Consider the following 54,690-nt stretch of genomic DNA (forward strand, 5'->3'; position numbering starts at 1 on the left):
TACATCGGCAACGGCCGACCCCCTGGACCGCGACCCAGGAACCCCGAACCGTCACCGAAGTCCTGATACATCAAGTGTCACCGATCCCCTGATGCAGAACTGTCACCCATGTCTTGAGACATCACAAAGCTGGTGAACGGCCATGCGCCATTCTCTCGAACAGTTGTTCGAACGCGCAAGGCCCTCGACCGGATCTGTGGGTAAAGAAAATCAGCCGACGCGCACGGCCAGCGGCGCCGCGTGGTCCGCGACCAGCACGGCGCGACCGCGCTCGACACCCGCCGGCAGCTCGAAGCTCCACACCACGCTGCCGTCCTCGTCCGCGTCGACGACGCCCAGGTCCCAGCGCCGCTCCCCCTGCTCCAGCACCAGCCGCACGCCGGCGTACGGCACCGGCTCGGGCTCGTCGTGCTCGCAGCTCGAGCAGCCCAGGAGGACCCGGCAGCTCATGGTGTCCCGGCAGCCGTCCACGAACGCCCGCCCGGCGACCGTCACCGTGGTCCCGCGCTCCAACCCGGCCCGCCGCTCGCGGTCGAGGTTCGGCGCGACGCACGAGGCGAGCGCCGGCGGCTGCGCGGCCGGCACGACCGCCAGGGCCAGCAGCCCGGCGACGAGCATCAGGAAGGGGCGGCGCACACCGGATGGACGGCTGCCGCCCGCCCGCGGTTCCACCGCCCGGCAGGAGGACTCAGAAGCAGGCGCGGATCTCGCCGACCGGCTCGCCGCCGCCGAGCAGCGGCACGTAGCCGGTGCGCCGCACCGCGTCGGTGTCGACGCCCGGCTCGGTGTCGACCCCGGACCGGCGCAGCGCCTCGGCCATCAGCACCGGCCGCACCCGCGGTGCGCCATCGTCGGTCTTGAGCGCGAAGGCCCGCCCGTCGGGCAGCGCCACGGCGTAGCAGGACTCGGCGCCGGCCTTGCCGATCGCGCCGGGGATGGCCTTGAGCAGGGCCGCCTCGTCGCGCGTCGACCCGGAGACGTACGCCGGGAAGGCGCGGATCGCGTCCGCGACCCGCTTGACGTCTGGATCCGCGACCTCACGCTGGTCGAGCCCGTCGAGACCACCAACCCCCAGCGCCAGCCGCCGGAACGCCCGGGCCAGGCCGACCAACGAGGCGGAGTACAGGGGCGCACCGCAGCCGTCGACCGCGGTGACCTCGACCGGCTCCCCGGTCATCTCGGCGAAGGCCGACTTGATGGCGGTCTGGAGCGGGTGGTCGGGCTCGCGGTAGGTCTTGATGTCCCAGCCGTTGATGACGCAGGTGGCGAGCATCGAGGCGTGCTTGCCGGAGCAGTTCATCAGCACCGGCGCCTTCTCGCCCCCGGCCCGCATCAGCGCGTCGCGAGCGGTGTCGTCCAGCGGGAAGTCCGGCGGGGTCTGCAGCGCCGACTCGTCGAGGCCGACGGTCGCGAGGATCTGCCGGGCGCCCTCGACGTGGAACGGCTCGCCGGAGTGGGACGCGCAGGTCAGCGCCAGCAGCGGGTCGGGCAGGTCGAGGCCGAGCCGGACCATCGCGAGCGCCTGGATGGGCTTGTTGCACGACCGGGGCAGCACCGGCACGTCGACCGCGCCGACGGACCACTCGACCGATCCGTCGGCGGCCGTCGCGACGATCGAGCCGTAGTGGTGTCCCTCGACGAAGCCGGAGCGGACGATCTCGGCGACCACGGGTGAAGACATGGCCGCAGGCTAACCGCGGGCGCCGCTCGTCCTGATCAGCAGGGCGGCCGCGAGACCGCCCATGACCGCGCCGAGGGTGTTGGCCACGACGTCGACGAACGCCGCGGACCGGCCGGGGAGCGCCAGCCCCTGGAAGAGCTCGACGGAGGCGGAGGCCACGAAGAGGTACGCCGTCCAGTCCCTCCACGTCGTACGCCGCCACACGAGGGCGCCGAGCAGCGGCACGGGCGCGACCATCAGCGCGTTGAGCACGAACTCCATCCGCGCCCCCGCGAGCAGGAAGTCGGGCGCGCCGAGCCGCTCGGCCACGAGCGCGGTCCACGACACCGCAGACGAGGGCACCTCCCCGGTCGGGAGCAGCAGGATGACGAGCAGGAACGCCACGTAGCCCGCGAGCGCCGCACGCGCCAGGGAGGGTCGCACCGCCGCCGTCATCCGGCGAACGCTACCGGCGGACCGCTCAGGAGCCGGGCTCGGGCGACTTCCGTCCGTAGTCGTCCTCGAGCCGGTGGATGTCGTCCTCACCGGTGTAGGCGCCGCGCTGGATCTCGATGATGACGAGGTCCTCGGCGTGCTCGTTGGAGATGCGGTGCGGCATCCGGTGGTCGACGTTCACGCACTCCCCGGGACCGAACACCTTGGTGGAGCCGTCGATGGTGCAGGTGGCAACGCCGAAGATCACGAGCCAGTGCTCGGAGCGGTACTCGTGGGTCTGGTAGGAGAGCCGCTGGCCGGGCTTCACCTCGATGCGCTTGACCTTGTAGCCCTTGCCCTCGTCGAGGACGTGCCACGACCCCCACGGCCGGTCCTGCGAGTACTCCAGCATGTGCATCCCTTCACGAATTGACGTGCCAATCGAATCACACCGGGCAGCGATCAAACGCCGAGACGGGTGAAGTGTGACCGGTGGCATGATGTGCCGGTGTCGAACACCGCCGTGCCCCAGCACTGCCCCTCCCCGCGCGAGCTGGACGACCTCGAGCTCCTGGTCTCGGGCGCCCTCGCGCCGACCACCCGGTTCAACGAGCCGGGCAGCCCGGTCACCCTCGACCTGCCCGCCGACGTCGCCGGCGCGGAGACCGTCGAGCTGGTCGACCCCGAGGGGCTGCCGCTGGCCCGGGTCACCACCGCAGACGGCACCGTCGAGCCGCTGACCCACGCGCAGTACGGCCCCTTCCGCCGGCTCTACCTCACCCCCGCGCAGGTGCGTGAGCAGTACGCCGGCCGCACGTTCGTCCCGGTCGCCGACCCGCTGACCGACGCCCAGCTCGACCAGGTCAAGCAGGCCGGCCCCGCCGTGCTGCTGACCCTCGTCGGCCACGGCACCCCCGTCCTCTCCCCCGTCGGCCTGATCCGCGCGACCCTGGCCGCCGCGGAGGGCCTCGACGCCGACGTGGTCGCCGTCCCCCTGGCCGCCCACGGCGACCCCGAGGCCGACCACGCCCTCGGTGTCCGCGTGGTCGAGAACTACGCGAACGGCGACCCGGTGATGGCTCTCAGTGACTCAACGCTGGTCGAGCCCGTCGAGACCAATTCCGTCGAGACCAACGGTGACCACACGCCGGTCGAGCCCGTCGAGACCAATCACGTCGACCACACGCTGGTCGAGCCCGTCGAGACCAATCACGTCGACACCTACTCCCCCACCATCCAGGCGATCATCGACCACGACCGCCCCCCGGTCGACGAGCAGGGCCTCGTCCTCTTCTTCACCGGCCTCTCCGGGAGCGGCAAGTCGACCCTCGCCCGGGCCCTCATGGACCGGATCCTCGAGCACGGCGACCGCACCGTCACCAGCCTCGACGGCGACGTCGTCCGGCGGAACCTCTCCAAGGGCCTGACCTTCTCCAAGGAGGACCGGGAGACCAACATCCGCCGGATCGGCTGGGTGGCCGCCGAGATCTCCCGCCACGGCGGGATCGCGGTGTGCAGCCCGATCGCCCCGTTCGCGGAGACGCGCGCCCAGGTCCGGACCATGGTCGAGGACGCCGGCGGCGCCTTCTTCCTGATCCACGTCGCCACCCCGCTCGAGGAGTGCGAGCGGCGCGACCGCAAGGGCCTCTACGCCAAGGCCCGGCGCGGAGAGATCCCCGAGTTCACCGGCATCTCCTCGCCCTACGAGGAGCCGGACGACGCCGCGGTCCGGGTCGACACCACCGGCCGCACCATCGAGGAGGCGCTCGACGACGTGATCGACGCCCTCGAGGCCGCCGGCTACCTGGAGCTGCGATGACCTCGGCCGCGACCGAGCCGCTCCGCCTGCTCTTCGTCTGTACGGCGAACATCTGCCGCTCGCCGTTCCTCGAGCTCTACGCCCGCAGCGTGGTCGCCGACCACGTCGAGGTGGCCAGCGCCGGCACCCACGGCTGGGACGCCCACCCGGTCAGCGACGACATCGCCGCCGAGCTGGTCGACCGCGGGGTCGACCCGGCGCCGTTCCGCAGCCGCCGGCTGACCACGGAGATGATCGAGCAGGCCGACCTGGTGCTGACCGCGGAGCGGGTGCACCGGCAGTTCATCCTCGACGACCACCCGGCGGCGTTCCGCAAGGTGCTCACCGTGGGCCAGGCGGTCCGCGCGGCCGAGCAGGTGCCGGGCGGGCTGGTGGGGCGCGACGCGCTGCCGGAGATCGCCCGGCTGCGCGGCATGGCGCAGGCCGACGGCGACATCGACGACCCCTACGGCCGGGGACGCGCCGCGGCGGCCACCGCAGCGGAGCGGATGACTGGCATGCTTGACCGGTTCCTCCCCGTCCTCGGCGTGAGCGCCCAGCCCAGAGAGCTCCCCCATGGCTGAACTCCTCACCACCACGTTCTTCGCGATCCTCGCGGCCGGCTTCTTCGTCGGGATCGTGGTCGGCCTCACCGGCATGGGCGGTGGGGCCCTGATGACCCCCGCCCTGATCTTCCTCGGCGTCGGCGACGCGGCCACCGTGGTCACCGCCGACCTGACCGCCGCCGCCGTCTACAAGACCGGCGGCGCGATCGTCCACCACCGGGAGGGCTCCGCCCACATCCCGCTGGCCAAGTGGCTGATCATCGGCTCGGTGCCCACGGCGCTGGCCGGGCCCTACCTCGTCAAGGCGTTCACCGACGCCGAGAACCTCGACGACGTCCTCAAGCTCTGCATCGGCTTCGCGCTGCTCTTCGCCGCGCTGACCTACGCGCTGCGGCTCTACCTCAACCTGGTCCGGATCCGCTCGGGCAACCACGAGGAGGACCCGAACCCCAAGGTCCGCCCGGTCCCGACGCTGATCGTGGGCGCCATCGGCGGCCTGCTGGTCGGCATCACCAGCGTCGGCTCCGGCTCGGTGATCATGATCTCGCTGCTGATGCTCTACCCCGCGCTGTCGGCGGTCCGGCTGGTCGGCACCGACCTGGTGCAGGCGGTCCCGCTCGTCTTCGCCGCCGCGATCTCCAACATCGCCATCCACGGCCTCGACTGGGGCATCCTCATCCCGCTGCTGATCGGCTCGGTGCCCGGCACGCTGATCGGCTCCAAGGTCGCCCCGCGGGTGTCGCAGTCGATCATCCGCCGCGGCATCGTCGTCGTGCTGACGATGTCGGGCGTCGCGCTGCTCGACAAGGCCGGCTGGGCGCCGCTGGGCGCCGGCGAGGACGAGACCTACCCGATGCTGATCGCGGGCGTCGGCATCGCGATGCTGGTGCTGGTGCCGCTGATCTGGGGCCTGCTGCGGCGCACCCAGGGACTCCCGATGTTCGGCGCACCGACGGTCGCGCAGCTGGAGGACCCGAGCTGGCGACCGGGCGGCGTACGCGTGAAGAAGGAAGATCACACCACCTGAGGCGGCCCTCACGGTTGCGGACCGCCTCGCCGGGGGACGCTTCACACGTCAAGACCGATTTGAGCCGTGGCGGCGCGCCACGGTTAGCATGGCCGTTGCTGTCCCGAGGAGAGGCTTAACACCTGATGAGCGCACCCCCGACCCACGTCGACTACCAGCTGAGTCAGCTCGACCAGCTGGAGGCGGAGTCGATCCACATCTTCCGCGAGGTCGCGGCCGAGTTCGAGAAGCCCGTCCTGATGTTCTCGGGCGGCAAGGACTCCATCGTCATGCTCCGCCTGGCGGAGAAGGCGTTCTACCCGGCGAAGATCCCCTTCCCGGTCCTCCAGGTCGACACCGGCCTCGACTTCCCCGAGGTGCTGGAGACCCGTGACAACTGGGTCAACCGCCTCGGCGTGAAGCTGGTCGTCGCCAGCATCGACGACGCCATCAAGAACGGCGTGGTCGTCGACGACGGCAAGACCTCCCGCAACCGGCTCCAGATCGGCACCCTGCTCAACGCCATCGAGGAGAACGGCTTCACCGCCGCGTTCGGCGGCGGCCGCCGCGACGAGGAGAAGGCCCGCGCCAAGGAGCGCGTCTACTCCCACCGCGACGAGTTCGGCCAGTGGGACCCGAAGAACCAGCGCCCCGAGCTGTGGAGCCTCTACAACGGCCGGCTCCACGAGGGCGAGCACATGCGGGTCTTCCCGATCTCCAACTGGACCGAGCTCGACGTGTGGTCCTACATCGCCCGCGAGGGCATCGAGATCCCCAACATCTACTTCGCCCACCAGCGCCGCGTGTTCGAGCGCGACGGGATGCTGATGACGGAGACCCCGCTGAACCCGTGCCGCCCCGGCGAGACCGCCGAGGAGCGCACGGTGCGCTTCCGCACCTGCGGCGACATCACCCTCACCGGCTGCGTGGAGTCCACGGCGTCCACCGTCGAGGAGATCATCGAGGAGATCGCGATCGCCCGCGTCACCGAGCGCGGCGCCACCCGCGGCGACGACAAGTTCTCCGAGGCTGCCATGGAGGACCGCAAGAAGGAGGGCTACTTCTGATGGCCGACCAGACCCTTTCCGCCGGCGAGCAGGCCGTCGAGAACGTCACCTCCAACATGGACCTGCTGCGGTTCGCCACCGCGGGCTCCGTGGACGACGGCAAGTCGACCCTCATCGGCCGGCTGCTGCTCGACTCGAAGTCGATCTTCGAGGACCAGCTCGAGGCCGTGGAGCACACCTCGCAGTCCAAGGGCTACGACTACACCGACCTGGCGCTGCTGACCGACGGCCTTCGCTCGGAGCGCGAGCAGGGCATCACCATCGACGTGGCCTACCGCTACTTCGCGACGCCCAACCGCAAGTTCATCATCGCGGACACCCCGGGCCACGTGCAGTACACCCGCAACATGGTCACCGGCGCCTCGACCGCCGACCTCGGCCTGGTGCTCGTCGACGCCCGCCAGGGCCTCACCGAACAGTCGCGCCGCCACGCGGTGATCCTGTCGCTGCTGCGCGTCCCGCACCTCGTGCTCGCGGTGAACAAGATGGACCTCGTCGACTACTCCGAGGAGGTCTACAACAAGATCCACGCGGAGTTCACCCAGTTCGCGACGAAGCTCAACATCCCCGACCTCGAGGTCATCCCGATCTCGGCGCTCAAGGGCGACAACGTCGTCGAGCGGTCGAAGGAGATGGACTGGTACAGCGGCCCGACGCTGATGCACCACCTCGAGCACGTCCATGTCGCCTCCGACCGCGACCTGGTCGACGTCCGCTTCCCGGTGCAGTACGTCATCCGCCCGAAGTCCGACGACTTCCACGACTACCGCGGGTACGGCGGCCAGGTCGCGGGTGGCGTCCTCAAGGCCGGCGACGAGGTCGTCGTCCTGCCGTCGGGCATGACCAGCAAGATCTCCCGGATCGACCTGTTCGACCAGGAGATCGACGAGGCCTTCCCGCCGATGTCGGTGACGGTGCACCTCGAGGACGACGTGGACGTCTCCCGCGGCGACATGATCGCCCGGATCAAGAACGCCCCGAAGCCCTCGCAGGACATCGACGCGATGGTCTGCTGGATGACCAACGAGCCGCTGCGCCCGCGCCAGAAGCTCGCCATCAAGCACACCACCCGCACCGGCCGCGCCCTCGTCAAGGACATCCAGTACCGCCTGGACGTCAACACGCTGCACCGCGACCAGGACACCAAGGAGCTCGGCCTCAACGAGATCGGCCGCGTCCAGCTGCGCACCACCGTGCCGCTGCTGTGCGACCCCTACTCGAAGAACCGCGCGACCGGCTCCTTCATCCTCATCGACGAGGCCACCGGCGTCACCGTCGGCGCCGGCATGATCAACACCGGCAGCTGAGAACAACTCAGCTACAGCAAGGGGCTGGCCCGGTCACCGGGCCAGCCCTTTCGTCTTGCGGGTCAGAGAGCGCTGACGTGCTCTCCTGTGAGGATGCCACGCGTGTCCAGGACCGGCGTGGCGATGCTCGCCATCACGTCATCGCCGTAGCTCGAGTGCGGCTGCAGGTGAATGACGAGGTCCGCCTCATGCAGCGCAGCCTCGACATCAGGCTCACTCTTCAGCGAAACCTGACCCAGCTCCCAGACATCGACGAAAGCGTCGAAGTAGCGGAGGTCAGCCCCCAGCTTAAGAAGCTCCACACCCAAAGGCTGCGCCGGCGACTCACGCTGGTCCGCGATCCCGGGCTTGTAGGTGACCCCGAGGAGTAGGACCTTCGAACCACGGACCGGCATCGACTGCTCGTTGAGCATGTGCACGGCCCGCTGCACCACGTAACCAGGCATCGACCGGTTGATCTCCTGCGCCAGCTCTACGAAGCGGAACGGGTAGCCGAGCCGAGCCTGAACATGGTGCGACAGGTACGAGGGGTCGATCGGGATGCAGTGCCCACCCACTCCCGGCCCTGGGTAGAAGGGCTGGAAGCCGAAAGGCTTGGACGAGGCACAGCGGATGACGTCCCAGATGTCGATGTCGAGGGCATGCGAGAACCTCGCCATCTCGTTGACGAGGGCAATGTTCACTTGCCGGTAGGTGTTCTCGAGCAACTTGGCCATTTCGGCCTCTCGAGTCCCCTTGGCAGGCACGACGGTGTCGATGAAGGTGGCGTAGAAGGCCAGCGCGCGATCACGGCACTCGTCCGTCAGCCCGCCGACGATTTTAGGTGTGTTCTCGATGCCGTACGTCGGATTGCCGGGGTCGATTCGCTCAGGCGAGTAGGCAAGATGGAAGTCGACTCCCGCCTTCAGCCCCGTCGTCTCGAGAATCGGTCGTAGAACGTCGTCAGTCGTGCCCGGCCACGTCGTCGACTCGAGGATGACCAGCGCGCCCGGCTGAAGCTGGCGGGCGACACTCTCGGCGGCCGACCGGACCGCCCCGAGGTCCGGACCACCCTCCTGGCCCAGGGGGGTCGGCACACAGATGACGATGACGTCGGCGTCATGCAGAACCGACTCGTCGGTCGTGCAAAGAAAACCCGCGGCAAGCATGCGCGACACGTCTTGATCGGACAGATCATCAACGTGTGATCGGCCTTCCGCAAGGAGGTCGACGACCCGCGGCGATGCGTCGATCCCAACCCCACTGAGGCCCGCGGCGACGGCAGCCCGCGCGAGGGGCAACCCCACATATCCCAGACCGACAACAGCGAAATCAACCATTCTCTGGCACCTTCTCAAGTAGCCGCACGTGGCGGAGGCTTTTGTTCAGTTCGCCGAGCTGGTCGATCAGATCCCCCTTGGGTCGGTCGGCGAACCAGCTCTTGTAGGCCAAGGCTGCAGCCACGCGCCGCTCCGACCAGCCCGCGGCGCCGAGTTCGGAGTACTCGTTGAGGGCTCGTGTCCAGGCAGCGGTACTTGCCTGCGGAACCACGACGCCTCCGCCGGCGCGCATGGTCTCGGTCCATGGAGTCACGTCCATCATCATCACGGGGACTGATACGGACAGCGATTCCGCGATGACCTGGCCAAAATTCTCACCTCGAGTCGGCATCACGAAGAGGTCGGCCTCTGCTACGACTGGCCGGACCTGGGTGGGCTGCAGCGCTCCGTGAAACCTGACTTCGACCCAATTGGGTGTTTCCGCCGCCAGGTCGCGGCAACGGTTGGCGAATGCCAGGTCCTCATCGGGGCCGTAGACGTCCAGTCGCAACGGGTGCTCCACCGACTGAAGGGCCTGGAGCAGGAGGTCAAGGCCTTTGATTGGCACGATGCGGCCCACGAACACAGCCCGCAGACTTAATCCGCTTTGCCGAGCCGGAATCGGTCGATCGTCCGGGGCGGGAAGCAGCGAATCGTTCCGTCGGACGAGGACCTTGGCCGCGCTTCCCATTGCTGCACGAATATCATCGGCCTCGCGCTCCGACGATGCCTGCCAGATCACTCGGCGGTGCAAGCGCAGTGCTCGATAGAGACTAATGAAGATCGCCTTCTTGCGAGCCCCTATGGACAGGGCTGCAGAGCCGAACTGTCCTCTGGGGGCAACGAGTGTCGTGGCGCCTCGCCACCACGCAACCCCTGAAAGAATCTGCGGCAAGATTGAGAGCCTGAAGTCGAAGAAGCTGTTGAAGTAGAGCACGTCTGGGCGCCACCGTCGACCCGCAGCAAGAACAGCCAGCAGGCTTCTAAGCCTGTGTGTCCTCGTATAGGCAACAGTGACCCCGTGCGTGCTAACCCACCCGTCGCGTGGCACCGGCAGTGGCTTTGAGTCCCCCAAGTCTCGGTCACGCGTGATTACGCGCACCGATCGGCGCTCGGCCAACGTCAGCGCTGTGGCATGCACTGACTTGATGGGTCCACCACCCTTCCAGGCAGGTGGGAAGAGCGAAGCGAAGACAAGAACCCGATCGCTCATGACACAGCTGATTCAATCGACGCCTCGATCAGGCTGCGCCAGCGTGCCTCCGTCGCCTCGTTGCTGAATATTTCGACCGCCCTCTTTCGAGCCAACTTGCCCCCCTCGGATCGCAAGCCATCATCCGTTGCCCACCGCCAGATGGCGTGACCGAGGCCCTCAGCGTCGCCGATCGCGACTACCTCCCCGGCCTGCGATGAGCCGACGACGGTCTTCGTCCCCTCGGTTGCCGTCCCCACTACCGGCAGCCCGCAAGCCATGCCTTCGATCGCCGCGATCCCGAGTCCTTCCTCCGTGGACGAGGATATGAAGAACGCGGCGTCCTGTAGCAGCCTGACGAGGTCGTCATGGGACACGTCAGACCGGATCCGAACGTGGTCCTTGAGACAGAGCCGCTCTATCTCACTCGCCACGGCCGCGGGGACGTTGCCGCGGCCAGCTAGCACCAATGGCAGTTGACAGCCGAGTTCGCGCGCCCGCGCATATCCTCGGACGAGGGTCGTCAGATCCTTTCTAGGATCGCCGAGCCGAGCCACCTTAATGAGGTGAGCACCAGAACCAGCTGCAGGCGTGAATTTCGACGTATCCACACCTGGAGGGCAGAAGACGACCCGCTTGGCCCCGACCTTATGCGCATAACTGGTCATGTAATCGTTCTCGGTGACGACCACGTCGGGGAGCCGCACGCCTGACACGTCCATTCGAGCCACGAAACGAGTCATGGCGGCTCGCAAACGGTCTGCAACGTTCCGATCCGCAGAACTCCGGTGGGCCCGCTCGAGTTCTATGGTGGTGGCGACTTGGAGAATTACCGGACCTCGGACGCGGCGGGTCACGTGCGCGAACGCCGGGGTACCCGCCACCAGGATCACAACGTCCGCTTGCTCCAACCGTTCATCCAGCGCCTTGCGGGGAAGATATCTCGCAAACTCCAGCTCGGCGACATGAGCACCAACCGAATAGCCCTCCACTTCGTCGCGCCTCTCGGCAACGGCGAGCCGACGGAACCACGAAGCGGGAGTCGACAGGCGCCGACTCTCAACTGCCCGACTGTTCATCCGCACGGAGTACAGGTCAACACGCCATCCTGATCGAATGACGAGATTGTGTAGATAATCCGCCACCGTGGCGACGCCGCCCTGACCGCCAGTTCCGTGGCGGTACTCAGGCACAACAAGCGCGACACGCACGGACTCACCCCCGTCTCCTCTAGAAGCAAGCCATTGCTCGCTGCGAGACCAAGGATAATGGCTGTCTGCTCCAGGGCGTCAGGGCGCCGCCCGGGCGAACGCGGAGAGCCACCGAGGCGCCATCGGTCTGCGCCGCCGCAGGATCCGGTGGGCCGTGCATGAGCCTCACCCACTGGCAGTCGACGCCATTCGGCCTCTCTAGCCGACTAACCGACTCGTGCGACACCGGCTTGGCCCGGCAGCCCCGCTCATGAGCACTGACCGACAGCTCTTGCAGCCAGCGGCCTCCCGGACCCGCTGACCACTTGCGCCTGCCGGCCGAACTTAGGACCCGGCGGAGTTCGGGCACTGCGCCACTTCTGATCTAGGCTGCGCGTCGTGACTGGGAACACCTACCTGCGGGCATGGCGGTCCAGATCCGCCACCGACTCGTTCCCAGTCAGCATCATCTTGAGTGCTCAGTTGCTCGCGATGGTTGTCGCTCCAGCGATCCTCAAGGAAACTCGCGGCGCGACCACCATTGTCGCTATCTGCTCCATTGCGGTCGCGGCCGCCCTTTTTGTTGAAGCGCTCAGCGTCCCACTGGTCACCCGACCGCCCAAGCGGCCGCCTCGTCCTGTGAAGGTTCGGGCCGCTTGGGCGATCCTGTTGGCTGGTGGTGCCGCATCCGTCGGCGCAACCCTCGGAGGTGTAGGAACCTATGCCACCCAGGTCGGGCGTGCCCAACAGGCCGGCTGGACGGGTTTACTGACGCCATTTCTGCTCTGGCCGCTCATCGCTGTAGGGCTTTTCGTTTGGCTGTACCGACAGAAGTTGATCACTCGATCACATGCTCTCTGGGCGGCCGCGTTCGCGGCTGCGACGCAAGCGTATGTGGGTTTCGAGCGGGCGATCCTTGGTCAGCCCGTCGCCGTAGCTTTCGCAATTCTCGTCATGATCGTGCTGGGCCGACTTATTCGACTGCGAGTCCTTCTCGCCGCATGCGCATTGATACCTCTCCTATGGCCCACTGTCTACGCCGTCCGGGACGACATGCGCCGAGAAATTACGGGACAGGGCAGCATTGTTTCTGCCGGCGACCCCGCCGAACGCCTCCAACTTGACGAGCAAATGTCACTCGTCTCACGTCTTGAGGGAGCCGACCTACGACCGCCAAATGCCGCTTTGGTTCTCCGGACGGGATTGATCCCAGGGTTCCTAGATCCATCGCGACCACCGCTCAACACCAGTCAGATGCTGAGCGTTGCGAGTGGTGGCTCCGCCAGCAACTCGCGCAGTGCGACTTTTCTGGGGAACGTCTATCTGTTCACAGGTTGGGGCGGAGTGGCCGCGGCCGGAGCATGCTTGGCATTGATCATCGGCGCCGCCATGCGCCGACGTCTTCATAGTCCATGGGCATTATCCTTCGTTGGTCTGACATACCTTGCCGGAATCTCCTTCAATGCCACTTACCCCAACGGAATCGTCGTGCTCCTGCAGAGTCTTCAGACTCTGGCCGTGGCCTACTGCGTTGTCTGGGCATTGAGTCGCGAACGTCGCGCATTCGACGATCAGTCAGTCGCGACACCCGCAGCCACCGCGCCGCTGGCCCCGAACGCAAGCCGTGAGGGCCACACCCGGCAAGGGGCAACTTGATATAGGCAACACCCACCGCGTCACCTCCGATGACACGCCGTGGCCGATAACGCTCCCTCGCGCAGCGCTGGGCGACGCTTCTGCTTCAAACTCTCAAACTAGGACTCGAATGAGACTGCTTGCCCCACGAGTGTCGCCGCGCAGGTGGCACTGGAACCGGGCCCGGGCGGCCGTGGGCGCGAACTCACTTTCAAGCATCGGGAACTTCGCCGTGACAGTTGCCGTCGCTCGCAACGCGACTGTTAGTGAGTTCGGGGCATTCGCGGTGTCGTGGGTGTGCTACACCCTAACCACCGGGTGCACCCGATCAGGCATAGCCGAATCACTCATTGCCAGCCAGAGGAAAGATGGCTGGCGAAGGGCCGGCTACGCTGCGGCTGCCTTCGCTTCGGGGGTGGGTTTGTTGGCACTCCTCGCGGGCCTTTGGACCTCGTCTTGGTATCTCGTCGTCATTGGTATCGCCCTTCCAGGTCTATGCCTGTTGGATCTGGTCAAAGTATTGAGCTTGACATTGGGGCGCCCAGCCATTGCACTTGTGGTCGAAGTCATCTGGACAGCGCTGACGCTTGCGGCCCTTCTTGCAACTGCCGTTTGGCCCCTTCCGCCGATTGCAATCGCGGCAACGTGGGCAGCGGCTGGCTTCCTGTTAGGCCTGATAGTTGCCGTCTTAGTCCTTGGCCCCTCAGAAGTTGACACGAGGCGAGAGCGAATCGTCTCTGGCTGGTTCGCGGCCGACTACTTGATCGGCTCCGGCTCCATGCAGCTCACTATGGGGTTGCTGGCGATCACCAGTTCCCCTCAGGTGGTTGGCGCGATTCGAGCAGCTGGCACTCTCCTCAGCCCCGTCACATTGGTGACCTCCGCTATGCGACCCATCCTGATCAGCGGCGCTGCCGCCCGGAGGGGCCACGCTCGAACTGCTCGGCTCGAGCACTCTAGGGCCACCGTACGTGCGATAGCACTCGTCACTGCACCCCTTCTAGTGGCAGCCAACATGCTCCCGGACTCAATGGGTCGCGCACTTCTCGGGGACTCCTGGGCCGCTGCCAGTCATCTGATATTGCCCCTCAGCTTGGAGGCCCTCTTCGGCTTGGTAGCCGCGGTCGCCTTCGCGGCGCACCGCGCCCAGGCATCCGGTGGCCGCACGTTAGCTCTACGATCTTCCCTTGCGCTGGTTCGCATCGGCGCAGTCACGACAATGGCAGTGGCGTACGGGGCGTCGGGTGCCTCGTGGGCGATGGCGGGTGTCGCGGGCTTGGGTGCGATCGTGTGGTGGGCGAGCCTTTACGCGAGCCTGCTGTCGGACCCGACGCAGAATGACTCCCTTGTGGGAAGGACTGTCCACTGATGACCTCAGTCGGCGTTGTAGGACTAGGCGAGGCAGGAAACCTCGGCGACGACCTGATCCTGCTCTCCACGATCAGATTGCTTAGTGACAGCGCAGTCGACGAGATCCATCACTTGAGTTTCGGCGAGCTGCTGCCGTGGACCCGCATTGCCCACACCCTCGGCATCTCCTCGACCATCTATCCACACTCCCCGCACCGTGATCTACCCGGATCACAGGCCAGGTCGAGGGTTTTCGAGGGCTGCGATGGAGTGGTTTTTGGAGGGGGCGGCCTACTACAGAGCGTCCACCATCCGTACCGTCCCTTCCACTGGCTCAATTACCTCCCGACCGACCAGCAGATCGGCTGCATCGCGATGGGACTGGGGCTCGGGCCGCTCTCGCCGCGGTGGCGGAGACGGCTCGCCAATCGTCCGATGCCGTTCGACACCACCGTCCTGAGAGATCGAGACTCCGTTAGATTGGCGGAGCGTGAGCTGGGCTGGGAGGTGCAACTCGGCCGCGACTTCGTCACGCCCGACTTCCTCGACAAGTTCCTCGGCCACCGTCAAGTGGAGACGCTCAACATCCTGGGCGTAGCGATCCGTGCTTGGCCTGGCCTCGACGAACAGCGCCTAGCGCGGCACATCAGAGAGGTAGCAGCGGAAACCGGGGCGAACGAGGTCCGCTTCTACGTGCTCGAGGCAAAGTCAGGTCGAGGGCCCGACGTTGAGATCACCACCAACCTCGCGAGCGCTGTAGGCCTGCCGAGCGAAGTTGTCGTGTATCACCCTTCTAGGATTCTCGAGTTCCTGGACGACATGAGAGCTTGCCAGGCGGCTGTCAGCATGAAGCTGCATGCCAGTGTGGTCTGGGATTGGGCGGGGACCTCGTTGTATCCGATCCACTACGCCCCCAAGACGGCGGCACTCTTCGGGGATGAGTATCAGGGACTGGAAGTGGTCCCGACGCCGCGGCGATTGGCCCCCATCCCGGCCGAAGCGGCCGAACACGTTGACGTTCTCAGCTCTTGGTTGGCTAGTCTCGGGAATCGCTCCCATGGTTCCCATAGCGTTCAGTTCACGATGTACCGGCCCCACCCGCTGGAGCGCTTTCTGTTTCAGTCTGCTTCCACGGCGGTAGATATTGGTCGACGCGCCCGCCGAGAGTTGGGTGGACGAGAGGCACCTTCGGCACAACAACAGTCCTAGCCCGAGTTATCGGCCACAAGGCGCTCCCGGGTTCACAGGGGCCGTCAGGTGCATGGCGCTCATGCGGGCAGGGGTGGCCTTATCCGGGCCAGCGCCCTGCCCGTCCAGCGAGTAGTCCATGGCCCCTGGGGGCACGGCCCGCTCAGTTCACCAGCCGGGTGCCAGACGCTGGCCTATCACGCTGCTCAGATGCCTCAGCGCCGTAGCCCCGCCCACTCGTGGTGCACCGAAGCCGTTGACAGAATGAAGCGGGCCACACGGGTACTGGTATCGGCAATCTCGTACCCCGCTGGCATGCTCCGCGCTGTAGCACTTCGGTCGACAGCCGCCGTCACAGCTGCGAGTGTGTCGACAGGCCTCACTCCCGACATGATGATTACGCCGGCGTCTAGGGCTTCGGGACGCTCGATCGAGTCCCTAAGAGTCACCGCGGGGAAGCCGAGAATAGAGGCTTCCTCGGCGATCGTTCCGCTGTCCGACAGGACGCACGCCGCGCCGAGTTGGAGCTTGTTGTAGTCGTGGAAGCCGAACGGCTCCATGAATCTGATGCCCTCGGACTGATCGATCCCTAGAGCCGTGAGGCGGTTGCGGGTCCTCGGGTGAGTGGAGACGACAACCGGCAACTGCCATCGCGCGTGGACGCTACGCAGCGACTCGAGCAGCGATTCCAAACGGTCCTTGAAGTCGACGTTCTCCTCCCGGTGGGCGCTGACCAAGAAGTACTTCCCCTCCTCCAGTTCCAGCCTCTGCAGCACGTCGCTGGCATCGATATCGACTCGGTAGTACTCGAGGACTTCACGCATAGGCGAACCGGTGACGAGGATCCGTCGGGGGTGCAGTCCTTCGGCCAAGAGGTTGCGACGGGCATGCTCCGTGTAGGCCAGGTTGAAATCCGCGACATGGTCGACGAGGCGTCGGTTCGTCTCCTCCGGGACGTTCTCGTCGAAGCAGCGGTTGCCGGCCTCCATGTGGTAGACGGGCACACGCATCCGCTTGGCCATCACGGCACTGATACAGGAGTTGGTGTCGCCGAGCACGAGGAAGGCGTCCGGTTGCTCCTCCTTGATGAGGCGTTCGACCCCGGTCAGCGTGCCCGCCAGGACGGCCGCCAGTGAGGAGGTGTCGACACCCAGATAGTGGTCGGGCGCCCGCAAGCCGAGGTCCTTGAAGAAGACTTCGTTGAGCTGGTGGTCGTAGTTCTGCCCAGTGTGGACGAGCACGTGCTCGCACGTGTGGTCCAGCCGTTCGATCACACGGCTCAGCCGGATGATCTCGGGGCGCGTCCCGACGACGGTCATGACCTTCATGTCGAGCTGATCTCCACTAGTTCGGGGTACTGGTCTGGCTGCGAGGCGTCAAGCAACTGATCGGCCCAGAAGACGGTGACCAGTTCATCAGCGCCGACGTTTGTGATGTTGTGGACCCACATCGTGGGCATGTCGACGTACGCCGGCCGGTCCCCGCTGACGCGGAAGCGCACGATCTTGTCGTCGTAGAGTCGCCGCAGAGCGATCTCGGCTTCCCCACGGACTACGAAGAAACGCTCGACCTTGCGCAAGTGGTAGTGATCCCCCCGCCTGGCTCCCGGGGCGGTGGTTGACACAAAACCCTGCCCAGTTCCGCCGTGCGACCGCACGGCCTCGAACAGCCTGCCCCGCTGGTCGCTGTGCTGCTCCACGAACAGCGGGAACTGCTCGGGGAAGAGGTACGACCGGAACGTGTTGAAGAGGTCCAGTCGGTGTGAGTCCGAAAGGTCGGGAATCTGTCCGCCGTGGCGATACAGACTGGTGAACTCGGTGAACGTCTCGGCTACGCCCGAGATCGTCGTGGGAACACCGGCCGGTCGCACGACAGCCGATGACCCTTCCGTCGCTGCGCTGACCATTGCGGATGCGGCGCGCTGTGCGTGCAGCAGGGGGATCTCGCGATCACCTGACACGGTGGGAGTCTCACCTTTCGCGATCGCCGCAGCGAAGGTGGCAACGAAAGAGTTGTAACCGGGGCGACCGTGCTCCCCGAACAGATTGGGAAGGAGCACGTCGACGAATCTGCCACCGCGATCCTCCACGGCAGAGCGGAGGATCTCCGCAGCGCGTCGCTTCCCGCGTCCGTACGGGTCATCTCTCTCCGCGTGGATGGTGTTCGCGTAGACCATCGTCGCTGGACTCTCGGACTCTGCGACGGCAGCAGCAATCGACCTTGCGGCCCGGATGTTGCCGGCCTCCACTTCCTCGTCAGTCCCACGGTTGACGCCGGCCAGGTGGAAGAGCGTGTCGGTGTCGCGCAGAGTCTTCGTCAGCCCGGGCCCGTCAGACAGGTCGCTTCGCCCCAGACGCACCGGCGTCGTTCCGTGAACCGCCCTCAAGTGGCAGGAGAGGTGCCAGCCGAGAAAGCCGTGTCCGCCGGTGATCGTGACCCTGCCCAATGCCGCCGTCACGGTGCCATCACACCCTCCAGTGCCGTACACACGCGCTCGATCGCATCGTGGTCATGAACCGAACCACTCGGCAGAGTCACGCCCTGCGCGAAGATCCGCTCCGACTCACCCCCCAGGTAGGACAGGGCCTCGGAGAAGACCGGCTGCAGATGCATGGGCTTCCACAGGGGCCGCGCCTCGACGCCTGCGGCGTCGAGAGCCCGCAGGACGGTGCCGGCGTCCGTGCCGGCCTCGGCTGGGTCGATCAGCAAGGCTGTGAGCCAGTGGTTGTCCGACTCGTCGTCGGCATGCTGGAAGACGTTCACTCCGGGCCACGGGGCGACGAGTCGCTTGTAGGTGTCCCGGATCTCGGACCGGCGCTTCATCATCGAGTCGAGTCGAGCGAGCTGGGCGCGCCCCAGCGCAGCCAGCACGTTGCTCAGCCGGTAGTTGAAGCCGATGTGCCTGTGCTCGTAGTGAGCCACCGGCTCGCGGGCCTGGGTGCTCAGAAAGCGGGCGTGCTCGGCTAGTGCCGCATCGTTCGTGACGAGCATGCCACCACCGCTGGTGGTCATGATCTTGTTCCCGTTGAAGGAGATCGCAGCAGCACGTCCGAACGAGCCCGCCGCCCCGCGACGGGTCGCGCCCACGTAGCTGGCTCCCAGGCTCTCCGCCGCATCTTCGACCATCGGGACACCGTGCTCTTCGCAGACCCGCTCCAGCGCTTCGTAGTCAGCGCAGCGTCCAAGGAGGTCCACGGACATCACGGCCCCGACTCGCTGCCCGTGGCGTCGCAGGTCACAGATGGCGTGCTCCACCAGGTCGGGGTCGACGTTCCCGTCTTCAAGGACGTCCACGAAGACCGGCCTCGCGCCGGTGTAGGTCACCGCGTTCGCACTGGCCACGAACGTCAGCGTCGGCACGAGCACCACGTCGCCGGGGCCGACCCCGACCCCGAGCATGGCGAGGTGAAGGGCAGCCGATCCGGAGCTCAGGGCGACGGCGTTCTCGACGTCGCACCGCTGTGCGATCTCGTCCTCGAAGGCGGTCACCTCAGGGCCCGTCGGAGCAACCCAACCGGAGCGGACCGCCCGCAGCACCGCTTCCTCTTCGGCAACACCGACGTCGGGCGGCGACATGAGCACACGCGGCAGGGAGGTGTTCACTGGTCGGCTCCTTCACGTGGACGCCTCGCCAGCATGGAGCCAGCGGTCGCCAATAGGCACTTGAGGTCCGCCGTGAGCGTCCAGTTCTCGACGTACGCGCGGTTGATCTCGACCTTGGCCGGCCAGAGCACGTCCTTGTTGTACAGCTCGGGGTCGGCAACGCCCGCGAGGATCTCCTGCTCGTGACGGAAGGCCACCGCCGCAGGGCTGGTCATTCCCGGGCGCACCGACAGGAGCACCCGATCTCCGCCCGTTAGCAGGTCCGCAAAGCCAGGCACGTCGGGGCGAGGCCCGACCAGGCTCATGTCGCCGCGGATGACGTTGATCAGCTGGGGCAGCTCGTCGATCTTGGTCCGGCGGAAGAACGCCCCGCTGCGCGTTATACGAGCATCGGTCGAGGTCGTGACGGTTGTCCCCGCTCCTGCCCGCATCGTCCTGATCTTGAGTACCTCGAACAGATCGCCGTTCCTGCCGACACGTTGCTGCCTGAAGAAACCCGTGTCGCGCGTGTCGATGGCGGCGACCAGCCAGGCGAGGGCGATGAGGGGTAGAACGACCACGAGGCCGCCGCTCGCGAGCACCAGGTCCACCGCCCTCTTCACGAACCGCTGTGAAGCGCTCAGTCCCCGATCAGTCCGCATAGCCCAGCCTCTCGAGGGTGGCTCCTGCGGCTGCCTCCACCCGGCGAAGGGCGTCCGGCCCGAGCGCGCCTCGGCCCTTGCCCACGCTGCCGGCGCGGACCCCGCTGACAGCCCGTTCGTCGTAGGCCTCGGCAGCACCCAGGAAGTCGAGCAGCCGTCGCAGCTCTTGCCGGGGCTCGGCGACGAACTCCTCATAGGAGACATGGTGAAGCTGGTCCGGGCCGAGTCCGGCCAGTCCGCGGAGAGAGCTGTCGACGCAGCGACTCCACTGGATCGCCGCGATCTCGTCCAGCTGCCGTGAGGCCATCAGGTCCCGGAAGTCGTCGGGCCGGGGGCCCCACCAGGTCGTGACGCCAGCCACCTGCCCACGCCCACGTCGAACGCTTCGCTGGATCACTCGGCCGGCGTACCGCGGGATATCAGTCATCGGCACGAATCTCGCCTTGGCGGCGGTGTAGCGGAAGTCGAAAGGAGCGTGCCAGCGCTCCATCGCCGACACTGCCGCATCCACACCGTCCCGCGTGATGAAGACGTACTGGGAGTCCGGCTTCACAGCACGGGTGAACTCGACACGCAGTGAGGTGGCACAGGTCTTCTCCACCACGCGGACCGACGGGTCGTTGCCGCGGAGACGGTCGAACTGCCGGCGGATGAACGACGTCACCTCGGGCCTCGCGTGCTCGGGGCGCAGCTCGTCCGAGGGGTGGGCGGTGTTGCCGTGCCTCCAGATGGCGTTGATCTCGTCGCAGGGCCAGGTCGTGAAGCCGTCCAGGCGCTCGAGGACATCGCGGAGCATGTTGGTCCCCGACCGAGGCGCCCCGACGATGATGACATCTGACGGACTCATGCCGCCCCCCTTTCCGAGGTCGCCGACGGCTTCCCGGAGTCCAGCTCGTCCAGCAGCACCCGCCAGCGCGGCAACAACGCATCCGCCGAGAACTCGTCGCGCCACAGGTCGACGGCGTGGCGGGACATCGTCGACAGATCGGAACGCCGCGCGACGATCGCGTCCAGCGTCTCCCGGGCGCGTGACGGGTCCCCCACAGGCACCACCCAGCCGACCCGGTTGCGTGTCACGAGCTGGGCCAAGGAGCTCGAGGGCTCGACGGCCACGAGGACGGGCAGGCCGCAACCGAGGTAGGTCGCCGTCTTGCTCGGGAAGGCGTACTGAATCACCGAGGGTGACAAGCTGACCAGACCGAGGTCCGCGGTCTCCATGAGAGCGCGGGCCTCGGCACTCGTGCCGTGAGCGAGGAACGTCACCCGGCTCCGGGCCTTGTCGGGGGCGCGGCTCACCAGCTCCTGGAGCTCCGCCTTGGCGGCGCCCTCACCCATCAGGACCAGCTCCAGGCCCGCTTCGGATTCCACGACGGCGCGGGTGATCTCCTGGAGGCCCTGGAAGCGACCGATGTTGCCGGTGAAAACGATACGAAGCGCAGAGCTGCGGCTCGCTGGCAGAGGGCTCTCAGCGGAGTCCTCCGAGAAATCGGGCAACTCGAAGTTGGTGAGCACGACGAGCTTGTCGGCGAGGGCCGGGTCGCGACGCAGCACCGCCAGCCGCATGTCCTCAGAGAGGACCACGATCGCGGATGCACGCCGACACGTAGCCAGCTCCAGACGCGCCAGCAGACGGTAGAGCGTCGCGTTCGAGAAGTCGCCCGAGAGCCGTCCGATCTCAGGATGGAGGTCCATGCAGTGGTACACGAACTTGGAGCCACGCACTCGGGCCACCAAGGACACCGCCCAGCCCAGCAGCACCGGGGGGACGGTGGAGCACATCACGACATCCTGCCGCCGGGACAGCAGGACCCGGACCGCCACCGCAACGGGGAACCAGCCCACGTTGAAGAGGCGCCGGAGCCTCGACGTGCGGTCCGGTCGCATCCGCACCCGCCGCACCGTCGCACCATCGACCTTCTCGACGCTGGCCGCACGCGACTGCCGAGCCTCGACCTTGTAGGACGGCTGACCCGCGAGCACGGTGACGTCGTGGCCGGCAGAGGACCATTCCGCCACGATCGCCCTCAGGAGCGAGGCGTAGGGCGGTGAGTCCGGCCAGTAGTAGCGATGGATGGCAAGGATTCTCACGACACGGAGTCCACTAGAGTCTTGAAGCCAGGCATGGAGTGGAGCAGGTCCACCACTTCCGCCACGTCGAGGCGCTCCGTGTTGTGTGAGTGATAGTCGTCCCGGGCGCTCTCCTCGACGTCGCCCTCATCGAAGTACTCGCCGTAGTTCAGGTCCCGGGCATCGACCGCCACCCGGAAGTAGTCGCCCTGTTCCTGAGCTCTAGCCAGCTCCTCGCGGGTCGCCAGTGTCTCGTACAGCTTTTCGCCGTGGCGCATACCGATGACCTTGATCTGCGGGTCACGCCCCATCGCGGTGGCTACGGCCCTCGCCAGCGTATCGATCGTGCACGCCGGCGCCTTTCGGATGAACAGGTCTCCTGGCGCGGCGTGAGCGAAGGCGTGCTCGACGAGAAGAACCGCCTCGTCGAGAGACATGAGGAACCGGGTCATCTCGGGATCGGTGATAGTCAACGGCTGGCCCGAGGCCACCTGGGAGACGAAGAGCGGGATCACAGATCCACGCGACAGCATGACGTTGCCGTAGCGCACCGTGGACACGGTCGTCGCAGCCGTCGGGTTGTTGCGAGCGAACGCCTGGGCGACCTTCTCCATCATCGCCTTGGACATGCCCATCGCGTTGATCGGGTAGGCAGCCTTGTCCGTGCCGAGGCAGACCAGGGACTGCACCTCGTTGGCGTTGCAGGCCTCGATGACGTTGGCGCTGCCCAGCACGTTCGTCCGCACCGCCTCGAGGGGGAAGAACTCGCAGGAGGGAACCTGCTTCAACGCAGCCGCGTGGAAGGCGAAATCGACGCCGCGGGTCGCCCGGTCGACGCTGTCGTAGTCCCGAACGTCGCCGATGTAGAAGCGGAGCCGGGAGTCAGCCACCGCCCGTCGCATGTCGTCCTGCTTGAGCTCGTCCCGACTGAGGATGCGGATCTCCGCCACGTCCGTCTCGAGGAGACGTCGCACCATGGTCGAACCAAAGGAGCCTGTCCCCCCGGTCACCAGGATGGTGGCACCATCGGTCGGCAAAGCACTGGTCACTGAGGAATCCCCCGCATCATCACTGTGAGTTCGGCGAGAAGTGTAAACGCGCCCGCAGGACCGTCAGCCCACTTCTCGGGACCTTCGACCCAGGTCACACTCAGCACGCGCTTGCGGCCGTGTCGTCGTTGCTGCCACGACGGACGCTCGGCGTCATGCCCAGCTCCACGTCACCGGTCTGGCCCTCACCGGTGGTCATCGCCCAGCTGATGGTGACGTCCTTGGTCGAGTCGAGCTCGACGTACAGCTTGCTGACGGGGCGGCCGTCGATCTCCAGGCCACGCCAGGGGATGTCCTTGCCGCCGATGCGGATGTCCTCGAGCGTGCCGCCGTGCGGCCCGTAGACCAGCACGCCGACGACCTGGACGCCGCGGCGGGTGCCGTAGTCGGCGATGCCGGTCACCGAGTCGGGCAGCCTGGCCGCCTCGGCGGCGGTGATCGCCTGGCTCAGCGACAGCGAGGCGTTGAGCCGCTGCACGCCGTCCTGGCAGCTCGCCGCGTCGACATCGGCGTGGTAGCGCAGGTAGTAGGACAGCTTGGACATCGTCATGTCGTTGAGCGCGATGTCGACGTGGGGCGTCTCGCCGTCGTCGCCGGGCAGGGCGCCCTCGACGGCGGTGCCGGCGAGCTGCTCCTGCTCCCGGGCGTCGGTGGGGGCGACCAGGAAGCGGCCCTCCCCCGCGGCGCGGGACAGCCCCTCGACGAAGGCGACCGGGTCCTGCAGGTCGCCGGTCATGGCGTCGAAGATGCCGCGGGCGGCGGCGGCGAAGAGCACGTCCTGCTGGGCGGGCTCGAGCTCGAGGTAGGGCCGGCTCAGCAGCTCCTCGACGGCGTTGTCCGGGGTGAGGGTGCGGTCGGCGACCTGCACCGGGCCGGTGCCCTCGAGCAGGTAGGACATCGCCACCGGGTCGAGCGCGACCACGCCGTCGAGGGTGGGCTCGGGGATGTTCTCCTCCCAGCGGGCCCGCCACAGCTCGGCGGCGCGCGGGAAGTCGGGGATGAAGTTCGAGGTCTGGAACCAGACGCCGGGGGTCTCGTCGTAGACCGCGAGCTCCTCCTTCGTCATCGGCAGCGGGGTCTCCCGGGGGCCGAACTGGCCGCCGGTGCCCTGCTGCCGCAGCTCGAGCCTGCCGTCCTCGGCGTGCAGCAGCGCCCACGAACCGGGCAGGCCGCCGGTGGCGCGGATCTCGGCGTTGTTCTGGAAGACCAGCAGGTAGTCGCGGGGGCCGTCGGCGCCGAGCATGCCGGGCAGCACGTCGGTCGCGGTCGCCGCGGAGGAGAGGGTGCGGTCGGCGCGGGTGACCAGGTCGACGTACTCGTCGAACTGGGCCTTCACAGGCCCGGCGTAGCCGGAGGTGTCGAGGCGCTCCACCTCCGAGGCCGCCGCCGCGACGGCCGCCTCGGCCTTCCGCACCTGCGGGGTGATCTTGTCGAGGACGGCGAGATCGACCCCGCCGTCGGTGGTGAGCCCGTCGAGCAGGTCGAGGGTGCGGGTCAGCGGTGCGGCGCCGTCGCTGGCGAGGAGGTCGAGCGAGGCCGTCAACGCGCGGACGCCCTCGGCGTCGTCGCCAACCACCGGGACCAGCGTCATCGCGCCCCACCAGGCGCCGTCGGTGCGGTCGTGGGCGCGCGAGGTGGCCTCGCGCAGGTCGTCGAGCGCCTGGTCGCGCTCGCGGCGCGGCCCGTCCTGCAGCGTGGCCTCCACGTCGGTGGCGGCGGCGCGGGCGGCCTCGAGGTCACCCTTGACCTGCCAGGCGAGCCAGCCGCTGTAGCCGGCGGCGCCGAGCAGCAGCACGACGGGGACGATCCAGAGCAGCCGGCGGGTCACGACGGGGTCTCCTCACAACAGCACTCGGCCCCGGCGCGAGGCGCGCGGGGCCGAGTGCGACGAACGGTGGGTCAGCGGCGCGGGCGGCGAGCCGGCACCACGGTGAACTCCGCGACGCCGTCGGAGTCCTTCCAGCACGAGCCGGCCTTGCGCTCGAAGCGGGCGATGACGGTGTAGTCGCCGGTCTTCTTCAGGCGCGGGGTGCGGAAACGGACGTTGCCGTTCGTCAGCCGCTTGACGTCACCCCAGAAGAACCCGGCCTCCTGGCGGCGGACCCGCAGCAGGACCTTGCCCTTGGGGGTGCCGTTGCTGTCGGAGCTCACCGTGACGGTGATGCGGGCCTTGCGCCACCGCTTGACCGTCGCCGGCGCCTCGATCGTGGTGTAGGTGTCCTTGAGGCCGCCGTAGCAGTCCCGGCCGGCCGACGCGGGACTCGTGGTGGCGACGACGAGGCCGGTGGCGACCATGACAGCCGCGATGAGCAGGCTGGCGATCTTCTGCATGAGGAAACTCCCCCGGAGAGACGAAGACTTGTAGGCGGGCACAACTCAATCACATGTCGGCCGGAATCGTGAACCGGATCACCCTTTTCGGACAGTGACCGGGACAACAGGTCGGGGCGATCAGCCCATCCCCAGCAGGGTTCTCGCCTCCGCGGGGGTCATCGGGACGCGCTGCGCGAGGCGCCCCATCTCGACCGCCCGCTCGACGAGCTGGGCGTTCGACTCGACCGGGACGCCACGGCTGATCGTGAGCACGTCCTCCATCCCGACCCGCAGGTGGCCGCCCTTCGACAGCGCCGCCAGCGCCACCGCCAGGGTGGAGCGGCCGATGCCGGTGGCCGACCAGCTCGTCACCTCCGCGGGCATCGCCTGGACCGCGGCGACCAAGGCGTCGGCGGTGCCGTTCATCCCGCCGGGCACGCCCATCACCAGGTCGCAGTGCACCCTGCCGCCGTACGGCAGGCCGAACTTGTCGAGCAGCCGCTGCAGCGCGTGCACCTGGCCGAGGTCGAACAGCTCGAACTCCGGCACGACCCGTCGCTCCTGGCTGAGCTGGTAGAGCTCGCACACGAACGGCCACGGGTTGGAGAAGACGTCGTCACCGAAGTTGGTGGTGCCCATCGTCAGGCTGCAGGAGTCCGGCTCGGCGTCGAGCACCCGGAGCCGGTGGTCGAGCGGGTCGTGGACCGAGCCTCCGGTGGAGAGCTGGACGACCAGGTCCGTAGCCTCGCGCAGCGCCTGCACGGTGTCCTTGAGCCGGCCGAGGTCGAGGGTCGGCCGGTGCTCGTCGTCGCGGATGTGGACGTGGATCATCGCGGCGCCGGCCGCCTCGCACTCCTGCGCGGTCTTCACGAGCTCCTCGAGGGTGGTCGGGAGCTGGGGGCAGGACTCCTTGCTGGTCTCCGCGCCGGTCGGGGCGACGGTGATCAGCAGGCGGTCGGCAGGGAGTGCGGGGGTGGTGGCGTCGGGCATGGGGTCATGGTGGCAGAGGTCACGCGGGCGCGGCGAGTCTCGGCCGGACAATCTTCGCCGTTCGGTTGCTGTCGCAGGATTTCCTCCAGTTGAAGCCCTGCGTCAGTTACGGGGTTTCGAGGCTCGGCGCTGGTGCGCCTCGCACCTCAACCACCGGTTGCCGGGTGGTGGGCGTGGGTGAGGCGCTCCGTCAGGTCGGTGGGCCGGACCGCCCGGTCGGTCGGCGTGCGGGCGTCGTCGTGCTGCACCAGCAGGACAGGCCCTGCCCCGTCCGGTTCGGCGAGCCGGAGCAGCTCCTGCTGCAGCGCGGAGTCGATGCCCGCGGGGTAGTCGAGCAGGACGACCGCGTGGAGATCGATCACCGAAGGCCGTGCCAGCACGCGGCGGAGCTCGCCGGGACCAGCGACCGCGGCCGGGAACGCCGACGGGTGCTGGAGCCGCAGCGACGCGAACCCGCTCATCCGGCCACTCAGCAGCGGGTCGAAGGTGTGCAGCCGCAGCGACGTCACCGGCACCCGCGCCACCAGCCGCCACACCCGGTCCCGCAGATCCGGCCAGGTGACGTCGGGGTCGCCCCGGAAGCACCAGCCACGGCGGCCCTCGTACATGACTCCCCCACGGTCCAACCGGTGGTCTCGCGACCCGTCCTGGCGGACTCGGGGGGGGACCGCCACCCCCGGCACTACCCGGATCCGGGTCCGCCCAAACCGCTACGGAGGCGCGGCCCCGGGGCCGCCGGTTTCCGTCCGTCATGGCTGAGGAAGAGTGGCCGGTGTGAGACGGGGGAAGGCAACCCAGGCCGCGGTCTCGCAGACGGGCGCGCTCAGAGCCTCGGTGCTCACGGCGGGCGCCACCGGGGCGACCCTGGGCAGCGCCTTCCCGGTCGCCGGGACCATCGTCGGCGGGGTGCTCGGTGTCGGGGCAGGCCTCGCCGGCGACTACCTCATCGACCACGTCTTCGAGCGGGACGAACGCGCGGCCGAGGAGGCCGCCGCGGAGGAGGCCGCCGAGCTGGCCGCCGCCGAGGCGCGGCGACAGCAGCAGGCCCAGCACCTGCTCACGATGCTCGACGCGCCCGAGGGCGTCCCCCTCCTCAGCAGCCCCACGAACGCCGAGCCCCTCCACGATCCCCGGGACGGACCATGAGCCACCGCGCCCGCCCCGGCACCCGCGCCGAGGAGCCCGTGCCCGGAGCCGCCGGCACCATCCGGCTCTACCAGCACCTCAGCCTGGCCGCCGGAGTGGTCGCAGCGCTGCTGGCAGCAGTGGCCCTGGTGACCGGCGCCGCCCCGCTCTGGCTGTTCGTCGCGCTGGTGGCCGGCTGCGCCGCCGGCCTGTACGCCGCGAGCGGCAGCGGCCAGTGCGCCGAGAAGCGGGTGAGCCGCGACGACGCCACCGTCACCGTCGGGCTCAGGCGCCTGATGCCACAAGCGCTCGCCTGGACCGCGCTGGCCCTCCTGCTGCTCGTGGTGTGGGCCTGGCGGGGCATGGAAGACGAGCCCGTGTACCGGGCGGTCATGGCACTGTGCGCCCTCATGCTCGCGGTGGGCCTGCCCGACCTGCTGTGGGCCTCCGTCGCCCGCTCCCGGGTCGTGCTGGACCCCGACCGGGTCCGGGTCCGGACCTGGTCCGGCGACCACGTCATCGACTGGGCCGACGTCGCCCGGGTCGAGACCGACGTGCTGCACGGCACCGCGCCCGTCATCCGCCTCGTGTCCACTCCCGGCGCCACGAGCCTGGTGACGTCGGGGTCGCCCCGGAAGCAGAAACCCCGGCGGTCCTCGTCGTGCATGGCTCCCCCACAGTCCAACCGGTTGTCTCGCGACCCGTCCTGGGCGGACTCGGGGGGGGGGGCCGCCACTCCGGGCCTACCCGGATCCGGGTCTGCCGAAACCGCTCGCAGCGCTCGCCAGGACCCGCTGGGTCTCGACGGGCTCGACCGGCGTTTGGTTGCGGCCCTGCCTTGCCTGATGGGTCTCGACGAGCTCGACCGGCGTGTCGTCACCGCCCTGCCTTGCCGGGGCCTCGACGAGCTCGACCGGCGTGTCGTCACCGCCCTGCGTCGCCGGGGTCTCGACGGGCTCGACCGGCGCGTGGTCACCGCCCTGCGCCGGCGGGGTCTCGACGAGCTCGACCGGCGTGTGGTCACCGCCCTGCGTCGCCGGGGTCTCGACGGGCTCGACCGGCGTGGGGCTGGGGCCCTGCCTTGCCTGATGGGTCTCGACGAGCTCGACCGGCGTGGGGTTGCTGCCCTGCGTCGCCGGGGTCTCGACGAGCTCGACCGGCGTGGGGTTGCGGCCCTGCGTCGGCCTGTCGGGTCTCGACGGGCTCGACCGGCGTGGGGTTGCGGCCCTGCGTCGGCCTGTCGGGTCTCGATGGGTCGACCGGCGTGGGGTTGCTGCCCTGCGTCGGTGACGGCTCGACCGGCGTCAGTCGCCGTTGGCGTTGATGTCGGTGCGGAGGTCGTCCTCGAGGAGCCACTCGTCGTTGACGGAGAAGCAGTCGCCCTTCACGCCGAAGGTGACGCCGGGCTCGACCTGGCTGCGGCTGAGGCTGATCCCGGCCCGCAGGTCGCCGCGGGCGAGGGAGACCGACGGCTCGGGCTCGACGGTCTCGCCCTCGACGGTCCACCCGAGCTCGGTCAGGGCGTCGCGGATGGCGGCGACCTGGCCGGCCGGGTCGCCGTCCTCGGCCACCCGGGCGCCGGCGCGGTAGTAGGCCCCTTCGTCGGGGGGCATCCGGCAGTACTCCGCATAGCCCGAGGCCGAGACCACCTCGAGGCCAGCGGCGTCGACCGCCTCGACGGCCTCCGTCATCTCCGCCAGGACCAGCTCCTGCTGCTCGGCCAGTTGCTCCTCGGTCTCCGCCACGCTCTCGTCCCCGCAGCCGCCGGCGGTCAGCACCAGCAGCGCCGCCGAGGCGACCGTCCACATCCTGCTCATTCGTCCTCCGTGTCCGACCTTCCCGGATCGTCGCTCGTGGGGTCCCGGACCCACTCCGGGTCCTCCGGCTCGGAGTACCACGGGTCGTAGCTGTGCTCCGCCTCGTTGACCCGGTCGCCCTGCCCGTCGACCACCTGCGCGATGTTCCACAGCGACTCGGTGTCGTGGTCGAGGTACGAGGAGTGGGCCTCACCCACGCCCGGGTGCCACCCCCGATCGACGTTCTCCGCCTCGAAGCGGGTCGCCCCGAAGTCCCGCGACGACGGGTCCGTGCCCAGCCCCAGACCGCCCTTGCCGACCCAGCCCTCGTCGCCCAGGAAGCCCACCAGGTCCCGGCTGTCGCGGCCGACGTACACCCGGTCCTCCCCCACGCTGAAGTCGTCGGCGTGGTCGGCGGGGCCGGCGCCGGGGCTGCCGATCAGCACCACGTCGTCGGCGGCGAGGTCGAAGTCGCCGGCGGCGTACGACGTGGTCGTCGAGCCGTAGCTGTGGCCGATCGCCGTCAGGTGCGCCGGCTCCTCGGCCCGCGACGCGCGCAGCCCGTCGAGCGCGTCGGCCAGCCGCTCGCCGCCGTCCTCGGCGCGGCTCTCCGTCATCGTCGCCACGTCCGTGGGACCGGACGGGGTGTCGTAGCCCAGCCAGAACATCGCCGCCACGCTCGACCCGTCGCCGGTGAACCGGGTCGCCTCGTAGAGGTTGCCCATCTGCAGCGCGTAGTCCGCGACGTCGACCATCTCGGTGGTGATGCCGGGGGTGAACACCGCGACGTCGGCGGCGGTGTCGAGGTCGCCGACCGCCACCGCCACCCGGCCGTCACCGTCGAACGCCGCCGGGTCGTAGAGCCACAGGGCCCCACCCACCCGCTCATCGGTGATCGGGTCGCGCAGGCCCTCGACCTGCGCCAGCGCCACCTCCGTCGCCCGCGCGTTGTCGAGCAGCCGCTGCTCCTCGGCGGAGATCGTGCCGTCGCCCAGCTTGGCCCCCAGCGTCGCGAGGTGGTCGGCGAGAAGGACCCGGTTGGCCTCGTCGCGGGCGACCGCCGGCAGGCCGTCGGCGGCGCCGACGAGGTCGGGGTACGCCGCGACCACCGCCTCCCGCTCGGCGTCAGTGAGGCCGTCCCACCAGGCCTTCGTCTCGGTCGGGGTGGCGCCGGTGCCGGGCGCGCCCGGCTGCGCCATCGCGGCCTGCGCCAGCGGCGGCACCGCCGCCTCGGCGGCGAGCGCGTCGTCGAGGGAGGTCGCGGCGGCGAACGCGTGGCGCAGCAGGTCCTCGTTCTCCCGGGCCCGGCGCTGCAGCAGGTCGTGGTCGGCCACCAGCTCGGCGTAGTCGGCCCGCAGGTCCACCGACCGCTCCCGCAGCGCCGCCACCTCGCCCTCGCCGGGGTCGCGAGACGCCTCGATGTCGGCCAGCAGCGCCCGGCGCCGCTCGTCGAGCGCCGCCTTGCGGTCGACCTGCTGCTCCCACTCCCGGACCAGGTCGCGCAACGTGTCGGCGTACGCCGTGACCGCGCGGCCCACCCGCTGCACCGCCCGCGCCATCGCGGAGTGCTCGCCGGCGATCCGGTGGCCCTGCTCGCGGTAGGCGTCGTGGGCGACGCCGTGCCAGGTGCCCAGCACCTGCAGCCGGTCGGCCTCGTCCGCGACCTCCTCGAAGCGGGCCGACGCGGTGAACAGCGACGTCGCCAGGGCGTCGGCGCCTCCCGGCTCGCCCTCGGGCCGCCGGACCCGGGTCGGCCGGCTCGGCGGCACCTCGATCACGACAGTCATCGCCGCGGCCCCAGCCGGCCGTCGAGCCGACCGAACGCCTCGCGGCGCTCGTCCTCGGTCGCCGTGACGTCGTCGGCCAGCAGGGACAGGGCGTTGCCCATCCCGTCGGCGATCTCCGCGCTGTCGCCCGCGTAGTCGGACCAGGCGGCCAGGAAGCTCCGCGCGGCGCCCTGGACCCCGGGTGCCAGCGCGGCGACCGGGGCATCGGCGAGCTCGTCCCGGGTGCGGCCCATCAGCTCCGCGAGCCGGGACCAGTCCTGGTCGCCGCCGCGGAGCGCGGCGTACTCCAGGCCGAGCCCGCCGGTCACGGGCGGCCGCCGGTCACCAGCGCGTGGACCTGCTCACGGCCGACGCGGATGCCGGCGGAGCGGTGGCGCAGCACCAGCCGGCCGGTCCCCGGGGCCAGCAGCAGGTGCAGCTCCTCGCGGCCCACGGCCGCCGGTCCGCCCTCGTCGGGCAGCCGGGCGGCCAGCACCCGTGGCGTGCCGTCGGGCGGCGCGGAGACGTGCCAGCCGCGTGCGCGCAGCTGCGCGACCGCCTCCTCGAGGAGGGTCGTGCCCTCCAAGGGCTCGACCGCCTCGGCGGTGAGCGTCGCCTCACGGCGTACGTCGTCGGGGGTGGGGCCGGCGAGCCAGCGGCTCTCCGGTCCGGCGGCCTCGAGGTCGGCGAGCTCGCACCAGATCGCGAGCACCCGGGAGTCGAGGCGGGCGATGTCGGCGTCAGTGAGGTCGACAGCCGGCTCGTTGTCCGGAGCGGTCGGAGCCGCGTCGTCCGGCAGCAGCACCACGTCCACGTCCGGGTGGCGGCGGTGGATGACTGCCCAGAAAGGGTCGTCGTCGAGCGGCCCGGGACCGGGCGGTGTTTCCCCCATGGTGGTCGTTCTACCCCGTGGGGGTGGGGGTTAACCAGAGGCCCTGCCTCGGTGCTGGGGTCTCGACGGGCTCGACCGCCGTGGTCACTGGGGTCTCGACGGGCTCGACCTCCGTGGTCACCGGGTCTTGACGGGCTCGACCGCCGTGGTCACCGGGTCTCGACGGGCTCGACCGCCGTGGTCCGGGTCTCGACGGGCTCGACCCCGTGGTCACCGGGTCTCGACGGGCTCGACCGCCGTGATCCCTGGGGTCTCGACGGGCTCGACCGCCGTGGTCCGGGTCTCGACGGGCTCGACCGCCGTGGTCACTGGGGTCTCGACGGGCTCGACCTCCGTGGTCACTGGGGTCTCGACGGGCTCGACCTCCGTGGTCACCGGGTCTCGACGGGCTCGACCTCCGTAGTCCGGGTCTCGACGGGCTCGACCGCCGTGGTCACCGGGTCTCGACGGGCTCGACCTCCGTGGTCACCGGGTCTCGACGGGCTCGACCGCCGTGGTCACTGGGGTCTCGACGGGCTCGACCTCCGTGGTCACCGGGTCTCGACGGACTCGACCTCCGTGGTCACCGGGTCTCGACGGGCTCGACCGCCGTGGTCACCGGGTCTCGACGGGCTCGACCTCCGTGGTCACCGGGTCTCGACGGGCTCGACCTCCGTGGGTCGACGCCTGACAGGATCGGCTGCATGCGGGCGGTGGTGCAGCGGGTGGACGGGGCACGGGTGCGGGTCGGCGGCGAGGTCGTGGGCGAGATCGAGGGACCCGGGCTGCTGGTCTACCTCGGGGTGACCCACACCGACGGGCCCGACGAGGTGGCGTGGATGGCCCGCAAGATCTGGGACCTGCGGCTGCTGCGCGACGAGAAGTCCGCCTCCGACGTCGGGGCGCCGGTGCTGGTGGTCAGCCAGTTCACGCTCTACGGCGACGCCCGGAAGGGCCGGCGGCCCACCTGGCAGGCCGCCGCCCCCGGCGAGGTCAGCCAGCCGACGTACGACGCGGTGTGCGCCGAGCTCGAGCGACTGGGGGCGACGGTGGCGCGCGGGGTGTTCGGCGCGGACATGCGGGTCGAGTCCGTCAATGACGGCCCGGTGACCGTCATCCTGGAGCGCTGACCACCTCGTCGAGGCCATCCCCGGACGATTCGGTCCCACGCCCTCCAGCGCCTACGCTGCGGCCCTGCCGTGAGTACGGCGACCAGCTCAGCTGCAGGTTCGGAGCAGCTCTCTTCCACGGGGGTCACGTTGTCCAAGTCCGCGCGCACCGCCACGGTTCTGGCCGTGGGAGCAGGGCTCATTCTCGTCAGCGGTGCCACCGGTGCTGTGGCGGGCGGCCTGGTCACGTCGAAGCAGATCAAGAACAACTCCGTTCAGTCTGTCGACGTGCGTGATGGCTCCCTGAAGACCCAGGACCTCCACTCCACCGTGCAGGAGGCCATCCAGGAGCCCGGCCCTGCCGGTCCGCAGGGTGAGGCGGGACCCACTGGCGCACCTGGCGAGCAGGGACCCGCCGGGCCCAAGGGCGAGCAGGGACCCGCCGGCCCCAAGGGCGAGCAGGGACCCGCCGGCCCCAAGGGCGACACCGGGCCCGCCGGCGCACCTGGCGAGCAGGGACCCGCCGGTCAGCCCGGCGCACCCGGACCTGCAGGACCTGCGGGCGTCTCCGGCTACCAGACCGTCGAGAGCCCCCGGGTCACCTTCGGAACCTCGTCCGACCCCTACACCTACTTCCGCAGCGTCTCAGCGACCTGCCCGGGCAGCACCAGGCCGCTGGGCGGTGGCTACGACATCCAGGGCCGGATCGGCGACGTGACGGTCGTCAGCATGAAGCCCACCGGTTCCGCCTACACGGTCAGCGCTGTTAACGCGGGGAACGGCGTGAACAACTCGATCAGCGTCTGGGCCATCTGCGCCAGCGTGTAGGTCGAGTCCGTCAACGACGGCCCGGTGACGCTCGTCCTCGAGCGCTGACCGCCGACGCCCCGGCGCCGGGCGTGGGCTGGGGCGTGGTCGTCAGACGGCGTGCAGCGCCATCCAGACGAGGAACAGGGTGACGCCGCCGACCACCACCAGCAGCGTCAGCTCGGCGATGCGGCGGACCTGCCACTCCCGCTCGGGGCTCGTGGGGGTGTGGCGCCCCCTGCGCGCGCGTGTCGTCATCACACGTCCTCCCCCGAGACGTCCGTCCGTCAACCAGCAGGGCCGAATCCTGCCAGCGGCCCACTGCCAGAGCCGATGGAACGGGCACGACACGCGCGCGCTCGGCCCGCTGGTCCAGACCACTGCTCCCCGGGGTGTGCTCAGGGTTCGCCGGCACGGCCGGGGGGAGCCACCTCGTCGAGGAGGGCCGCCAGGGCGTCCGGCCGCACGTCCGGGTCGGCCGGACGCCGGGTCGCGTCGTGCTGCACGACGACCAGCACGCCCGCCGGGCCGTCCGGCCCCGCCAGCCGCAGCAGCTCGGCCTGCACCTGCTCGTCGACACCCTCGGGGTAGTCGAGCACCACGACGACGTGGAAGGTGTCGCCGCGGAGGGACTCCGCCTCCTCGCCCTCGCCACCCATCCCCGGACGGGCGTCACAGGCCGCCGCCCGCTCGGTGCCGGTGATCCGGGCGAGCACCCGCCGGAACTCCCGGGCGCTCGAGACGGCCGCCGGGAAGGCCCGGACGTGGCGCAGCCGCAGCGGCGCGAAGACGTTCATCCGGGCGTGCAGCAGCGGGTCGAAGGTGTGCAGCCGCAACGAGGCCAGCGGCACCTGCGAGGCCACGCTCATGACGACGTCATGGACGCCGCCCCACGTCGCCTCCGGGTCGCCGTGCAGGTACCAGCCGCGTCGGTAGCTGACATCCGGTTGCGGTGCAGATCGCGCCGAGCCGTGCATAGGACCGTCCCCCTGACCATCCCCCCGAGATGACTGTGTGGCCGCGTCGTCGAGGCCGAGCGCAGCATGGCAGGCCCGCGGCGCCGCGCGCGGCCGTTTCCGGGACGGGGGCGCCGAAGGTCCCGCCTCGTCGTGCATAATGAGAACGATTCTCATTCGCATACCGGCTCGTGCCGGGAAAGGACACGACGATGAAGCAGGGCATCCACCCCGAGTACGCACCGGTCGCCTTCCGGGACCGCTCCACCGGCACGGTCCTGGTCGTGCGGTCGACCCTCGCGGGCCGGGCCACCGGGCAGTCGGGCAGGACGGTCGAGGTCGACGGCACGACGTACCCGCTCGTCGACGTCGACATCTCCAGCGAGAGCCACCCCTTCTGGACCGGCACCGCCCGCACCCTCGACAGCGAGGGCCGGGTCGAGGCGTTCCAGCGCCGCTACGGGAGCCGGGCATGAGGACCCCGCTCGTCGTCGTCACCGGGGTCGACCCCGACGCCATGGACGGCGTGATGGTCGGCCTCGCCTGGGACCTGCCGAACGCCGTCGCCGTCCGCCACACCATCGACCCCGAGTCGCAGGTCCTCACCCGGGTCGTCAGCGACTCCAGCGGCCTGCTCGAGCGGCACGAGGTCGCCCTCGAGCACGCCTGCGTCACCTGCGCGCTGCGCGAGGACATCCTGCCCACGCTGGAGCGGCTCGCCCGCGCCGGCCGCTGGAGCACGATCGTGTCCTGCCTGCCCGCCGCCACCGAGGCCGACCGGCTCGCCACCGCCCTCACCCGCGACACCCGGCTCGCCCGCCACCTGAGGCTCGCCGGCGTCGTCACCGCCGCCGGCAGCGACCGCCTCGTCGACCACCTGCTCAGCGACGACCTGCTCCACGAGCACGGCGTCCACTCCAACCCCGACGACGAGCGCGGCCTCGGCGAGGTCGCCTGCGCCCAGATCGAGTACGCCGACGTGCTGGTCCTCGACGGCGACCCCGGCCGCGAGGGCACCGACCTGGTCCGGGCGCTGGCCCGGCCCGACGTGCCGGTCGTGCTCGGCGCCGACCAGCTCGACCCGCAGGTGCTCACCGACTCCTCCCACCAGCACCTGCGCACCACCGCGTGGGCCTCGCCGATCCTCGGCCTGGACGTGCCGCCGCTCGGCGACAGCAGGGCCTGGCGGCTCGATCTGTCCTCGCCGCGCCCGTTCCACCCCGGCCGGCTGCTCGACCAGATCGAGCGGCTCGGCACCGGCCGGCACCGCTCCCGCGGCTGCTTCTGGCTGCCCACCCGGCCCGACGCCATCCAGGAGTGGGGCGGCGCCGGCGGCCAGCTCAGCATCGGCCACCACAGCGCGTGGGGCCGGCGTGTGCCGATGACGCGCCTGGTCCTCACCGGCGTCGGCGTCACCCCGACCCCGCTCGTCGAGGCGTTCGAGGAGCTGCTCGTCACTCCCGAGGAGTGGCGGGACCAGCGCCGCTGGCACGTCCTCGAGGACGGCCTCGAGCCGTGGCTCGGCGACATCCGCGACGCCGCCTGACCCCCCGTTCAGCCACCAGCCACCCCGCACGAACAGGAGCATCCCCATGGCCGTCCCCAAGCGACGTACGTCGCGCAGCAACACCCGGCACCGCCGCTCGCAGTGGAAGGCGACCCCGGCCGACCTCGTCCCCGTGACCGTCGACGGGCAGACCTTCCACGTCCCGCGGCAGCTCGTCCGCGCCGTCCAGCGCGGGTACGTCGACCCGGCGACCGGAGCCCCCCGATGAGCCGGCGGGTCAAGGTGGCGAAGCCCGCCGCCGGCCGCCAGCGCCGCGCCCCGCTGCTGGCCCCCGACGTCGAGCACGTCGACTACAAGGACGTCGCGCTGCTGCGCACGTTCATCTCCGACCGCGGCAAGATCCGCTCCCCGCGGACCACCGGCATCACGCCGCGGCAACAGCGGATGGTCGCCCGCGCGGTCAAGAACGCCCGCGAGATGGCGCTGCTGCCCTACGGCAGCCGCTGACACCCACCCACTCCCCCGAAGGAGGACCCGTGAAGGTCCGCAACTCCATCCGCTCCCTGAAGAAGCAGCCCGGCTCGCAGGTGGTGCGCCGCCGCGGCCGGATCTACGTGATCAACAAGACGAACCCCCGGCTCAAGGCCCGCCAGGGCTGACCCCCTGACCTCCCGCACAGACCCAGAAGGACCCGTCATGTCCCGCACCTGCCAGGTGACCGGCGCCGCCCCCGGCTTCGGCCACCACGTCTCCCACTCGCACCGGCGCACCAAGCGCCGCTTCGACGTGAACGTCCAGTCCAAGCGCTACTGGGTGCCGAGCCTGGGCCGCCACGTCACGCTTCGGGTCAGCGCCCGCGGCATCAAGACCATCGACCGCCGCGGCATCGAGGCGGTCGTCGCCGACATCGTCGCCCGGGAAGGACGGCTCTGATGGCCAGGCGTGGCAACGACCTGCGCCCGATCGTGAAGCTGCGGTCCACCGCCGGCACCGGCACGACCTACGTGACCCGCAAGAACCGCCGCAACGACCCCGACCGGCTCGTGCTCCGCAAGTACGACCCGAAGATCCGGCGGCACGTCGACTTCAAGGAGGAGCGCTGATGGCCAAGCAGTCCAAGATCGCGGCCAACGAGCGCCGCAAGCAGACCGCCGCGCGGTACGCCGAGCGGCGTGCCGCCCTCAAGGAGGCGGTCCGCACCGCCGCGACGCCCGAGGAGCGCGACGCCGCCGTCCGGGCGCTCGCGCGGCTCCCCCGCGACGCCAGCCCGGTGCGCGTCCGCAACCGCGACCAGGTCGACGGCCGCCCCCGCGGCTACCTCCGCAAGGTCGGGCTCTCGCGCATCAACCTGCGCACCCTCGCCCACCGCGGCGAGCTACCGGGGATCACCAAGTCCTCCTGGTGATCCCCTCGCCCAGCCGGAGCGAGGCATAGGTCTCCTTCACGAAGCGCAGGTGGCTCCAGGTCTCGGCCTGGCGCACGCCGGGCAGGGCGCGCAGGTGGTCGAGCGTGTCGACCAGGTCACCGGCCGTGGCGGTGTTGACCGTCAGCAGCAGGTCGTAGCGCCCCAGGGTGCGGGCCACGAAGACCACCGACGGGTGTCCGGCGAGCGCCTCGCCCACCTCACGGCCCGCGCCCTCCAGCCGCAGCCCGACGCCCGTGGCGGTCCGCCGCTCCCTCCCGGAGTGGCGGACCACCGCGCCGACCCGGACCACGTTGCCCTCGAGCAGACGCACCACGCGGCGCCGGGCGCCGGCCGGCGAGAGCCCCACCCGGCCGGCCAGGTCGACGTACGACGCCCGGCCGTCCTCCTGCAGCGCCCGCAGCAGGGCGTAGTCGGTGGCGTCGAGGTCGGCGGTGGCGGGGTCGACCTGGCCGACCGGGCCGGCCACGTCGCGCAGCACCTCGGTGTAGACGAGCGTCTCGACCGAACCCACCCCCGGTGTCGACCGGACGTCGGCGACCGCGGCATCGATCTCGGCGACCGTGGCTGCCCGCAGCTCGGCCACCACCGCGTGCGGTCCCGACACCAGCGAGACGAACGTCGTGTCGGGGCGGGCGGCGATCGCGTCCGCCACCCGGGCCGCCGGCCCGCGCACCGCCACCGCGACGTGGGCCAGCGCATCGTGCCCGAGCACCGCCGGGTGGGCGGCGCCGCGGACGTCGACCAGGCCCTCGCCCAGCAGGCGCTGCACCCGGCCCGCGGTCGCCGACCGGGAGAGCCCGACGCGGGCTGCGATCTCGCGGTGGGCCAGCCGGCCGTCCTCCTCGAGCAGCCGGATGATGGCCTCGTCGGTCGGGTCGAGCACCGGCTCGCCGATTTTTCTCGCCATCATTTCGGCCTCCCGTCGCCGTCACATCATTCACCTGCAGGCTATTGGATCGCACCAGACGACCAGATGGACAGATATCGCAGGCACAACTGCATACTGACGGTCGGTGGGCGTCACGAACTGCTTGTCACGGCCGTTCGCCGGTCCTTAGGGTGACCGCCACCACACCCCCACCGCAGGAGGACCCGGTGACCGCCACCGAACCCGCCCTCGACACGGCCCGCCCGATCGGCCCCGTCGACAGCTCGCTGACCCCGCGCTTCGCCGGGCCCGCGACCTTCGCCCGGCTCCCCCGGCGCGACCAGGTCGAGCGCGCCGACATCGCCGTGGTGGGGGTCCCGTTCGACACCGGCGTCTCCTACCGGCCCGGCGCGCGCTTCGGCCCGGCGCACGTGCGCGAGTCCTCCCGCCTGCTGCGCCCCTACAACCCGGCGCTGGACGTGTCGCCGTTCGAGACCGCCCAGGTCGTCGACGCCGGCGACGTCGCCGCCAACCCGTTCAACATCAACGAGGCCATCGACACCGTCCAGGCGGCCGCCCTCGACCTCACCGCCGACGGCACCCGCCTGGTCACCATCGGCGGCGACCACACCATCGCGCTGCCGCTGCTGCGCGCCGCCGCCGAACGGCACGGCCCGGTCGCACTGGTCCACTTCGACGCCCACCTCGACACGTGGGACACCTACTTCGGCGCCGAGTACACCCACGGCACCCCGTTCCGGCGGGCCGTCGAGGAGGGGATCCTCGACACCGAGGCGCTCTCCCACGTCGGCACCCGCGGCCCGCTCTACGGCCCCAAGGACCTCGAGGACGACCGCCGCTTCGGTTTCGGCATCGTCACCTCCGCCGACGTCTACCGGCAGGGCGCCGACGAGGTCGTCGACCGGCTCCGGCAGCGGCTCGGCAACCGCCCGGTCTACGTCTCCGTCGACATCGACGTGCTCGACCCGGCCCACGCCCCCGGCACCGGCACCCCCGAGGCCGGCGGCATGACCAGCCGGGAGCTGCTCGAGATCCTGCGCGGCTTCGCGGGCCTCAACATCGTCGGCGCCGACGTGGTCGAGGTCGCCCCGGCCTACGACCACGCCGAGCTCACCGGCGTCGCCGCCTCCCACACGGCGTACGAGCTGGTGTCGCTGCTGGCGCTGCAGCACGGCTCGTCCACCGGTTCCCTCGACGGGGGCGACCGTGGCTGACGTCCGCAACGGCGGCGACGTCGTCGTCGAGAGCCTCACCGCGCTGGGCGCCAACCACGTCTTCGGGATCCCCGGCCAGCACGCGCTGGGCCTCTTCGACGCGATCCGCCGCAGCGACCTGACCTTCGTCTCCTCGCGGGTCGAGAACAACTCGGTCTTCGCCGCCGACGGCTACGCCCGCGCCACCGGCGAGGTCGGCGTCGTCTTCCTCTCCACCGGCCCCGGCGCGCTCACCGCGCTCGGCGCCCTCCAGGAGGCGTACGCCGCCTGCGTGCCACTGCTCGTCGTCACCAGCCAGATCCCACGCGCCGGGCTCGGCGGCGCCCGCAAGGGTTTCCTGCACCAGCTCGACGACCAGCAGGCCAGCGCCCGCAACGTCACCAGGCGGACCTTCACCGTCCGCGACGCCGCGCAGATCCCCGGCACCCTCGCCGACGCCTGGGCCGCCGCGCTGGAGGCGCCCACCGGCCCGACCTGGGTCGAGGTCCCCGAGGACGTGCTGCTCGCCACCGCGACGGTGCCGCCGGTGACCACCCTGTCCGCCGGGGCGCCCGCGCCGCGCCGGCCGCGACCCGAGGTGGTCGCCGAGGCGGCCGGGCTGCTCGCCGCGGCCGAGCGGCCGGTGCTGCTCGCCGGCGGCGGCGTGCGCCGGTCGGCGGACGGCGCCGCGGCCCTCGTCGCGCTCGCCGAGGCGCTCGACGCCCCCGTCGTGTCGACCCCCGGCGGCAAGGGCGCGATCCCGTTCTCCCACCCGTTGAGCGCGGCCTCCTGGATCGAGGACCGGCACACCACCGACCTGCTCGAGGACGCCGACGTGCTGCTCGCCGTCGGGACGTCGTTCGGCGAGGTCACCAGCAACTACTTCACCTTCGCGCCGCGCGGCCGGGTGCTCCAGGTCGACGCCGAGGCCCGGGTCCTCGGCTCCAACCACGCGGTGCTCGGCGTCCACGCCGACGCGGGCGCCGCGCTGCGCGACCTCGCCGAGGCACTCGCCGACCACACCCCACGACCGGTCGTACCGGGCGCCGAGGTGGCCGCCGGGCTGCGATCCCGGGTCGAGGCCCGGCTCGCCGAGCAGCAGCTGACCACCGAGCAGGCGCTGCTCGCCGACCTGCGGGCCGCGGTCCCCGCCGACGCGGAGACCTTCTGGGACATGACCATCGCCGGCTACTGGGCATGGTCGGCCTGGGACCCGCGCGAGGGCGGCTTCCACTCCGCGCAGGCCTCCGGCGGGCTCGGGCTCGCCTTCCCCGCCGCGCTCGGGGCGGCCGTCGGCACCGGCCGGCGTACCCTCGCCGTCTCCGGCGACGGCGGCGCGATGTACTCGATCGCCGAGCTCGCCACCGCCCGCCAGCACGACGCGGACGTCACCTGGCTGGTCGTCGACGACGGCGGCTACGGGATCCTCCGCGAGTACATGACCGAGACCTTCGGGGCCGCCACCGCCACCGAGCTCGCCCGCCCCGACTTCGTGGCGCTCGCCGAGTCCTTCGGTGTCCCCGCCCACGCGGCGACCCCCGGGACCGTCGGCGACGTCGTCGCCGGCACCTTCCAGACCCCGGGCCCGGCAGTGGTGGTGCTGCCGACCCACCTGCGCATGTTCGCGCCCACCCACGTGTGAGTCACTGAGCTCGCCGTCGTCACCAAGGAGTCCGTCATGGACATCGCCATCATCCTCGTCTACCTGGCCGCCATGCTGGCCTTCGGCTGGTGGGGCAAGACCCGCACCAAGGACACCGCCGACTTCCTCGTCGCGGGTCGTCGGCTGGGCCCGGTCCTCTACACCGGCACGATGTCCGCGCTCGTGCTCGGCGGCGCCTCGACCGTCGGCGGCGTCGGCCTCGGCTACACCTACGGCCTGTCGGGCATGTGGCTCGTCGTCGCGATCGCGGTCGGCGTCCTCCTCCTCAGCGCCGCGTTCGCCGGCCGGATCCAGCGGCTCAAGGTCTACACCGTCGCCCAGATGCTGAAGCTGCGCTACGGCAGCGGCGCGACCGGCGCGTCCAGCCTGGTGATGGTCGCCTACACGCTGATGCTCTCGGTGACCTCGACGATCGCCTACGCGACCGTGCTCAACGTGCTTTTCGGCACCGGCCGCACGACGTCGATCATCATCGGCGGCGCCGTGGTGATGACCTACTCCGCGATCGGCGGCATGTGGTCGATCACGATCACCGACATGGTGCAGTTCGTCATCCAGACCGTCGGCATCTTCTTCCTGCTGCTGCCCTTCACCTGGAGCCACGCCGGCGGACTCGACGGCATCCGGGAGCGCGCCGCCTCGACCGCGTTCGACCTCACCGCCATCGGCACCGACACCATCATCACGCTCTTCGTCATCTACACCTTCGGCATGCTGATCGGGCAGGACATCTGGCAGCGCGTCTTCACCGCCCGCTCCCCCGAGGTCGCCCGCTGGGGCGGCACCGCCTCCGGCGTCTACTGCCTGCTGTACGGCGTCGCCGGCGCCCTCATCGGCACCGCCGCCTCGACGTTCGTCTCCACCGAGAACAGCGACGACGTCTACGCCCAGGTCGCCGAGGGGATCCTCCCCGCCGGGATCGCGGGGATCGTGCTCGCCGCCGCGGTCGCCGCCATGATGTCCACGGCCTCCGGGGCCCTGATCGCGACCGCCACGGTGGCCCGCAACGACGTCGCCCCGATGGCCTCCCGCCTGCTCGGCCGTCCCGTCGCCGTCGAGGCCGCGGAGGGCACGGACCCGGGCCACGACGTCCACTCCAACCGGATGTACGTCGTCGTCCTCGGCATCGCCGTGATCGCGCTCGCCTCGATGCTCGACGACGTGGTCGCGGCGCTGACCATCGCCTACGACATCCTCGTCGGCGGCCTGCTGGTCGCGATCCTCGGCGGGTTCCTGTGGAAGCGCGCCACCGCGGCCGGCGCGCTGTGGTCGATGGCGACCGGCACGGCCGTCACCCTCGGCACCATGGCCGCCGTCGGCGACGTGCTCGCCAACGAGCCGATCTACTACGGCCTCGCCGCGAGCGCCATCTCCTTCGTGGTGGCCAGCCTGCTCACCCGGCCCACCGACCCGGCAGTGATGGCCGAGTGGACCAGCCGGCTCGGCGAGGCCCCCGCGGAGGAGCCGGCCCCGGTGGCCGCGCCGACCCACTGAGCCCTACCCCTGCTCCGACTCCCGAGAGGTCCTCGTCCATGACGCTCACCCACGCCGACGCCCCGACCAGCGCCCAGACCGGCGCCCCGACCAGCCCCGCGCCGTACGCCGTCACCGACCCGGCCACCGGGGAGGTGGTCGCCACCCACCCGTTCGCCACGGACGAGGAGGTGGCGGCGGCGCTGGCCCTGGCGCACGAGGCGTCGGCGTGGGGACGGCGCACCGCCGTCGCCGAGCGGGCGGCGCTGCTGCGCCGGGTGGCCGGGCTGCACCGGGAGCGCCGCGACGACCTGGCCGCGACCATCGTGCGCGAGATGGGCAAGCCGCTCGAGGAGGCCGAGGGCGAGGTCGACTTCTGCGTCGACATCTACGAGTACTACGCCGACCACGCCGAGGAGTTCCTCGCCGACGAGGTCCTCGAGGTCACCTCCGGCCCGGGCACCGCGGTCGTCCGGCGGGCGCCGCTGGGCGTGCTGCTCGGGATCATGCCGTGGAACTTCCCGGCCTACCAGGTCGCCCGGTTCGCGGCCCCGAACCTCGCGACCGGCAACACGATCCTGCTCAAGCACGCCGAGCAGTGCCCCGAGTCGGCGGCGGCGCTCGAGCGGATCTTCACCGACGCCGGTTTCCCCGCCGGGGCCTACGTCAACCTCTACGCCACGCACGCCCAGGTCGCGACTCTCATCGCCGACCCGCGCGTGCAGGGCGTCTCGCTGACCGGCTCGGAGCGCGCCGGTGCCGCCGTCGCCGAGCTGGCCGGACGCCACCTGAAGAAGGTGGTCCTCGAGCTCGGCGGCTCGGACCCGTTCGTCGTGCTGTCCGCCGACGACCTCGACGAGGTCGTCGAGGCGGCCGTCGCGGCGCGCCTCGACAACACCGGCCAGGCCTGCAACGCGGGCAAGCGGTTCGTGGTGCACCGCGACCTGTACGACGCGTTCGTCGCGCGCTTCTCGGAGCGGCTGGTCGGTGCTGCGACGGGGGCGCCGCTGTCGTCGGTGGCTGCCGCCGAGACGCTGGCTGCCCAGGTCGAGGCGGCCGTCGCCGAGGGCGCCACGCTCGTCGGCGGCGGCCAGCGCGACGGGGCGCACTTCCCGGCCGGCGTCCTCACCGGGCTGACCACTGAGCACGCGTCCGCCCGCCAGGAGCTCTTCGGCCCGGTGGCGATGGTGTTCGCCGCCGAGGACGAGGACGACGCGGTCCGGATCGCCAACGACACGCCGTACGGCCTGGGCTCCTACGTCTTCACCACCGACCCCGACCAGGCGCAGCGGGTCGCCGACCGCATCGAGGCCGGCATGGTCTTCGTCAACGGCGTCGGCGCCGAGGGCGCCGAGCTCCCCTTCGGCGGCATCAAGCGCTCCGGCTTCGGCCGCGAGCTCGGCCGCGCCGGCATGGACGAGTTCGTCAACAAGAAGCTCATCCGCACCGTCCGCTGACCCGCCAGCCCGGTGAGATCGGGGAGGCGCGCCAGCGCCGAGCCTCGAGGCCCCCGCACCCGAGGCAGGGCCCCAACCCACGCCGGTCGAGCCCGTCGAGACCCCCGCTGTTTCCCGGCGTGATGCCATTGGTGACCGTGTGCGCAATCGCAGGTTCCCAGCCCCCGGAGACCTGCGGTTACGCACAACTGCAAGCTCGCACGCCGCGTGGCACCGGTGGTCGAGGCAGGGCCCTCAACGCACGCCGGTCGAGCCCGTCGAGACCCCCGCTGTTTCCCGGCGTGATGCCAGTGGTGACCGTGTGCGCAATCGCAGGTTCCCAGCCCCCGGAGACCTGCGGTTACGCACAACTGCAAGCTCGCACGCCGCGTGGCACCGGTGGTCGAGGCAGGGCCCTCAACCCACGCCGGTCGAGCCCGTCGAGACCCCCGCTGTTTCCCGGCGTGATGCCATTGGTGACCGTGTGCGCAATCGCAGGTTCCCAGCCCCCGGAGACCTGCGGTTACGCACAACTGCAAGCTCGCACGCCGCGTGGCACCGGTGGTCGAGGCAGGGCCCTCAACCCACGCCGGTCGAGCCCGTCGAGACCGGATCAGCGCGGCAACCGGTCCCGCAGCCAGGTCTGGGTGCCGTCGGCCAGCCCCTTGAGCTTCGGGCGGTCCTGCAGCGGGACCACCATGAGCGCGGTTCCGTCGGGCAGCGACCACTTGAGCTCGTGGTAGACCCGCGACAGCGTGTCGTTGCTCTCGACGAGCAGCAGGCCGGGAGCCGCTCGGCGTACCTCCTGCCACGGCCCGGGCAGGTCGTCCGGCGGCTCGGCGGAGGTCCAGGCGAGGAAGACGGTCACGGTACGAGTCTGCCCAGGCGACATCAAGCGCATCCGCACCGTCGCTGACCTACCAGCCGGGCGGGATCGGGGAAGGAACGGCGCACCGGGTGCGCCAGAACCTCCCCGCTGTCGACAGGTGGCACCGGTGGTCGAGGTGCGAGGCGCTCCAGCGCCAAGCCTCGAGACCCCCCGCACCTGAGCAGGGCCTCAGCCCACGCCGGCTGTGCCCGCCGAGACCCGACGATCCGACGTCTGGCCAGCCAGCGCCACGGCAGCGGCCAGCAGCGCACCGAGCACCACGCCGATCCAGTTCGCGACGATGTCGGCGAAGAGGAAGGCGGCGCGACCCAGCGGCGGTAGCAGCCACTGCACGCCCTCGGCCAGGAACGGCACCGCCACGGCGGCCAGGATCGGCCAGGCCGACCGGGTCATCCAGGCGACGAGGCCAAGCGGCCGGCGCCACAGCAGGCTGAGCACGAGGGCCACCGCCGTGACGGGGAGCGCCCACGGCGTCGCCCGGAAGTAGACCTCGATGACCATGCGTCCCCCGTTCTCGGAGCGCGCATCGTCGCACGCGGACGCAGAACCGGCCCCTCCTGCGTGAGGAGGAGCCGGTTCAGGCCCTGCGTCGGTGCGGGGGTTTCGAGGCTCGGCGCCGGAGCGCCTCGCACCTCAACCACCGGTGACACCCGGCCGGGGTCTCGACGGGCTCGACCGGCGTCGGTCACCGCCCTGCGACAGTCGGGGTCAGATCGGGATGACGACCTCGGCGACCGAGCCGACCTGGGCGTGCACCTTCTTGTCGACGACGTCGGCCTTGGGGGCCAGGGTCCGCAGCGTCCACTCGCCCTCGCCTGCGAAGAACCGGAAGTGGCCGGTGGCGCTGGTGGGCACCTCCGCGGTGAACTCGCCGGTCCGGTCGAGCAGCCGCACGTAGGCGTTCCCGACGGGCTCGCCGTCCCGCAGGACCTGACCCTGCACGACGGCCTCCTTGGCGACGTTCACGCCGTCCAGGCTGAGACCGCCCTCTGTTGCTCCGCACATGTGTTTCTCCTTGAAAGTTCTGGGGTCTCGACGGGCTCGACCGCCGATGGTTGAGGTCTGCGTTCGCCCTACGGGGTTTGGTCTCGACGAGCTCGACCGACGTACGTCAGGTCCGCTTCACCTCAACCACCGGTATCGATCAGGGCTGGCCGGGCTCGTCGCCGAGGGCGACGGGGACGCCGACGAGGGAGCCGTACTCGGTCCACGAGCCGTCGTAGTTCTTGACGTTGTCCTGGCCGAGCAGCTCCTTGAGGACGAACCAGGTGTGCGAGGAGCGCTCGCCGATGCGGCAGTAGGCGATGGTGTCCTTGCCCCAGTCGACGCCGGCCTCGGTGTAGATCTGCTTCAGCTCGTCGTCGGACTTGAAGGTGCCGTCGTCGTTGGCCGCCTTCGACCACGGGACGTTCGCCGCGGTCGGGATGTGGCCGGCGCGCTGCGCCTGCTCCTGCGGCAGGTGGGCCGGGGCGAGCAGCCGGCCGGCGTACTCGTCGGGGCTGCGGACGTCGACCAGGTTCTGCGCACCGATGGCCTCCACGACCTCCTCGCGGAAGGCGCGGATCGCGAGGTCCTGCTCCTGCGCGGTGTACGACGTCTTCTCGCGGGTCGGCACCTCGTCGACGAGCTCGCGGGAGTCGAGCTCCCACTTCTTGCGGCCGCCGTCGAGGAGCTTGAGGTCCTGGTGGCCGTAGAGCGTGAAGTACCAGTAGGCGTAGGCGGCGAACCAGTTGTTGTTACCCCCGTACAGCACGACGGTGTCGTCGTTGGCGACGCCGCGCTCGGACAGCAGCGCCTCGAACTGCTCCTTGTTGACGAAGTCCCGGCGGACCTGGTCCTGCAGGTCGGTCGTCCAGTCGAGCTTGATGGCGCCACGGATGTGGCCCTTGTCGTAGGCGGTGGTGTCCTCGTCGACCTCGATCAGGACGACCTTGTCGTCGTCGAGGTGGTCCTCCACCCACTGGGCGGAGACGAGGGAGTTCTCGCGGCTCATGGTGATCTCTTCTCTCTTCTGTGGGACGTTCTCTGTGTGGTGTCTGTGGTCGGGAGCAGGTCTCGACGGGCTCGACCGCCGTCGGTTGCGGTCGGTAGTTCACTCACGGGGTTTCGAGGCTCGGCGCTGGAGCGCCTCGCACCTCAACCACCGGATCAGCGGGTGGTGGCCCGCTTGAGGAGCAGGTACATCTCGCAGCCGAGACAGAAGCCGAAGGCGGCGTTGAGGAGGGCGGCGGCGAGGGCGAAGCCGGTCGCGACGAGGCCGATGAGGGTGGCGCCGGTCAGGAACCCGACGAGCGCGACGGAGGCGAAGGCGAGGCCCACGGCCTGCGCGAAGCGCGGCGGGGCGGCGTCCTCGAGCTCGGCGGGCGGGCCGAGGCGGGGCCGGACGAGGGTCCGGTAGGCCCAGGCGTGCGGGGTGCGCTGCACCCCGAGGCCGGCGGCGAGCGCGAACAGCGCGGTCTGCACGGCCAGCAGCGCGACCGCGGCCGGGCTCGGCGCCAGCAGCAGCACCGCCGCCAGCACGACGGTCGTGACGGCGGCCGCGAAGCGCTGGCCGCGCGGGTCGACCTGCGCCGCCGCGGCGGCTGGTCTGCCGGCGGTGGCGCCGGTGTGGCTGAGCGTGGTCATGTCTCTCCTGCGGGTCCTGGTGCGGGCGTGCGGGCAGGGCACGGGAGCGTCACGGTGCGCAGCAGCGCGAGGAGGGACTCCGCCCGGGTCGACGCAGGATCAGCGAGGCGATCCGGCGGACGGCGTGGCGAGGGTGACGCGTCCCGTCAGGACATTCGACACAGCGACGACCGCACGCGGCAGTGGTCCACTGCCCGGCGCTTGGTCAGCATGGTCGTCGGCATGGGGATCAGAGTAGGGGTGCCGGCCCCCACCCGCAGAATCGGGTTCTCGAATGGCGAGACGCCGATCCACATGGTGGACATCACGCCACGCCTCGCCCGTACGGCGGCGGGACGGCGCGGCTGGTCACGACTGCCGCAACCACGAGACCGGCCGCTCCATTCCCGGGCGGGAGGTCAGGGACCCAGCGACTCCTGCGGGAGGGCGAGCGCGCGCACCTCGTCCTCCGGGAGCTGCGCGGAGATCGCGATCAGGTCGAGCAGGTCGCCCTCACCACCTCGCCCGTAGGTGAACAGGCCGGTCAGTCGCTCGGCCAGGAGGCTGAGCTTGACGTTGGCGCGCTGGGAGCAGCGGCGCAGCACCTCGAACGCCGTCTCCGCGTCGAGGCCGTAGGTGAGCATGAGCGCGCCCTTCGCCTGCTCGATCGCCGCGCGGTGGCGGGTCGCGCCCTCGACCGCCTCCGTGATCGAGACCTGCAGATCGTGGCGGCGCTGCTCGGTCAGGTCGACGACGAACCCCCGCATCCACATCACGTCGCCGTCGTCGTCGGCGGTCGCCTCGCCGACCATGACGACGTTGCGGGTACGCCGGTCGCTGTCGAGGATCCGGTGGTAGCAGCTGTAGGGACCGCCATCGCGGAGCGCGCCACCGATCGCACCCCAGACCTTGACGAGGTCGTCCGGGTGCTGGTGGGCGACCAGCAGCGAGGTCGTCGGCACGACCTCACCCGGTTCGAAGCCGTGGATCCGGTACAGGTCCTCCGACCACCACCAGCGGTCCTGACGGACCCGCCACACGTACACACCGACCAGCCCGGACTGGCGCGCGACCAGTCTGCGGTCACACAGGATCTCGCCCATGAGCGCACCCCGGCCGCGTCAGCGCTCGAGGGACGCCGGCTCCGCCAGCGCCCTCAGCTCGTCGTCCGGGAGCCCCGCGGCCCTCGCGAGCAGGCCGACCAGGTCCGTGTCGCCGGACTCTGCCGTCGCGAGGAGGTCGGCGAGCCGCTCCGCGAGGACGTTCACGCGGAGGTTGGCGCGCTGCGAGCAGCGGCGCAGGATCCCGAACGCCGTGTCGGCGTCGACCCCGCGGGCGAGCATCAGCGCGCCCTTCGCCTGCTCGATCGCCGCGCGGTGGCGGGTGGCCCCCTCGACGGCCGGAGCGATGGACGCCTCGATCTCGTCGCGGCGGACTTCGCTGACGCCCACGACGTACCCCCGCAACCAGGCGACGTCACCGTCGGTGTTGGTGATGGTCTCACCGACCACACGGACGTGGTGCGTCCGGCTCTGGCTGTCGATCATGCGGTGGTACGAGGTGAACAGCCCACCCTCCTCGAGGGCGTCGAGCACCACGTCCTGGACCTTGGCAAGGTCGTCCGGATGGTGGTGCGCCGCCAGCATCTCCGAGGTCGGCACCACCTCCAGATCGCGGTCAGATCGCGATCGAAGTCCCCAACCATGAGCACACCCGAGTCGACTCGGGGCGTCCCCCGACGCCCATGTCCGGGTCGGAACGCCGGTTTCTGGACGCCCGCCTGGATGGTCCCGACCATACCCCTGTCGAAGCGGTCAGGCGAGGGAAGCCAGCTGTGTCAGCACCTGCGCCTTGGTCGGCGCCCCGCTGGCGCGGGCGACCTCGGCCCCACGGGCGTCGAGGACCAGCGTGGTCGGGGTCCGCAGCACGCCGACGTGCCGGACGAGGTCGAGGTGGTGCTCGGCGTCGATCTCGTGGTGGACCACGCCGGGCACGATCTCGGCGACGTCGTGCAGGATCCGGCGGGTCGCGCGGCAGGGCGCGCAGAAGGCGGACGAGAACTGCACGAAGGTGGCCGTCTCGCCGAGGGTGTGGTCGATGGCCTGCATCAGCAGGGGCGAGGGTTCCGGCCCTGCGTCGGTGCTGGGGTCTCGAGGCTCGGCGCCGGGGCGCCTCGCACCTCGACCACCGGATATGGCTCGACCACCGGATCCACCGGCTTCGTCTCCACCGGATGCGCCGCGGACGGGGTGGGTGCCGCGGAAGCGACCGTCGACGGCGGCGCGGTAGACGCCGAAGGCGATGGCGCCCACGACGGCGACGAGCAGCACCCAGGCTCCGGCGGTCATGTCGCGCCCAACGCTGCGGCGCCCGCACTCATTCCCGCCCGCGTCACCGCCGTCACCTCACAGCCAGTGCCGGCGCAGCACGGTGGTCGCCGCGAACGGGTCGGCGCCCTGCTGGGCGGCGAGCACGCCGGCGCCCTCGGGCGAACCGGTGAAGAGCAGCCGGCCGCCGCCGATCCAGTGGGTCCAGGCCTCCCGGTAGGCGCCGGCCCGCTTGGCGTTGACGCCGAGGACCGCCGGGACCGGGTGCCACACCTCCCCGTCCGGGCGTACGCCGCGCAGGGCGGCCAACGCCCCGCCGCGGGTCCGCGGCGTCCGGCGCAGCCCGGGCGGGCCGGACAGCGCGTACCGGGACACGACGTACCGCGGCACGGCGACCGGCGCGAGCGCCTCGTCGAGGGCGGTGGCGAAGGCCGCGGCGTCCTCCTCCGTGGCGGCACCGCCGGTGTCGAGCCGGCAGCGGTGCTCTCCGCCGGGGTGGACCTCGACCACGACCGCGTCCGCACCGGCGCCGGTCAGCCCGGCCGCGTGGAGCGCGTCGGCGACCGCGGCGGCGACCCGGCCCAGCGACGGGGTGGCGGTGGCCGCGTCGGCGTAGGAGGTGACCCAGTCGCGCAGCGCGGCCGCCCGCTCGGGGCGGGTGAGGGGCCAGCTCGCGGCGGCCACCAGCGCGCCGCGCCAGCCGGTGACCCGCGGCGGCGGCTGCACGGCCGGGTCGCGCACCTCGATCCCCTCGGCGTGCGCGGCCAGCGGGGCCGGGGTGAGCGCGAGCCGGGTCACCGTGGCCTCCGGCTGGTCCACCGCAGGAGCCGCAGCCGGCGAGACGATCCGGAGGGTGGCAGCGACCTGGTCGCGGTACGGCTCCCCCACCCGCCACCGGTCGCGCACCTCGTCCCGGCCCGCGGCGCGGACCCGCATCCGGGCGTTGAGCGCGTCGAAGTCGGCCACCGGCGGCGGCGCGTAGGGCGAGAACGCGGGGTCGATGTGGGCCACCCCGTCGACGATGTCGCCGTCGTCGTCGACGCCGTGGAACCCCTCGTGCTTGCGGACCAGCCGCGCCCAGTCCTTGCCGCCGGTCGGGTGGTCCTCGGTGACGCACACGACCGTCCAGTTGACCGCGACCTTCTCCGTCCACGCGGGGTCGGTGCGCAGCGCGCGGCCGCGGGTCTGCACCACCGCGGTGAGTGTGGTGGCGGTGGTGAGGTCGACGAGTCCGGTGATCCGACGGGCGTCCCAGCCCTCGCCCAGCAGGCCGCGGGTGCCGACCAGCACCTGGCAGCGGCCCTCCTCGAAGAACTCCGTCACGGGTCCGACCCAGGCGCGCGACGTCCACGGCCCGGCCAGCTCGGCGACCTTGCCGTCGCCCTCGCGGACCTCGAGCCGGCCGGCCAGCCGGGGCACCCGCTCGCCGACGAACTCGGCCAGCTCCGCCAGCGTGGTGGCCGCGCCGGCGACGGTGCGACCGGTGACCAGCAGCGGACCGAGGTCGGCGGTGGCCGGGTCGGCGACCAGCGCCTCCACCGTCGCGTACGCCGAGCCCGACTGCGCGTCGATGACCCCCTGCAGGCCGGTGGGCAGCGTGGCCGAGGCGCGCTCGTGGTCGCACAGCACGAGCACCCGCGCGCCCGGTCCCAGCAGGTCCACCTCGTGGGCGACGATCTCGACGGCGGCCGTGGTCTTGGCCGCGGAGCGCGCCAGCACCCGGTCGACGGGCGTCCGCCCGCGGCGTACCCCCCGCTTGGTGAGGAGGTAGCCCACCGACGGCAGCGCCGCCCGCACCGACTCCAGCACCGCCGCGTCACGGGGGTCCTCGCTACGGGAGACGTGGGTGACCACCCAGTCGTCGAGCAGCGCGACCCAGTCGGCGGCGTCGGGGGCGCGGCGGTGCTCCTCGGTGAGCCTGGCACCCTCGGGGAGCGCGAGCAGGCCGGCGTGGCTGAGCCGCAGCGCGGCCGCGGTGAGCACCGGCTCGGCCTTGACGAGCTCGGCCCAGGTGCGGGTGTGCGGAACGGGCTGGACGAACCGGACCCGCAGCCACTCCAGGAACGGCACGGTCCCGAACGCCGGGTCGGTGAGGTACGTCGTGAGCTCGCTCCAGCGGGTGGCCTCCGAGGCCAGCCACTGGGCCTCGTGGGCGGTGGGCGCGGTCAGCCAGGCCAGCTCGGCGAACGGCGCGAGGTGGCCCTCCTTGACCACCGCCGGCACCCCGGCGCGGAAGGCGACCTCGCGGAACAGCTCGTGGACCAGTGCCGCCTGGTCCGCGGTCAGCGCGTCCGGCGGGGTTGCGGTGAGCCCGAGGACCCGGGCCTCCTCGAGGGTGTGCAGCAGCTCGCCGAGCAGCCGGCCCCAGACCTCCAGCAGGTGGTGGCACTCGTCGAGCACCAGCAGCAGCCCGTCGACCTGCTGCATCCGGGCGACCAGGTCGCGGCCGTTGGGGTGGAGCCGGTCGAGCAGGACGGTGCTGGGCGTCGACTCCACGTCCGGACCGGCTTCCGCGGCGACCGGAACCTCCGGCTCGTCCTCGGGGTCGTCGGCGACCTCGGCGTCGGGGTCGAAGACCGCGAGGGACTGGTAGGTGAGGCAGGTGACGGCGGCCGAGAGGTCGCGCTCGGTGCCGGCGTCGAGGCCGTGCGCGAGGGCCTGGGCGACCCACTGCGCCTGGATCGCGGTGTTGGGCGCGAGCACCACGGCGCGGGCCGCCACCCGGTCGGGCCCGTCGGCGAGCGCCGCCCCGATCGTCTCCAGGCCGACCCGGGTCTTGCCCGCCCCGGGCGGCAGCACCACCCAGGCCCGGCGTCGCCCGGCGTCCCAGGCCCGCGCCAGCGCGTCGAGCGCGAGCGCCTGGTGGGTGCGGAGCGGCGGCGGCTCCGGAGGAGCGGTCACGGCCGCCAGTCTGGCAGCCGCGGCGGCTCAGCGGCGGCGCTTCGGCCCGACCGCCGCCCGCAGCTCCTCGACCTCGCGCTCCAGCAGCCGCAGCCGCTCGAGCCGGGCCTCCAGCGTGGCCTCGAGCTCGAGCACCTTGGCGACGCCGGCCAGGTTGAGGCCCTCGTCGAGCAGGTCGCGGATCCGGTGCAGCCGCTCCACGTCCTGCGGGGAGTAGCGGCGGGTGCCACCCGGCGTACGGTCGGGCTCGACCAGGCCGCGCCGTTCGTAGACGCGGAGGTTCTGCACCTGCATCGAGACCATCTCGGCGGCCACCGAGATGGCGTAGACCCCCCGGTCGCTCGCTGCCATCGGCCGGCTCCTCTCAGCCACTTGACCCTCAGCCACTTGACTTCATCTGACCCCCGCGCTACAAGGAATATGTAACAGCGGATACAGGTTATCCCACCCGAAGGCATCAGATCGAGAGGAGAAGGAGGAGACCGTGATGCTGCTCCGCAACACCGACCCGTTCCGTGAGTTCGACCGTCTGACCCAGCAGATGTTCGGCACCACCAACCGTCCCGCCGTCATGCCGATGGACGCCTGGCGCGAGGGCGACAGCTTCGTGATCGAGTTCGACCTGCCGGGCGTCTCGCCCGAGAGCATCGACCTCGACGTCGAGCGCAACGTGCTCACCGTCCGCGCCGAGCGGGTCGCCCGCAACGGCGACTGGGAGATGCTCGCCTCCGAGCGTCCCCGCGGCATGTTCAGCCGCCAGCTCGTCCTCGGCGACAACCTCGACCTCGACAAGATCGAGGCCACGTACGACGGCGGCGTGCTGCGCCTGAAGGTCCCCGTCGCCGAGAAGGCCAAGCCGCGCAAGATCGAGGTCACCACCGGCGACGCCGGCCGCACCGCGATCGAGGCCTGACCCACCTCAACCGCCCAGCACTTCATCCCTCCAGGTCGCCGAGCTGCCACCAGTTGCCGCCCGAAACGGCGCGAGCTGCCACCAGTTGCCCGCGGAGCCGGCGCGAGGGGTCGCTAGTTGACCTCCTCGGCGACCTGGATGGAGAAGTTCACCTCGTCGCCGTCGACCGAGGTCACCTCGACGTCGACGTCGATGTTGTCCTCGCCGGCGTACAGCAGGCAGGTCATCGTCGCGCCGACCTCGGCATCGAGGTCGCCGGGGCACTCGATCCGGTCGGGGGTCTGGCCGACCTCGGCCTCGAGCTGGGTCGAGATCTGCTCCTCGACGTCGGTCTTGTCGACGGCATCGGCCGAGCAGCCGGCGAGGGTGCCGACGGCGACCAGCGTGAGCGTGACCAAGGCAGTGCGGCGCATGGGAATCCTTTGCGGTCGGGCTCCCCGACGGAGTGCTGTGGCGTTCATTGCTACCACGCCATGGCCCACCGCGCGCCCACGTCGAATCAGCAGGCCGCCGACAGATCGGACTCCCAGGTGCCCGACCCGAACAAGGCGCGCATCTTGACCAGGCCCAGTGGCGTGGGTATCTGCACACTTCTCGCTGTTGATCCAAGATCATCGCCGACCTGCAGACCTGCTACGTAGAGGCGGTACCCAGTCGCGCCCGGCACTTCCCCCCACGAGACAG

General features: G+C 70.6%; 61 protein-coding genes (1 of these 61 only partly in view). 23 read left to right on the top strand and 38 right to left on the bottom strand.

Going from position 1 to position 54,690, the window contains the following annotated elements; genetic code table 11:
• Positions 1–210: 210 nt before the first annotated feature.
• From ACFP2E_RS06990 to ACFP2E_RS07005, 4 genes are read right to left on the bottom strand one after another with little or no spacing between them, the layout of a single operon-like run.
• The gene (locus ACFP2E_RS06990) at positions 211–636 is read right to left on the bottom strand and encodes a hypothetical protein (RefSeq protein ID WP_378524678.1); all 426 of its coding nucleotides are present in this window, start codon (positions 634–636) and stop codon (positions 211–213) included.
• A gap of 52 nt (positions 637–688) precedes the next feature.
• On the bottom strand, positions 689–1,681 hold the full coding sequence (locus tag ACFP2E_RS06995) for an asparaginase (protein WP_378524680.1): 993 nt from the start codon (positions 1,679–1,681) through the stop codon (positions 689–691).
• Positions 1,682–1,690: 9 nt separating this feature from the next.
• Entirely contained in the window at positions 1,691–2,116 is a 426-nt protein-coding gene (locus ACFP2E_RS07000) for a VanZ family protein (protein ID WP_378524681.1), read from the bottom strand.
• Positions 2,117–2,141: 25 nt separating this feature from the next.
• Positions 2,142–2,507 (bottom strand): phosphomannose isomerase type II C-terminal cupin domain, encoded by a 366-nt coding sequence (locus ACFP2E_RS07005; RefSeq protein WP_378524682.1) that lies wholly within the window; start codon positions 2,505–2,507, stop codon positions 2,142–2,144.
• A 96-nt stretch (positions 2,508–2,603) separates the two neighbouring features.
• Between ACFP2E_RS07005 and cysC the strand changes: the two genes are divergently transcribed.
• From cysC to cysN, 5 genes are all read left to right on the top strand, one after another.
• Positions 2,604–3,914 (top strand): adenylyl-sulfate kinase, encoded by a 1,311-nt coding sequence (gene cysC, locus ACFP2E_RS07010; protein ID WP_378524683.1) that lies wholly within the window; start codon positions 2,604–2,606, stop codon positions 3,912–3,914.
• On the top strand, positions 3,911–4,477 hold the full coding sequence (locus ACFP2E_RS07015) for a hypothetical protein (RefSeq protein ID WP_378524684.1): 567 nt from the start codon (positions 3,911–3,913) through the stop codon (positions 4,475–4,477). Before cysC ends, ACFP2E_RS07015 begins: the two co-directional genes overlap by 4 nt.
• On the top strand, positions 4,470–5,486 hold the full coding sequence (locus tag ACFP2E_RS07020) for a sulfite exporter TauE/SafE family protein (protein WP_378524685.1): 1,017 nt from the start codon (positions 4,470–4,472) through the stop codon (positions 5,484–5,486). The genes ACFP2E_RS07015 and ACFP2E_RS07020 overlap by 8 nt, the downstream gene beginning before the upstream one ends.
• Positions 5,487–5,611: 125 nt before the next feature.
• A complete protein-coding gene (gene cysD / locus ACFP2E_RS07025; protein WP_378524686.1) occupies positions 5,612–6,532 on the top strand; it encodes a sulfate adenylyltransferase subunit CysD in 921 nt (306 codons plus the stop codon).
• Complete coding sequence (gene cysN / locus ACFP2E_RS07030; RefSeq protein WP_378524687.1) at positions 6,532–7,839, top strand: sulfate adenylyltransferase subunit CysN; 1,308 nt, start codon at positions 6,532–6,534, stop codon at positions 7,837–7,839. Before cysD ends, cysN begins: the two co-directional genes overlap by 1 nt.
• 62 nt (positions 7,840–7,901) lie before the next feature.
• Here the strand turns inward: cysN and ACFP2E_RS07035 are convergent, their stop codons facing one another.
• From ACFP2E_RS07035 to ACFP2E_RS07045, 3 genes are all read right to left on the bottom strand, one after another.
• Entirely contained in the window at positions 7,902–9,158 is a 1,257-nt protein-coding gene (locus tag ACFP2E_RS07035; RefSeq protein WP_378524688.1) for a nucleotide sugar dehydrogenase, read from the bottom strand.
• Positions 9,151–10,074, bottom strand: a complete 924-nt coding sequence (locus tag ACFP2E_RS07040; protein ID WP_378524689.1) for a glycosyltransferase — start codon at positions 10,072–10,074, stop codon at positions 9,151–9,153. Before ACFP2E_RS07040 ends, ACFP2E_RS07035 begins: the two co-directional genes overlap by 8 nt.
• A 272-nt stretch (positions 10,075–10,346) precedes the next feature.
• Entirely contained in the window at positions 10,347–11,540 is a 1,194-nt protein-coding gene (locus ACFP2E_RS07045) for a glycosyltransferase family 4 protein (protein ID WP_378524690.1), read from the bottom strand.
• Positions 11,541–11,918: 378 nt separating this feature from the next.
• On the opposite strand from ACFP2E_RS07045, the gene ACFP2E_RS07050 reads away from it, so the two are divergent.
• On the top strand, positions 11,919–13,175 hold the full coding sequence (locus tag ACFP2E_RS07050; RefSeq protein WP_378524691.1) for a hypothetical protein: 1,257 nt from the start codon (positions 11,919–11,921) through the stop codon (positions 13,173–13,175).
• A 1,347-nt stretch (positions 13,176–14,522) separates the two neighbouring features.
• Positions 14,523–15,713, top strand: coding sequence for a polysaccharide pyruvyl transferase family protein (locus ACFP2E_RS07055; RefSeq protein WP_378524692.1), 1,191 nt, complete (start codon positions 14,523–14,525; stop codon positions 15,711–15,713).
• 194 nt (positions 15,714–15,907) lie between these two features.
• On the opposite strand, the gene wecB is transcribed toward ACFP2E_RS07055, so the two are convergent.
• The 11 genes from wecB to ACFP2E_RS07110 all read right to left on the bottom strand — a co-directional run bounded on the left by wecB (position 15,908) and on the right by ACFP2E_RS07110 (position 26,963).
• Positions 15,908–17,020 carry a non-hydrolyzing UDP-N-acetylglucosamine 2-epimerase gene (gene wecB, locus ACFP2E_RS07060; protein ID WP_378524693.1) on the bottom strand — a complete coding sequence of 371 codons (1,113 nt, stop codon included), beginning with the start codon at positions 17,018–17,020 and terminating at the stop codon, positions 15,908–15,910.
• Positions 17,017–18,150, bottom strand: a complete 1,134-nt coding sequence (locus ACFP2E_RS07065; protein ID WP_378524694.1) for an NAD-dependent epimerase/dehydratase family protein — start codon at positions 18,148–18,150, stop codon at positions 17,017–17,019. Before ACFP2E_RS07065 ends, wecB begins: the two co-directional genes overlap by 4 nt.
• Positions 18,147–19,295: a DegT/DnrJ/EryC1/StrS family aminotransferase gene (locus ACFP2E_RS07070; RefSeq protein WP_378524695.1), complete on the bottom strand. Its 1,149-nt coding sequence runs from the start codon at positions 19,293–19,295 to the stop codon at positions 18,147–18,149. The genes ACFP2E_RS07065 and ACFP2E_RS07070 overlap by 4 nt, the downstream gene beginning before the upstream one ends.
• Positions 19,292–19,885 carry a sugar transferase gene (locus tag ACFP2E_RS07075; RefSeq protein ID WP_378524696.1) on the bottom strand — a complete coding sequence of 198 codons (594 nt, stop codon included), beginning with the start codon at positions 19,883–19,885 and terminating at the stop codon, positions 19,292–19,294. The genes ACFP2E_RS07070 and ACFP2E_RS07075 overlap by 4 nt, the downstream gene beginning before the upstream one ends.
• A 40-nt stretch (positions 19,886–19,925) precedes the next feature.
• The gene (locus ACFP2E_RS07080) at positions 19,926–20,783 is read right to left on the bottom strand and encodes a sulfotransferase family protein (protein WP_378524697.1); all 858 of its coding nucleotides are present in this window, start codon (positions 20,781–20,783) and stop codon (positions 19,926–19,928) included.
• Positions 20,780–22,024 carry a glycosyltransferase family 4 protein gene (locus tag ACFP2E_RS07085; protein ID WP_378524698.1) on the bottom strand — a complete coding sequence of 415 codons (1,245 nt, stop codon included), beginning with the start codon at positions 22,022–22,024 and terminating at the stop codon, positions 20,780–20,782. Before ACFP2E_RS07085 ends, ACFP2E_RS07080 begins: the two co-directional genes overlap by 4 nt.
• Complete coding sequence (locus ACFP2E_RS07090) at positions 22,021–23,052, bottom strand: polysaccharide biosynthesis protein (protein ID WP_378524699.1); 1,032 nt, start codon at positions 23,050–23,052, stop codon at positions 22,021–22,023. The genes ACFP2E_RS07085 and ACFP2E_RS07090 overlap by 4 nt, the downstream gene beginning before the upstream one ends.
• A gap of 100 nt (positions 23,053–23,152) precedes the next feature.
• On the bottom strand, positions 23,153–24,880 hold the full coding sequence (locus ACFP2E_RS07095) for a DUF4012 domain-containing protein (protein WP_378524700.1): 1,728 nt from the start codon (positions 24,878–24,880) through the stop codon (positions 23,153–23,155).
• Between the two features lie 71 nt (positions 24,881–24,951).
• Positions 24,952–25,383 carry a hypothetical protein gene (locus ACFP2E_RS07100; RefSeq protein ID WP_378524701.1) on the bottom strand — a complete coding sequence of 144 codons (432 nt, stop codon included), beginning with the start codon at positions 25,381–25,383 and terminating at the stop codon, positions 24,952–24,954.
• Between the two features lie 120 nt (positions 25,384–25,503).
• Positions 25,504–26,355, bottom strand: coding sequence for a 3-keto-5-aminohexanoate cleavage protein (locus ACFP2E_RS07105; RefSeq protein ID WP_378524702.1), 852 nt, complete (start codon positions 26,353–26,355; stop codon positions 25,504–25,506).
• Positions 26,356–26,501: 146 nt separating this feature from the next.
• A complete protein-coding gene (locus ACFP2E_RS07110; protein ID WP_378524703.1) occupies positions 26,502–26,963 on the bottom strand; it encodes a hypothetical protein in 462 nt (153 codons plus the stop codon).
• 166 nt (positions 26,964–27,129) lie between these two features.
• On the opposite strand from ACFP2E_RS07110, the gene ACFP2E_RS07115 reads away from it, so the two are divergent.
• Entirely contained in the window at positions 27,130–27,501 is a 372-nt protein-coding gene (locus ACFP2E_RS07115) for a hypothetical protein (protein WP_378524704.1), read from the top strand.
• A gap of 1,283 nt (positions 27,502–28,784) precedes the next feature.
• On the opposite strand, the gene ACFP2E_RS07120 is transcribed toward ACFP2E_RS07115, so the two are convergent.
• The 5 genes from ACFP2E_RS07120 to ACFP2E_RS07140 all read right to left on the bottom strand — a co-directional run bounded on the left by ACFP2E_RS07120 (position 28,785) and on the right by ACFP2E_RS07140 (position 32,309).
• Positions 28,785–29,297 (bottom strand): hypothetical protein, encoded by a 513-nt coding sequence (locus ACFP2E_RS07120; protein ID WP_378524705.1) that lies wholly within the window; start codon positions 29,295–29,297, stop codon positions 28,785–28,787.
• A complete protein-coding gene (locus ACFP2E_RS07125; RefSeq protein ID WP_378524706.1) occupies positions 29,294–31,063 on the bottom strand; it encodes an alpha/beta hydrolase in 1,770 nt (589 codons plus the stop codon). Before ACFP2E_RS07125 ends, ACFP2E_RS07120 begins: the two co-directional genes overlap by 4 nt.
• On the bottom strand, positions 31,060–31,371 hold the full coding sequence (locus tag ACFP2E_RS07130) for a hypothetical protein (protein WP_378524707.1): 312 nt from the start codon (positions 31,369–31,371) through the stop codon (positions 31,060–31,062). The genes ACFP2E_RS07125 and ACFP2E_RS07130 overlap by 4 nt, the downstream gene beginning before the upstream one ends.
• Positions 31,368–31,934 carry a hypothetical protein gene (locus ACFP2E_RS07135; protein ID WP_378524708.1) on the bottom strand — a complete coding sequence of 189 codons (567 nt, stop codon included), beginning with the start codon at positions 31,932–31,934 and terminating at the stop codon, positions 31,368–31,370. Before ACFP2E_RS07135 ends, ACFP2E_RS07130 begins: the two co-directional genes overlap by 4 nt.
• 210 nt (positions 31,935–32,144) lie before the next feature.
• Positions 32,145–32,309, bottom strand: coding sequence for a hypothetical protein (locus ACFP2E_RS07140; RefSeq protein ID WP_378524709.1), 165 nt, complete (start codon positions 32,307–32,309; stop codon positions 32,145–32,147).
• 308 nt (positions 32,310–32,617) lie between these two features.
• Between ACFP2E_RS07140 and dtd the strand changes: the two genes are divergently transcribed.
• A complete protein-coding gene (dtd, locus tag ACFP2E_RS07145; protein WP_378524710.1) occupies positions 32,618–33,043 on the top strand; it encodes a D-aminoacyl-tRNA deacylase in 426 nt (141 codons plus the stop codon).
• 267 nt (positions 33,044–33,310) lie between these two features.
• On the top strand, positions 33,311–33,850 hold the full coding sequence (locus ACFP2E_RS07150) for a hypothetical protein (RefSeq protein ID WP_378524711.1): 540 nt from the start codon (positions 33,311–33,313) through the stop codon (positions 33,848–33,850).
• Between the two features lie 90 nt (positions 33,851–33,940).
• On the opposite strand, the gene ACFP2E_RS07155 is transcribed toward ACFP2E_RS07150, so the two are convergent.
• Positions 33,941–34,087 carry a hypothetical protein gene (locus ACFP2E_RS07155; RefSeq protein ID WP_378524712.1) on the bottom strand — a complete coding sequence of 49 codons (147 nt, stop codon included), beginning with the start codon at positions 34,085–34,087 and terminating at the stop codon, positions 33,941–33,943.
• A 140-nt stretch (positions 34,088–34,227) separates the two neighbouring features.
• Positions 34,228–34,698, bottom strand: coding sequence for a hypothetical protein (locus ACFP2E_RS07160; RefSeq protein ID WP_378524713.1), 471 nt, complete (start codon positions 34,696–34,698; stop codon positions 34,228–34,230).
• A gap of 299 nt (positions 34,699–34,997) precedes the next feature.
• Between ACFP2E_RS07160 and ACFP2E_RS07165 the strand changes: the two genes are divergently transcribed.
• Genes ACFP2E_RS07165 through rpsN form a run of 8 tightly spaced genes read left to right on the top strand, consistent with a single transcriptional unit; the run spans position 34,998 to position 37,697 of the window.
• A complete protein-coding gene (locus tag ACFP2E_RS07165; RefSeq protein WP_378524714.1) occupies positions 34,998–35,261 on the top strand; it encodes a type B 50S ribosomal protein L31 in 264 nt (87 codons plus the stop codon).
• The gene (locus ACFP2E_RS07170; protein WP_378524715.1) at positions 35,258–36,331 is read left to right on the top strand and encodes a CobW family GTP-binding protein; all 1,074 of its coding nucleotides are present in this window, start codon (positions 35,258–35,260) and stop codon (positions 36,329–36,331) included. The genes ACFP2E_RS07165 and ACFP2E_RS07170 overlap by 4 nt, the downstream gene beginning before the upstream one ends.
• Positions 36,332–36,377: 46 nt before the next feature.
• The gene (gene rpmF, locus ACFP2E_RS07175) at positions 36,378–36,560 is read left to right on the top strand and encodes a 50S ribosomal protein L32 (RefSeq protein WP_378524716.1); all 183 of its coding nucleotides are present in this window, start codon (positions 36,378–36,380) and stop codon (positions 36,558–36,560) included.
• On the top strand, positions 36,557–36,799 hold the full coding sequence (rpsR, locus tag ACFP2E_RS07180) for a 30S ribosomal protein S18 (RefSeq protein WP_378524717.1): 243 nt from the start codon (positions 36,557–36,559) through the stop codon (positions 36,797–36,799). The genes rpmF and rpsR overlap by 4 nt, the downstream gene beginning before the upstream one ends.
• A 29-nt stretch (positions 36,800–36,828) precedes the next feature.
• Positions 36,829–36,951, top strand: a complete 123-nt coding sequence (gene ykgO / locus ACFP2E_RS07185) for a type B 50S ribosomal protein L36 (protein WP_378524718.1) — start codon at positions 36,829–36,831, stop codon at positions 36,949–36,951.
• A 37-nt stretch (positions 36,952–36,988) separates the two neighbouring features.
• Positions 36,989–37,225: a 50S ribosomal protein L28 gene (gene rpmB, locus ACFP2E_RS07190; protein ID WP_378524719.1), complete on the top strand. Its 237-nt coding sequence runs from the start codon at positions 36,989–36,991 to the stop codon at positions 37,223–37,225.
• A complete protein-coding gene (gene rpmG / locus ACFP2E_RS07195) occupies positions 37,225–37,395 on the top strand; it encodes a 50S ribosomal protein L33 (protein WP_378524720.1) in 171 nt (56 codons plus the stop codon). Before rpmB ends, rpmG begins: the two co-directional genes overlap by 1 nt.
• Positions 37,395–37,697 (top strand): 30S ribosomal protein S14, encoded by a 303-nt coding sequence (gene rpsN / locus ACFP2E_RS07200; protein ID WP_378524721.1) that lies wholly within the window; start codon positions 37,395–37,397, stop codon positions 37,695–37,697. Before rpmG ends, rpsN begins: the two co-directional genes overlap by 1 nt.
• Here the strand turns inward: rpsN and ACFP2E_RS07205 are convergent.
• The gene (locus ACFP2E_RS07205) at positions 37,678–38,625 is read right to left on the bottom strand and encodes an Lrp/AsnC family transcriptional regulator (RefSeq protein ID WP_378524722.1); all 948 of its coding nucleotides are present in this window, start codon (positions 38,623–38,625) and stop codon (positions 37,678–37,680) included. The two genes, rpsN and ACFP2E_RS07205, sit on opposite strands and share 20 nt — an antisense overlap.
• Before the next feature lie 188 nt (positions 38,626–38,813).
• On the opposite strand from ACFP2E_RS07205, the gene speB reads away from it, so the two are divergent.
• Genes speB through ACFP2E_RS07225 form a run of 4 tightly spaced genes read left to right on the top strand, consistent with a single transcriptional unit; the run spans position 38,814 to position 44,393 of the window.
• A complete protein-coding gene (gene speB, locus ACFP2E_RS07210; protein ID WP_378524723.1) occupies positions 38,814–39,821 on the top strand; it encodes an agmatinase in 1,008 nt (335 codons plus the stop codon).
• Positions 39,814–41,442: a thiamine pyrophosphate-binding protein gene (locus tag ACFP2E_RS07215; RefSeq protein ID WP_378524724.1), complete on the top strand. Its 1,629-nt coding sequence runs from the start codon at positions 39,814–39,816 to the stop codon at positions 41,440–41,442. Before speB ends, ACFP2E_RS07215 begins: the two co-directional genes overlap by 8 nt.
• A gap of 36 nt (positions 41,443–41,478) precedes the next feature.
• Positions 41,479–42,957: a sodium:solute symporter gene (locus ACFP2E_RS07220; protein WP_378524725.1), complete on the top strand. Its 1,479-nt coding sequence runs from the start codon at positions 41,479–41,481 to the stop codon at positions 42,955–42,957.
• Positions 42,958–42,995: 38 nt separating this feature from the next.
• Positions 42,996–44,393: an NAD-dependent succinate-semialdehyde dehydrogenase gene (locus ACFP2E_RS07225; RefSeq protein WP_378524726.1), complete on the top strand. Its 1,398-nt coding sequence runs from the start codon at positions 42,996–42,998 to the stop codon at positions 44,391–44,393.
• A 592-nt stretch (positions 44,394–44,985) separates the two neighbouring features.
• Here ACFP2E_RS07225 and ACFP2E_RS07230 read toward each other — a convergent pair.
• The 10 genes from ACFP2E_RS07230 to ACFP2E_RS07275 all read right to left on the bottom strand — a co-directional run bounded on the left by ACFP2E_RS07230 (position 44,986) and on the right by ACFP2E_RS07275 (position 53,444).
• Entirely contained in the window at positions 44,986–45,240 is a 255-nt protein-coding gene (locus ACFP2E_RS07230; RefSeq protein WP_378524727.1) for a hypothetical protein, read from the bottom strand.
• Between the two features lie 189 nt (positions 45,241–45,429).
• The gene (locus ACFP2E_RS07235; protein WP_378524728.1) at positions 45,430–45,762 is read right to left on the bottom strand and encodes a hypothetical protein; all 333 of its coding nucleotides are present in this window, start codon (positions 45,760–45,762) and stop codon (positions 45,430–45,432) included.
• A 207-nt stretch (positions 45,763–45,969) separates the two neighbouring features.
• Positions 45,970–46,266, bottom strand: coding sequence for a DUF1416 domain-containing protein (locus ACFP2E_RS07240; RefSeq protein ID WP_378524729.1), 297 nt, complete (start codon positions 46,264–46,266; stop codon positions 45,970–45,972).
• Between the two features lie 139 nt (positions 46,267–46,405).
• The gene (locus ACFP2E_RS07245; RefSeq protein WP_378524730.1) at positions 46,406–47,254 is read right to left on the bottom strand and encodes a sulfurtransferase; all 849 of its coding nucleotides are present in this window, start codon (positions 47,252–47,254) and stop codon (positions 46,406–46,408) included.
• A 155-nt stretch (positions 47,255–47,409) separates the two neighbouring features.
• A complete protein-coding gene (locus ACFP2E_RS07250) occupies positions 47,410–47,886 on the bottom strand; it encodes a DUF4395 domain-containing protein (protein WP_378524731.1) in 477 nt (158 codons plus the stop codon).
• Between the two features lie 398 nt (positions 47,887–48,284).
• Complete coding sequence (locus ACFP2E_RS07255; RefSeq protein ID WP_378524732.1) at positions 48,285–48,968, bottom strand: PAS and ANTAR domain-containing protein; 684 nt, start codon at positions 48,966–48,968, stop codon at positions 48,285–48,287.
• Positions 48,969–48,986: 18 nt separating this feature from the next.
• Entirely contained in the window at positions 48,987–49,529 is a 543-nt protein-coding gene (locus ACFP2E_RS07260; RefSeq protein ID WP_378524733.1) for a PAS and ANTAR domain-containing protein, read from the bottom strand.
• 150 nt (positions 49,530–49,679) lie between these two features.
• Positions 49,680–49,973: a thioredoxin family protein gene (locus ACFP2E_RS07265; RefSeq protein ID WP_378524734.1), complete on the bottom strand. Its 294-nt coding sequence runs from the start codon at positions 49,971–49,973 to the stop codon at positions 49,680–49,682.
• 297 nt (positions 49,974–50,270) lie between these two features.
• Positions 50,271–53,093, bottom strand: coding sequence for a DEAD/DEAH box helicase family protein (locus tag ACFP2E_RS07270; RefSeq protein ID WP_378524735.1), 2,823 nt, complete (start codon positions 53,091–53,093; stop codon positions 50,271–50,273).
• A gap of 27 nt (positions 53,094–53,120) precedes the next feature.
• Positions 53,121–53,444 carry a MerR family transcriptional regulator gene (locus ACFP2E_RS07275; RefSeq protein ID WP_378524736.1) on the bottom strand — a complete coding sequence of 108 codons (324 nt, stop codon included), beginning with the start codon at positions 53,442–53,444 and terminating at the stop codon, positions 53,121–53,123.
• A 136-nt stretch (positions 53,445–53,580) separates the two neighbouring features.
• Between ACFP2E_RS07275 and ACFP2E_RS07280 the strand changes: the two genes are divergently transcribed.
• Positions 53,581–54,006: an Hsp20/alpha crystallin family protein gene (locus ACFP2E_RS07280; protein WP_378524737.1), complete on the top strand. Its 426-nt coding sequence runs from the start codon at positions 53,581–53,583 to the stop codon at positions 54,004–54,006.
• Between the two features lie 113 nt (positions 54,007–54,119).
• Here the strand turns inward: ACFP2E_RS07280 and ACFP2E_RS07285 are convergent, their stop codons facing one another.
• Both ACFP2E_RS07285 and ACFP2E_RS07290 read right to left on the bottom strand, forming a co-directional pair.
• On the bottom strand, positions 54,120–54,419 hold the full coding sequence (locus ACFP2E_RS07285) for a DUF4333 domain-containing protein (protein ID WP_378524738.1): 300 nt from the start codon (positions 54,417–54,419) through the stop codon (positions 54,120–54,122).
• Between the two features lie 86 nt (positions 54,420–54,505).
• On the bottom strand, positions 54,506–54,690 hold the 3' end of the coding sequence (locus tag ACFP2E_RS07290) for a SipW-dependent-type signal peptide-containing protein (RefSeq protein WP_378524739.1). 625 nt of this gene lie beyond the right edge of the window; 185 of the gene's 810 nt are visible here — the last part of the coding sequence; the start codon falls outside the window, past its right edge; it ends in the stop codon at positions 54,506–54,508.

Origin of the sequence: Nocardioides sp. GCM10027114 (assembly GCF_042659625.1) — a bacterium.
GTDB lineage: Bacteria > Actinomycetota > Actinomycetes > Propionibacteriales > Nocardioidaceae > Nocardioides.

Excerpts from the sequence above, each read along its gene's own strand:
- ACFP2E_RS06995 (WP_378524680.1), bottom strand. The coding sequence starts at position 1,681 with ATGTCTTCACCCGTGGTCGCCGAGATCGTCCGCTCCGGCTTCGTCGAG.
- ACFP2E_RS07000 (WP_378524681.1), bottom strand. The coding sequence starts at position 2,116 with ATGACGGCGGCGGTGCGACCCTCCCTGGCGCGTGCGGCGCTCGCGGGC.
- ACFP2E_RS07005 (WP_378524682.1), bottom strand. The coding sequence starts at position 2,507 with ATGCTGGAGTACTCGCAGGACCGGCCGTGGGGGTCGTGGCACGTCCTC.
- ACFP2E_RS07015 (WP_378524684.1), top strand. The coding sequence starts at position 3,911 with ATGACCTCGGCCGCGACCGAGCCGCTCCGCCTGCTCTTCGTCTGTACG.
- ACFP2E_RS07020 (WP_378524685.1), top strand. The coding sequence starts at position 4,470 with ATGGCTGAACTCCTCACCACCACGTTCTTCGCGATCCTCGCGGCCGGC.
- cysD (WP_378524686.1), top strand. The coding sequence starts at position 5,612 with ATGAGCGCACCCCCGACCCACGTCGACTACCAGCTGAGTCAGCTCGAC.
- cysN (WP_378524687.1), top strand. The coding sequence starts at position 6,532 with ATGGCCGACCAGACCCTTTCCGCCGGCGAGCAGGCCGTCGAGAACGTC.
- ACFP2E_RS07035 (WP_378524688.1), bottom strand. The coding sequence starts at position 9,158 with ATGGTTGATTTCGCTGTTGTCGGTCTGGGATATGTGGGGTTGCCCCTC.
- ACFP2E_RS07055 (WP_378524692.1), top strand. The coding sequence starts at position 14,523 with ATGACCTCAGTCGGCGTTGTAGGACTAGGCGAGGCAGGAAACCTCGGC.
- wecB (WP_378524693.1), bottom strand. The coding sequence starts at position 17,020 with ATGAAGGTCATGACCGTCGTCGGGACGCGCCCCGAGATCATCCGGCTG.
- ACFP2E_RS07080 (WP_378524697.1), bottom strand. The coding sequence starts at position 20,783 with ATGAGTCCGTCAGATGTCATCATCGTCGGGGCGCCTCGGTCGGGGACC.
- ACFP2E_RS07100 (WP_378524701.1), bottom strand. The coding sequence starts at position 25,383 with ATGCAGAAGATCGCCAGCCTGCTCATCGCGGCTGTCATGGTCGCCACC.
- ACFP2E_RS07105 (WP_378524702.1), bottom strand. The coding sequence starts at position 26,355 with ATGCCCGACGCCACCACCCCCGCACTCCCTGCCGACCGCCTGCTGATC.
- ACFP2E_RS07110 (WP_378524703.1), bottom strand. The coding sequence starts at position 26,963 with ATGTACGAGGGCCGCCGTGGCTGGTGCTTCCGGGGCGACCCCGACGTC.
- ACFP2E_RS07120 (WP_378524705.1), bottom strand. The coding sequence starts at position 29,297 with ATGAGCAGGATGTGGACGGTCGCCTCGGCGGCGCTGCTGGTGCTGACC.
- ACFP2E_RS07125 (WP_378524706.1), bottom strand. The coding sequence starts at position 31,063 with ATGACTGTCGTGATCGAGGTGCCGCCGAGCCGGCCGACCCGGGTCCGG.
- ACFP2E_RS07135 (WP_378524708.1), bottom strand. The coding sequence starts at position 31,934 with ATGGGGGAAACACCGCCCGGTCCCGGGCCGCTCGACGACGACCCTTTC.
- dtd (WP_378524710.1), top strand. The coding sequence starts at position 32,618 with ATGCGGGCGGTGGTGCAGCGGGTGGACGGGGCACGGGTGCGGGTCGGC.
- ACFP2E_RS07155 (WP_378524712.1), bottom strand. The coding sequence starts at position 34,087 with ATGACGACACGCGCGCGCAGGGGGCGCCACACCCCCACGAGCCCCGAG.
- ACFP2E_RS07160 (WP_378524713.1), bottom strand. The coding sequence starts at position 34,698 with ATGAGCGTGGCCTCGCAGGTGCCGCTGGCCTCGTTGCGGCTGCACACC.
- ACFP2E_RS07165 (WP_378524714.1), top strand. The coding sequence starts at position 34,998 with ATGAAGCAGGGCATCCACCCCGAGTACGCACCGGTCGCCTTCCGGGAC.
- ACFP2E_RS07170 (WP_378524715.1), top strand. The coding sequence starts at position 35,258 with ATGAGGACCCCGCTCGTCGTCGTCACCGGGGTCGACCCCGACGCCATG.
- rpmF (WP_378524716.1), top strand. The coding sequence starts at position 36,378 with ATGGCCGTCCCCAAGCGACGTACGTCGCGCAGCAACACCCGGCACCGC.
- rpsR (WP_378524717.1), top strand. The coding sequence starts at position 36,557 with ATGAGCCGGCGGGTCAAGGTGGCGAAGCCCGCCGCCGGCCGCCAGCGC.
- rpmB (WP_378524719.1), top strand. The coding sequence starts at position 36,989 with ATGTCCCGCACCTGCCAGGTGACCGGCGCCGCCCCCGGCTTCGGCCAC.
- rpmG (WP_378524720.1), top strand. The coding sequence starts at position 37,225 with ATGGCCAGGCGTGGCAACGACCTGCGCCCGATCGTGAAGCTGCGGTCC.
- rpsN (WP_378524721.1), top strand. The coding sequence starts at position 37,395 with ATGGCCAAGCAGTCCAAGATCGCGGCCAACGAGCGCCGCAAGCAGACC.
- ACFP2E_RS07205 (WP_378524722.1), bottom strand. The coding sequence starts at position 38,625 with ATGGCGAGAAAAATCGGCGAGCCGGTGCTCGACCCGACCGACGAGGCC.
- ACFP2E_RS07220 (WP_378524725.1), top strand. The coding sequence starts at position 41,479 with ATGGACATCGCCATCATCCTCGTCTACCTGGCCGCCATGCTGGCCTTC.
- ACFP2E_RS07225 (WP_378524726.1), top strand. The coding sequence starts at position 42,996 with ATGACGCTCACCCACGCCGACGCCCCGACCAGCGCCCAGACCGGCGCC.
- ACFP2E_RS07235 (WP_378524728.1), bottom strand. The coding sequence starts at position 45,762 with ATGGTCATCGAGGTCTACTTCCGGGCGACGCCGTGGGCGCTCCCCGTC.
- ACFP2E_RS07240 (WP_378524729.1), bottom strand. The coding sequence starts at position 46,266 with ATGTGCGGAGCAACAGAGGGCGGTCTCAGCCTGGACGGCGTGAACGTC.
- ACFP2E_RS07245 (WP_378524730.1), bottom strand. The coding sequence starts at position 47,254 with ATGAGCCGCGAGAACTCCCTCGTCTCCGCCCAGTGGGTGGAGGACCAC.
- ACFP2E_RS07250 (WP_378524731.1), bottom strand. The coding sequence starts at position 47,886 with ATGACCACGCTCAGCCACACCGGCGCCACCGCCGGCAGACCAGCCGCC.
- ACFP2E_RS07255 (WP_378524732.1), bottom strand. The coding sequence starts at position 48,968 with ATGGGCGAGATCCTGTGTGACCGCAGACTGGTCGCGCGCCAGTCCGGG.
- ACFP2E_RS07265 (WP_378524734.1), bottom strand. The coding sequence starts at position 49,973 with ATGCAGGCCATCGACCACACCCTCGGCGAGACGGCCACCTTCGTGCAG.
- ACFP2E_RS07275 (WP_378524736.1), bottom strand. The coding sequence starts at position 53,444 with ATGGCAGCGAGCGACCGGGGGGTCTACGCCATCTCGGTGGCCGCCGAG.
- ACFP2E_RS07280 (WP_378524737.1), top strand. The coding sequence starts at position 53,581 with ATGCTGCTCCGCAACACCGACCCGTTCCGTGAGTTCGACCGTCTGACC.
- ACFP2E_RS07285 (WP_378524738.1), bottom strand. The coding sequence starts at position 54,419 with ATGCGCCGCACTGCCTTGGTCACGCTCACGCTGGTCGCCGTCGGCACC.